Below are 57,671 nucleotides of genomic sequence, written 5' to 3'. Positions count from 1 at the left end.
ATGTCACGGATCAACGGGGTAGGGGAGGTCAAACTGGCGCGCTTCGGCGACCATTTCATGCAGGCTATCCGCCAATTTGAAGGCGAATCGGATGCCGCGCCTGCATCTGCGGTAAAAGCCCGTGCGGGTGACGTACGCAAGAAACGTCGGGCCGAGGATAGAGAGCGGCAGGGAGATACGCCCAGCCACTTGGTGAGTCTGGCCGCGCTGCAAGCGGGTGATACGGTGAAGGCCATTGCCACTAACCGTGGCGTGAAAAAGGCTACGATTTACAGTCACCTGGCGAAAGCATACCAGGAGGGGCATGAGTTTGCCATCGAAAAGCTACTGCCGGCGGATACGATGGACTGGATCGACGAAGCGAGTGCCTCCGTCCCGGATGGGGAAGGGCGGAAGGCCGTCCTGGCGTACATTGCCGAGCATTACCGGGAAGGCGTCGTGCACTATCACCACCTTGAACTTATGGAAGCCTTTCGCCATCGCCACCCGCTAACCACCCCGATATGAATGATGCCACCAACTACCTATTCGTCTACGGCACGTTGCGCAGCGACATTCCATCGAGCATGAGCAAGTTTCTACGCCGTCGGGCCACGCTGGTGGGAAAGGCCACCGTAAGCGGCAGACTGGTCGATCTGGGTGGGTATCCCGGTTTCCTGGCCGGAGAGGGTAAAACCATAGGCGAACTCTACCGGATCAGCGATGATCAGGCAGCGGAAACCTGGCAGATGCTGGATGCCTACGAAGGCGTCACCGGCCTGCCGGGTGAAGATTACCGACGCATTGAAATTGATGTCCGCGTAGGTAACGGCGGCTCCTTCCGGGCCCAGATCTACGAGTTCCAGCAATGCGCGGAGGGCCGCACCGAAATACCCAACGGAGACTACCCGCCTTTCTACCGCAATAATCCCGAACACCGCAAATTCACCGGTAACGACTGATGCGCATTCTCCACACGGCAGACTGGCACCTCGGGCACCGGCTTTACAACCGGGACCGGACGCCCGAACACCGGGGTGCACTGGCGTGGTTGCTGCAGACCGTGAAGTCGGAACGGGCCGATCTTGTGATACTGGCCGGGGATGTCTTCGACGTCACGAATCCCTCCAACCAGGCAAAGGAACTTTACTACGAATTCTTGGCCGGGCTCGTCCGTACCGACTGCGCGGCCGCGGTTATCGTCGGAGGTAATCACGATAGTCCCTCCTTGTTGGATGCGCCCCGTGGCTTATTACGTCAGCTTAGCCTGCACGTGGTAGGTGCAGCCGGCTCGCCGCCCGCAGACCGGGTCTTTCGCATCGACTGCGGCGATCAATCCGTAGTGGTAGCCGCCGTTCCGTATTTGCGCGAACGGGATTTGCGGACTTCTCAGTTTGGAGAGAGCAGTACGGAAAGACTTGACCGGCTCCGCCAGAGTATCCGCGATCACTTTTCGGATATTGCCGGGGCCGCCATGGCCGCACGCGGCGATACGACACTCCCGATGATCGTGACCGGGCATCTTTTTGCGGCCGGTGCCAGCGACGACGACGAAAAGAAGTCCTATATCTACCAGGCCGACGAGAATAATATCCAGGCGCAGCATTTTCCCTCATGCTTCGACTACGTTGCGCTGGGGCACGTCCACCGCGCGCAGCACGTCGGTGAGCACGATCACATCCGTTACGCCGGAAGCCTCGTACCTCTCACTTTCGTGGAAGGGCAGCGGGCCCGGAGCGTCTGTCTCGTAGAGCTGGGTGCAGCCGGAGAAACGGTGAACGTTCAAAAGATTCGGGTGCCCACTCAGCGAAAGTTGGTTCGCCTTCACGCTCCGCTCCCCGAGGTAAAACAAGAACTCGCCAGGGCCGTGCGGGAGGCCGCGGGCGAGACGCTCCGGCCGTGGGTGGAAGTGCGCGTGCTAAGCGATGATCCCGTGCCTAACTTACGGGAGAAGCTACTAGAGGTAATTCTCGATACGCAAGGAACCACCGATGAACCCCCGGCGGTGGAACTGCTACGAATCAGTACCGAACGACTTACTCCACGCCCCGATACCCGGTCTTCTGCATCATTGCGCCAACTGGAGGAATTACGCCCCCCGGACGTATTCGATCAACTCTGTGACCGGCAGGCTTTTTCCGGTCAACACCGTACGGAAATACAAGGCGATTTTGCCGATCTGTACAACTGGGTTGAGGAACAGGAAGAACTATGAGGATACTGCGCATCGGGCTCCTCAATCTGAACTCGCTGAAGGGGGAGCATACCATAGATTTTACGGCGCCGCCACTGGCGGATAATCCACTTTACGCGATCGTGGGGCCTACGGGCGCGGGCAAAACCACCATTCTGGATGCCATTACTTTAGCCCTTTACGGACAAACGGAACGCAACAAGAAAGAAACCGATCGGCCCGACGGGGTGAATTCGGTGATGTCCCACGGGACGGGCGAGTGTCGCGCCGAGCTGGAGTACGAGACAACCACCGGACGCTACCGCAGTGTATGGCGCCGCCACCGTGCCCACCGGAAGCCCGACGGGAATCTGGTAGCCAGCCAGCACGAGATCAGCCGCTTCGACCCGAAGACTGGCGAATACGAAATTCTGGCAACGAAGAAAAAGAAAGTAGCCCGCCGCACCGAAGAGGTCATCGGCCTCAACTACGAGCGTTTCGTGCGTTCCGTGATGCTGACCCAGGGGGCCTTCGATCGCTTCCTAAAATCGGATGCCGGTGATAAATCGGCCATCCTGGAGCAGATAACGGGTACGGAAATATACCGCCGGTTGAGTGTGGGGGCCTTCCGGCGACATAAACTGGCGCGCGAAGCCTACGATCGGGCCATGGAGGCCCGGCAGGACGCGCTGCCGCTTCCGGCGGAGGAACGCGAAGGCTTGGAAAAGGAGCTGGCATCGGTGGAGCAAGCGGTGGCGCGCGTCAAGACGAATCTAGCCCTCCGTAACACCCAGCTAAACCTGTACACCACCGCGGCAAAGCTAGAGGAACGCCACCGGACGACCGCCCTCCAACTGCAGACCGCTATCGCCAGTTGGGAAGGCCTAGCCCCGGAGCGGGAAAAGCTGAAACGCAGTGATTCCCTGGACCCCTTACGTGCCGATCTCGACCGCGAAGCGCTATTGGCCGCTACCCTGGAAGAAATCAGCGGCCAACTCAAGGTAACCGACGAAGCGGTTAATACGCTGGCTCAGCAATCTAAAGCCACCGAAGAACGACTGACAACGCTTCAGGACCGCGAACGAGATTTCCGAGCGAAGGCTCCGGAACGAGAACGCAAGCTGGAAGCCGCTGAAGCTCTCGAATCCCGAATAGCTACGCTCACCCGGGACCGCGAACGTGCTACCCGGGACAGCGCCGGGCAACGGGAAGCACAACAGGCGCTCACCCGGGAAGCAGGGGAGGTCAAGAAGCAGATCGCGCAGATACAAAGCGATCTCGGCGGACTGACGGCCAAGGCCATCGAGGACGAAACCCAGGCGCTCGAGCGACGCTTCCCGGAACGGGAAAGCCTGCTGCGGCAGATCGAACGGGATCTGGAGTATCTCCAACTCAACGATCGGCTGCGTCAGCGCGAAAAGGAATCTCAACGCCTTACTGAGGAAGTGACCAAGGTCACTACCAATCGCGATCGGTTGGAAACGGAGGTAAAGCAGGCCGAGCTTCGGGTCGATTTGCTACGAACCAAACGGGAGAATGCGAATCTACGCGCGAGTCTGGAGAGCCATCGCCGGCAGCTCCACGATGGGGAGGCTTGCCCCCTCTGCGGCTCCCTTGACCATCCGTATACTGGCCACGCACCGGGCGAAGATGAGGTTGCTGCCCTTACCCGCGAATTGACGCAGGCCCAAAATGAGCTCACCGAATTGGACAACCGATTTACAACGGTACTCCGCAATGTCCAGGCGCTCGAACAGCAACAACGGCACGAGCGCACCGTTGCCGCCGACTTATCCGAGCAATTGAGTTCTCTTGGTGAACCGCCCCAATCCGATACCGCTACGCTAACGGCCCGGCAGGAGATTTTCAGAGAGCAACTTGCCGTCGACGGACAAAGGCTCGCAAATCTGCGCAAGCTACGCCCGCTCCTGCCGCGACTGAGTGCCGAGGAAGTACGCCTGGCTAATCTGGAAGCACGCTTAAAGGAGACGGCAGAACGGATGAGCACCATCGCTTCCGAAGTGACGCAACTCGACAAAGACATCCGGGCGGCAACCGGTGAGAAGCAAGCCCTGATCGGAGAGCACACCGCTGCCGAATGCCGTCGTCGCTTCCGGGACCGCGAGGAAAAGCTACGCGCAGCCCTCCGCGAAGTCGATACCGAACTGCAAAACCTGCGCACCCAAAACGCTTCCCTGCAGGAACGACGAAGCTCCCTGCTCGAGCGGCAGGGTAACATTCTGGAGAAGCTATCAACACTGAGGAAGGGGTTGACAGAAGCGCTGACCCAGCACGGTATCGATAGCGGAACCGCCCGAACGGTTCTACTCCCTGCCAACGAAGCCCAGCAGTTACGCCAGCGCAATCAACTGGCCGAACGGGAACGGGATACCGCGCAGGCCCTCGCTAACCAGGTGAGCAGCGAACTTGAACACGCCCGAAGCCAACTGGAAGGACTGGAACGACGCGAATCCGTCGAGGACCAGCTCAAGGAACTGGAAGCGGAACAGGCCGCGGCCAACCAGGCGATCGGTAAGTTAAAAGAACAGCTCGAGCAAGACGACGTCCGGATACGCAAGCTGGAAGGGCTGAACCGGGAGCTTGCCGGGCTCGAGAAGGAAAGGGATCGGTGGGCCCGCATGAATGACCTTATAGGCTCCGCCGACGGGAAAAAGTTCCGCAGTTTCGCTCAAAGTATCACCCTGCAACGCCTGGTCAGCCTAGGAAATGATCACCTGGAAACCATCAACCCTCGCTACCGGATGGTATATGCCCCTCCCGCACCCGGCGAAAAGGAGGAGCTCGAACTTGAGATCATCGATACCTATATGAACGACAACCGCCGGACGATGTCGACCCTGAGCGGCGGGGAGAGTTTTCTGGTCAGCCTGGCCCTGGCGCTGGCCCTGGCGGATCTGGCCGGCGGCCGCCAATTGATCCAGTCCCTCTTTATTGACGAAGGCTTCGGTACGCTGGACGGGAAGACGCTCGACCAAGCCATGGCCACCCTCGAGCAACTTCAGGCCCGGGGGAAAACCATTGGCATCATCAGCCACGTCCAACAATTACGCGAACGGGTACACTGCCAGATCCGGCTCGAACCGGTCGGGGACGGCTTTAGTCGTATCGAGCTAGCCAACTGAGCACGGCTTGCTTAAAATCCGTCGCGGCCTCCGCGAAAGCCACGTGACCGACGCCCGGCAGGGCCAGTAGTTCACCGTTGTGAAGCCGTTCGGCGTACGCCCGCTGGTGCGTGAAGGGGATAATCGGATCGCGTGTCCCGGCGATCGCGAGCACGGGAATGCGGATCTCTTCGATCTCATCCATCAGATCCATATCCAAGAGGTAGCGGAAGAGCATTCGCTGCCCCCGGATCGAATGGCGGCTAACGTCCGGAAAAATGTGGTGGAGGGTAGGGTCGAGCTGCGGGTAGCTCAGAAGCCGCCGCCGGCGCCGGGCGTAGAAGATCGTAGCCAGTTTGAGAAAGAGTATGTGCTGTTGCATCACCCACCATCCCGCATGAAACAGCACCTTCCGAACCAAAGATCCTTTACTGAAGAATTGAAGTACACCCTCCAGCCCTTTCGCCCGCCCGGTCATGAAGCCCCCGATGCTGATCACGGACATGACCCGACCCGGATGCTTAGCCGCGTAGTTGAGACAGGCGAACCCGCCCAGGCTATACCCCGCCATATGAAAGCTTTGTCCGGGGATTACCGATTCCACCGCGCGGTGAACCAGCTCCGCGAACACCTGCTCACTCAGGTGATCGGTCGTAATGTTGCCGGCGTAGCTGCTGGGGTGGTGCAGGGGAAGGCTGATCGAAAACCAACTCCGTGACTCCCTGATTTCCGGATACATCGCCGCTTCCCAGAAGCGGACGCTGGCCGTGAGCCCGTGAATCCACACCACCGGCGGTAGGGTAGCCGCGGGATTGACGTGCGACAGGATGGCCAGGCGATGGCCGGCATGCTCGACGAATGAAAGTAGGGGCTCGGACATAGGTCGGCTGGCGAACGAATTTGGGGCCGCGTGGTTAGATTGGGGCAACTCCGCTAGTATGCGGGCGCAAGGTAGGCCCCAATCGGCTTACCATCTTTCCCATCACCAAAACCAAGCTTATATGCAGGTTATCATTCACAAGTCTTCCGATCTCTCCGACGTTACCACCGAGGTAATCAATGAGAAAGTCAACAAACTCGAGACTTACTACGACCGCATCGAGCGCGCCGAGGTATTTATTAAGGAAGACGACGGCAGCGCCACCAACGGCCACACGGTAGAAATCCGCCTGGCCATCCCCGGCAACGACCTTTTTGCCACCCACACCGACGAAAGCATCGAACGTGCCACCGCCGAGGTGACGGAGGCCCTCCGCCGCCAGATCCGCAAGCATAAGAGCAAACACGGCAACCACGCCTAAAGCCACTTGCTTTCCGCGGGAAAGGCCCGACCGTCTATTCGGTCGGGCCTTTCTTGTTTAGCTCCCGCCCGATATCCCGTAATATTGCCCAAAATATTTAGTCATGGCCAATGCCCTCCGCCAAACCGATTTCACCTTCGATCCACCCGCGTCGCTCTACCGGGGCAAAGTGAGAGACGTCTACCGGCGGGGCAGCAAACTGATGATGGTGGCCAGCGACCGCATCAGCGCCTTCGATCACGTCCTACCCCGCGCCATCCCGCACAAGGGACAAATCCTGAACCAGATCGCGGCACACTTTCTCGAATCCACCCGGGATATTTGCCCTAACTGGCTCGAAAGTAACCCCGACGCCAACGTCGCCATCGGTAAAGCCTGCGACCCCATCCCGATCGAAATGGTGATCCGCGGTTACCTGGTCGGTCATGCCTGGCGGGAATACAAGGCCGGCCGGCGGCTACTTTGTGGTGTACCCATGGCCGATGGCATGAACGAAGCAGACTCCTTCCCCGAGCCGATTATCACGCCGGCCACCAAAGCCGAGGAGGGCCACGACGAAGACATCAGCCGCGAGGCCATCCTCCAGCGGAAGATCGTATCCCCGACCGTCTACCGCAAACTGGAAGACTACACCCGCCGTCTCTTCGCCCGCGGCACCGCCATGGCCGCCGAGCGCGGACTCATCCTCGTCGATACCAAATACGAGTTCGGCATCCTGGACGGCGAGATCTACCTCATCGACGAGATCCACACCCCCGATTCCAGCCGCTACTTCTACGCCGAGGGTTACGCCGAACGACAGGCCAAAGGCGAACACCAAAAGCAGCTCAGCAAGGAGTTCGTCCGCGAATGGCTCATGGACAACGACTTTCGCGGCCTCGAAGGACAAACCATGCCCGAAATGCCCGATGCCTTCGTAAACCGGGTTACCGCCCGCTACACCGAACTCTACGAACTCATCACCGGCAAATCCTTCACCCCCGCCGACACTGAGGACATTGACGCCCGCATCCGCCAAAACCTAACCCACACCGCCTGGAACCCCGTGAAAGACAACTGACACCCGACACCCACAAGACCCAACCTATGAAAATCCTCTGCATAGGCCGCAACTACGCCGCCCACGCCGCCGAACTAGGCAACGACCGTCCCGATAAGCCCATGGTATTCATGAAGCCCGGCTCGGCTATTCTACCCAATAATAAGCCTTTCTACTATCCGGAATTCAGTAAGGATATCCACTACGAGGTAGAACTGGTCGTCAAGATATCCAAGAACGGCCGCCACGTCGAGCCCGCCTTCGCGATGGATTACGTAGAGAGTATCGGCCTCGGTCTCGATCTCACCGCCCGCGATCTCCAGCAAATCTGCAAAGAGAAGGGCCACCCCTGGGAAATCGCCAAGGCCTTCGACAATTCCGCGCCCCTATCCGCCGATTTTCACCCCCCCGAAGCCTTCGCCGACCTCAACGACATCGAGTTCAGCCTGGAGAAGAACGGGCAGGAAGTACAGCACGGCCACAGTCGGAATATGATCTTCCCCCTCACCGAGCTCATCTGCTACACCAGCCAGTTCTTCCGCATGCAGAAGGGTGACTTGCTCTTCACCGGCACCCCCGAAGGGGTAGGCGCTCTCCAGGTCGGCGATGAATTGGTCGGCTATCTTTACACCAAGGATGGTAAAAAAGAGATGTTCCGCACGCGGATCAAGTAGCTAATCCCCTGAAAGACTAAAAGACTAAAGAACTAAAAGACCAACATCTCTGTTAACACCCAGAAGGTCAGCGAAGCGAGAGCCCAGCTGAGTCCCAACGGGGGCGTACCGGAATCGACAGGGAAGTAAGCTTTGTAGTAAGCATGCCGGAGCATGATTGGTTACTCCGTAAAAAATAACGATCTACCCTTTAGTTGGCACTCCCAGCTATGCTATGGCAGCCTAAACCCAGTTTAGCTGTCATTAATGTGCCGTGTGGTTGACGCCTGATACACATCGCGCCGCATATCATCACCCCCTCGGGCTGGCCCGTGACCCTGATCTGAGTCACGGGTGAGATAAAGGATCTAAGGCACCGAATGAGTGGGTTACCAAACTTACCCGGTGCTCGAAAATTCGATTGGTAAATAAGCATGTAGAAAGCTGCCTTGCGCTTTCGCTGGACGCGAGTTCGAATCTCGCCGCCTCCACCCGTTAGCTTTCAGCTCCGCTGAAAGATCGTCGCCTTCGGTGGATAGTGGCCTTCGGCCATTAGTTGCTCCGAAGTGACAGCAATCGCCCCGACATCCATCCGGATGCCGGGGCGTTGCTGTTTTAAGTAGGGTCGTTCCTCGACGGTCCACCTTGGATTTAAATCTGCCTGCCGCTAATTCGACTGCCCATCAAAGGTCACCGTCCGGTTCTCCCCGACGCCATCGTTCCGGTACTCGTCGTTACTCACCTTGAAGTAGAGCTTCGGGCGGATCAACGTGAATTCGAACCGGTCCAGTGAGTTCATTGTCGCGTCGAATTTGACGGCGGGGACGTTCGTCACCAGCGGCATGCCATGAATCTCCATCTCTACGTCCGAGCGGAAATTGCTGCGGCCCTTGCGGCCAGCGCCGGACACCAAGAGGCCATCTACCACCCGGCTGTTGTCCATCTTGTCGTAGCGGAAGCCCTGCCAGATGGCGACGCTGTTGCGCATGATCAATGATTCGGGGGGTAGGTTGAATACCTGGTCGAAGCTGCCGATAAACTCGAAGTCGGTGATCTTCGATACGCCACCGACCGCCCAGGCCGTCTGTCCGTCCTGGCCGACGCCGGTGACACTGACCGAATCGGTGTTCAGCGGACCCGATCCCGTCCCGCCAAACAGGGAGGTCACCACCCCGGTAGCCCGCAGACCATTGATGAACAGGCCCGGGCTCTTCACGCTCACCAGGGCGTCTACGTCCAGCGCGTTCATATAGCAATCCTCGAAGGTGATGCGCCCGCCCGCGGTGGCGGACCACTGGTTGATATCGAAGTTGGCGACGACCGCGTCGCCGCCCATCTGTACGAATTCGCAGTCGCGGAATAGCGTATTTCCCGTGGTCAGCCCCACCGCTACGCAACCCTTGGGGTTCTTATCCCCGGTGGGGGCGGTCTTTTCGGTATTGGTGTAGTCGAAAAGGAATTTATCGTTGATGAATTTGGTACCCTCCGAAAACTCGATGATGGCGTGCTTGATATTGATCCACTGCGTCCCCTCGCTCACGAAGTTGGTCATGGAACGCGCTATCTGGGAACCCGCCCACTGTCCGGGGGCGGCCTCGACGACGCAATCTTTCATGGAAAAGTTTAAGCCCCCGTCCCCGTTGAGGGTCAGGCCACCTTCCTCGTTCGCCTTGTAGAGCATATGTACCCGCTCCGCACCGCAATCGATGAAATTGGAAATGGTGAAGGCATTGTAATTGGCCCGGATGCTCATATCCCGCACCCACGCGCCCCGAAGCGTGGTGGTCGTGGTAAATACCGTCCGGCTTTTCATTACCCGTAGCGCATTGGCCGCATACTGGGTACCCTGCGGATCGTTCGATTTGCCCCCTACGTTGCGAATGGTGTACCGATTATCCCCGTCGTCCGACACCAGCTGGAACAGGTTATTGCCGTAGGAAAACATTTTGTCCCGGCCCCCCGGCGGCTTGCGGGAGCTGTAGCCGCGGTCCCGCAGAAATTCCACCTGTACGATCCCCTGCTCGGGCGGCATCGTGAAGGCACTCAATCCGCCGATGGAACTGGCATTCGCCAGACTCAGGTCCCGCTGGAAGGGATACTCGAAAAGGATCAGGCTATCCCGCACCTCCTTGACCACGTTCGGCTGCCCGTTATCCTGGTCGAATCCGTTGCCGCCGTTACGGACGAAAACGCTCTGCCCCGGCGTAAAGGGTCGGTTCATCCAGCTATCTTTTAGTACGAGGTAATTCTGTCCCGGGCGTACCGTAGTGGTATAGGTGGCCTGCTCCCGAATGTTATCGTCGGTATCGTTCCAGCCCTGTCCCCGGGTCGGACTGTACTCAATGCCCCCCTGTTGCTCCCCCTCCTCGTTGAAGCGCTCACTGAGCAGGTAGGTCTTTCCCATGCCCTGCCCGTATACCTCCACACTATCGTACAGGACCTTATCGCCGTTTTCGTACCAGAGGTACAGCGTCAGCGCCCCGCGGCTGACCCGGACCGGTCCCCGCTCACGGCCGAAGCGAGTCCGCACGTCCTCACTGGTGTCAATCATGGCGTAACCGCCGTAGCCGAATTCAATGCGCCCCCGAGCCTTTACCGCCGCTAAAGCCTTGCGGAAACCATGGTAGCTCTTCGTGCCGTAGCTGCGTAGCTCCAGATCCGCCTCATTGAAGACCGCATCCGCCTTAGCGCCGAACCAGTCTACCTTGGCATACTTCTGCATAAGGTGAACGTGCCCCTCGCCTAGAAAGAGCTCCTTGAATGGGGCATTCACGGCCCCGTGGATCGTCAAATCGACCCCATTATTCATCAATTCGAACTGCCCCGGACCCTCCAGCGTGCTGAAGTTGATGAGCTTCGAAAGCTCCAGGTCGGCCGTGATCGCAACGCGCTGTTTAAGCACGATGAGCATCTCACTGGTTGGTCGCAGACTTCGCAGGTAATCCTCCGTGACATCGATCATCCGTGACCCATCGTCGGTGATCACCTCCGAGAGTTCGTCTCCATAACCCTCGCCCACCAGCGAACCGGCCACCGCTGGAACCCTGAGTGGGAAGAGTAACAGGCATAGCAGCAGGGGCCAGAAAGCGGAAGGCAAAGGTTTCAAAAGTATACTGAGGCTGTTCATCCTCCACTATACGCAAGGCAACAAGTATTAGGTCATATCAACCCCATACAATCGCACCACCTTAACAAATCCGACAACCGACAACCGATCAAAACTTCATCCGAATAAGCGTCTCCCCAAAGTACCGGTGAAAGGTGCTCTTCCCGTTCAACGCCTTACCCGACATGCGTGCCTCTTCCTCCGTACAGGGGGTCATGGCCTCGATGGCGGTGGGCTGGACCAGGATGTCGCGGTTAACGTACACGGTGTGCAGGCGTAACATCCCCGGAATTTCCGGTTCGGTGTCAACGGTGTAGGCTACGAACCGAACTTTAGATTTAAGGGTGACGACGTAATGCGAACGATCGGGCATAGCAGGTGATTGGGGTGATAAGTATCCTAAGCACTGAATCAGTGAAGGATAAGAGGACGTACGGCGGATTCTCCGTCCGTGCGAATTTGAATAAAATAGGTTCCGGCCGGTAAGTCACCGACCTGGTTTTCTAAACGCTGTGGGCCCGCCGGCAACACCCCTCCGTACAATTGACGTACCGGGCGCCCCGTCAGGTCTAGGACCACGACGTTCACCTTAGTGGAACGCTCCAGGAGGAAAGTAGTGCGCAAAACATCCGCGGTCGGATTGGGACTCAGCGTAAAAGCCAGCCGTTCGATGGCCGCGTCGTTGGTGGAGGTGCTCAATCGGCCCCCCTCGCGGCCCACTTCCTGGGAGAGGTAGAGTCGATATTCCCCCGGAGCCAATTCCATGGCGGCGGCAGGATCGCTCACCTCCATCGTTGTGCCGCTAAAGTATTCGTACCAGGTGCCCGCGGTGGGGAAGGGGTTGGAGACCATATTATTCATAACGCCGAAGTTGCCAACCAGGGCCGCCTGCCCGTCGTCGCTGTCGAGGTGGACGTACTTAACATCTCCGGCTAGTCTGCTTTCCGTTACGTCACCGTGGAAGTAATCGTAGTTATTGCGCACGTAGAGTAAGTCGGCGATCACGTGGTAGAGGTCCTGGCGGTCGGCCTCGTCGCGGTATTCCCAGACGATGGGCTTCGGGCCCGTACGGCACCCCTCGTTCACCGAACCATCCACGCAGTAGTTAATGGGGTAGTCGTAACCCAGTTCGCCGAATTGCCAGAGCATCTTCGGGCCGGGCAGGCTGTAGAAAAAGGCCGAGGCCAGTTCCGCCCGGTCCAGTGCAGTTGGTAGGTTGGTGATATCGTAGCTTCCGCTGCTGTTCCCGAATTGGAGGTTTTTGTACAGCATGCGCTCCTCATCGTGGCTTTCCATATAGGCCACCAGGCTCCGCTGATCGAAGCCCCGGTTTTCGGCCAGGGCGGAGGCGAAGTTGGATTTGTTCCCCTCGTTGTAGCCCATGGACGCTTCCAGGTAGGCATCGTGGGGTTGGAAACCGGACCAGAAGTACATTCCCCGGCCGTACTGCGCCAGCTCGTTCTCTTCCCGGCTTTCGCCCAGGTGCTCCATGATGACGTAGGCTTGGGGCGCGACGGACCAAACCAGGTCGGCGTAGTCCTTGATGATCGCGATGCGGGAAGCATCGTAGGCATTCCACGCGCCGACGTCACTGCTGAAGTTCTGCGTGAAGCCCTTACTCAGATCGAAGCGGAAACCGTCCACGTGAAACTCCTCCAGCCAGTACGCCAGCGTCGTCTTGACGTACTCCCGGGTGAGGGCGCTTTCGTGGTTCAGGTCGGTGCCCACGTTGAAGGGGTGGCGGGCGGTGACGTTGGCGTATGGGTTGTCCGGTCCGGGATAGAAGGACTGTTCCCCGGGCCACATGCCCACCAGCGGGCTTTCCCCGAAGGCGTGATTGTAAACGACATCCAGGATGACGGCTATTCCCCGTTCGTGGGCGGCATCGACAAACATTTTCAGTCCCTCCGGTGCCCCGTAGTACTTATCCAGCGCCATATGGAAGCTCACGTTGTACCCCCAGCTGATGTTGCCCTCGAATTCACTGACGGGAAGCAGTTCGATGGCATTCACCCCCAGGCGGGCCAGGTAGTCGATGGTATCGGTCAGCGTCTGGTAGTCGTGGGCGGCGATAAAATCGCGGATCAGCAACTCATACACCACCATGCGTTCGGGGTCCGGAGCCGTGAAGTCGGTAGCCGTCCACTCGTATTCCGGCGCATCCAGGCGCATCCAGGTAACGATACCGTTCGCATTTTCGGTGGGGTAGGCGGGGATGCCCGAGAAGGTCGCCTCGGTGATGTAGGGATCGTCATTCGGGTCGAGCACCAGGGTGCTGTACGGGTCCGCGAAGCGGCCGTCATCGTCGATCGCATATTGGTACAGTAGGTCTTCGGCCGGGAGGTCTTCCGCTTCGATCTTGAGCCAGAAGGAGGTATCGTTGGGAGAGCGGGTCATCCGGGAGGCCGCCGTCGGCGACCAGTTATTGAAATTACCGACAACGAAGACATCGGATTTTTGCGGCGCGCGCAGGTGTAAAAGCACGCCCCCGTCGGACATCATGGTTGCGCCAGGACGTGCATCATTAGGCACCGCGGCCACTTCCGGATCCCCGGTGATAAAAGTTACCGTCGTATAGGCGGACTCCCCCCGGTAATTCGCGGTAATGGTGTAGGTGGTTACGTCGCTATCGGGTAGGGAAATGGATTGGATAATCGTCGCGGCGCTGGCTGTAGCGATTATGTTGCCGCCGTCAGAGATCTGCAAATCGGCATTCACGTAGGAAGTAGCTTCAATGGTGTAGTCATCCCCCGTAGTCGCCTGAACCACCGAACTGCCCGGTACGGTGAGGTCCACGACCAACTGACCGCCGATCCGGAAGGAGTCGGCCGCTTCGACGGTTCCGTCGCTGACTATCGCCTTGATCGTATGCACGCCGGGGGTAATCAGTCGGACGTCGTACTGAAGCTCCGTAGCGGTGACGGAGGTCAACAGACTATCGTTGTCGTACAGACTGATGCTGGCCTCCGAAGTGGCGCCCACCGTAACGGGTAGCGGCTTTCCGAGCGCGTAAGTGGTCGTCCCCGGATCACCGGCCAGATTGACTCCGAGTTCCGACCCGCTGCTGATATCGACGAAGATGTCGGCGGCTCCGGTGGCTTTGCCTTCCCGGTTGCCGTCGGCGTCGCGAAAGACGAGGGCGAGGCGCAGAATATCTTCCCCGGCGGGAACGCCGAAGTATTCCCGAAGACTGGGGCTAAAAGTGTAGGTATACTTATTCGGCTCGCCAGCAACGGGGCTCAGCTTCCAGTCTTCATTGGCTTGTCCCCAGGTGGTGGTCGTGTAGCGCCATTCCACGTCGGTAGCGCTTTGGGAAGTGACGACACCCGTGTGGAGGTATACGTCGCAATTACAATCATTAAGCCCACCGGTGCCCAGGCTGGCATCGAAGGTGATGGTCAGGGGTTGGTCGGCCACCGGAGCGGCCGGATCGGTAGTGATGAGCTGGGCCTGGATAGTCCCGGAGAATAACAGGACAAGAAAGAAAGTGTAAATGTGGTGCATGATCGAACGGTTAGGGTAATGACCTCAGGGGTCACAAAGGCCGACAAATATAAAAGCCCCCCGGATGTTATTCCGGAGGGCTTCTAATTCAGTCGATGTGTCCTTGGACACTAGTCGTTAAAGTCGTCGTTGCGACGATTGCGCGGACGACGATTGCGGTCGTCGTACCGGTTGTATTCGTAGTCTTTGTCGCCACCGCGATCGTAGCCGCTGCCACGATTTCCGCGATCGTAACGGGAGCCACTGTCGCCGCCACGGTCGTAACTGCCGCGTTCGTAGCCGCCGCCACCGCCGCCGTAGCCACCACGGTCGTAACCGCCGCCGCCACCGCCGCGTCCGCCACGGTCATAGCCGCCGCCGCCACCGCCGCCTCCGCGTCCACCGCGATCGTAGCCACCGCCACCACCGCGTCCGCCGCGATCGTAGCCGCCGCCACCGCCGCCGCCACGGTAACCACCGCCGCCGCCACCGCCACCGCGGTAACCGCCGCCGCCACCGCCACCGCGGTAGCCACCGCCACCGCCGCCGCCGTAGCCGCCGCCACCACCGCCGCCGCCGCCACCGCTCTTGCGGTCGTTTTCTTTGACGACAATAGTGCGACCGTCGAGGTCAGATTGATCGAGCCCTTCTATAGCAGCTTGGGCTTCTTCGTCGTTCGGCATTTCAACAAAACCGAAGCCACGGGAACGACCGGTTTCCCGGTCAAGGATGATTTTTACCGACTCTACTTCGCCGTAAGCGTTAAAAGAGTTGCGAAGGGTGTCTTCGTCGGTATCCCAGCTTAGCCGGGCAACAAATAAATTCATAATGAGGAAGAAAATGGATAAAACAAATGGTAATGTTGAAGGCAATGCCTTTAATAGATGTTGAGAGCCAAATCAGATTATACGGTAGCCAACTTCAAAACCGTGAAGGAATAATTTTCAAAACAAAGTTCATCCGAAAAGTTCCGGACGATTACAAAAATAACCCCGAATTTAATGGAAAACCTAAAATTTTACGGAATTCTCTTCCTCTTTTTGCTTGCGTGTCAACAAATTGAGCCAAATTCCGGCTCCGAAAACGTACCGCAAAGTCGGGTCGAAGAGCTGCGTGGCACTTACGCTCCGGACCGGCGGACCGACCGTGTGGAGGTGGCGCTGGAGCGGCGCGGAGACAGCCTTATTTTCTCGGGATACACCACCGTCGCCGCCGCGGCCCGCTCCCTGGATTCCCTGGTCGAAGCCACTCCCGGGGGCGTAAATCGAATCCGCCAACTCCCCGAAACGAACGGCTACGGATTGATCCGGGTGTCGGTAGCCAACATACGAACCGAGCTCGGCCACTCGAGCGAGCTTACCTCGCAGGCCCTCATGGGAACTCCCGTCGCGCTGTTAGACGAGCAGGACGGATGGTTTTTAATCCGGACCCCCGACCGGTATATCGCCTGGCTGGAGGAGGGGGCCATCGTGCAGGTTTCGGAAACGGAAATGGACGAGTGGTTCTCCGAAGGGCTCTTTACCTGCGCTCCGCCGCAATCCACTGTCTATGCCTCCGCCGAAGGCGGCCGGATCGTTTCGGAACTGGTGGCCGGGGATCTCGTGAAGGTGGCCAGAAAGGATAGCGGAAGGACGAAGGTCCGCCTCCCCGACGGTCGGGAGGGATACCTGGCCTCAGGTGATTTGCGTCCTTACACACAACTGGCCACGCCGGATTCGGTTTCGGTGGCTGCCATTCTGGAAACGGCCTTCGAGCAGGCCGGTAAACCCTATCTCTGGGGCGGTACCAGCCCGAAGGGAATGGACTGCAGCGGATTTACCAAGACGGCCTACTACCTAAATGGCTATGTGATTCCCCGCGACGCGAGCCAACAGGTACACGCTGGAGAGGACATCCCGCTGGACGATGATTTCAGTCAGTTACGCCGGGGGGACCTCCTGTTTTTCGGGAGCTACCGTGACGACGGCAGCGAACGGGTCACCCACGTTGGCTTCTACCTGGGCGACGGGCGGTTTCTGCACGCGGGAGCCGATAACGGCTACATCACCGAAAATTCGCTCGTCGAGGGGGAGCCGGACTACGCGGAGCACCGTAGAAATAGCCTCCTACGCGCCCGCCGGCTGCAGGAGGGCGGCCAGGGCGTAGTGCCCATCGATAGTGCCTTTAGTGCGGTTTATACCAGGTCCTCGTCGCGGTAGGGCCGCCGCTCGAGTTCGCGCAGCTCCATTCGGTCTTCCAGGTCGGGCAGGGGCGTGCCGCGCTCGTTGTCCCGGGGATGGGTTTCTTCGGGGTCGGCCAGCGGTCCGTAGAGGCTTAGCCCCTGCATGGCCACGCCGATCCCCCAGCCGAGAATGGGCCAGATAGCCCACCCGATGCTGCCGATGGTAAAGATATTGATGAGGACGAAGAAGGCACACATCACCAGGTAGGTACGCAGATGACGGCGGAAGTCAGACTTCTTTTCCTTCAGGCTTTTATCGTCGTACTTTTTATCCCGTCGTTTGCTCATGCCCTTATGCTAGTTCGGCGATGACGGTTTTATTGCCCTTGACCTTCTGTCCGATCTCTACGCGCAGCTGAGTGCCGAGTGGCAGAAAGAGATCGACGCGGCTGCCGAACTTGATGAAGCCGAAATCCTCCCCCTGTACGACCTGCTGACCTTCCTCCAGGTAATTCTTGATCCGCTTGGCCAGTGCGCCGGCTATCTGGCGGAGGAGTATTTCCGTTTCGCCGGTATCGATGACGACGGTGGTCCGTTCGTTTTCGGTACTGCTTTTAGGGTGCCAGGCTACGAGATATTTGCCGGGATGGTATTTGTTGTACTTCACGAGACCACTTACGGGGTTGCGGTTGACGTGGACGTTGACCGGCGACATGAAGATGCTGACCTGCAGCCGTTTGGCCCGGAAGTATTCCTGCTCGTAAGCTTCCTCGATCACGACGACTTTTCCATCGGCGGGCGCATAGACCAGATGGTCGGCCTCTTCGGGGACCATGCGGCGGGGGTTACGGAAGAACTGCAGAATGGTCAGGAAAAACAATCCCGCGGCAATCGCGACGATTGGCAGTTGGGCGGGTGCCTTCCAGGCGACCAAGCCTACGATCAGGCCTAAACCGACAAAAAGTAATGCTAACATCCGGCGACCTTCCGGATGAATTCGCATGGGTTTACGCAAGGCTGGGGGGTTTAATAGGGCGAACTTTGAGGGATATACTTGATAACATGACTTAGCGGGGAGAGTTTGTTGGCGCTCCGAACTTACGTCCAATCATCCGATACGGTACCGTAGCGCGGTGAGGTCGTGCCCGATGGAAGCCACCTTAAGCAGCATCTTCTCGAGGTTGCCAACCGTCGTGAATGGATTGGTAAGCGTACAACGCAAATATACTTGCCCGTTGATACGTGTCTGTACGATATAAGTCTGCCCGCTTCGGGTAAGCCGGTCACGAATCATTTCATTCACACCGTCACGGGAGATCGCCGGGAGGGACACGTGGACGAAGCGGAAGCATACGATGTTGATGTCCGGCTGCATGAATAATTCCAGGTCCGGTTGCTGGCGAATAAGTCGCGCCAATTCACTGCCCAGGTTGGCGACGCCATCCACGTAGTCCTGGAAAACCTGCGGTCCGTAAGCGGACAGCAGGGTGAAGACGCGTAACGACAGCATTCGCTTGGTGCACTCGAAACTTCGCTTAGCAATGTTGGACCAATCTTCGTCGATCCCTTCGGTGAGCAGGTATTCGGCCCGCTGGTGGAAGGTGCGGTAGGCATCCTTCCCATCCCGAAAGAACAAACCGGTAGTGATAGCCGGGACCATCAACATCTTGTGGAAATCGAGGGTCACGCTGTCTGCCCGCTCGAGGCCCCGTACCAGGTGACGGTGTTGCGGCGATAGGCGAACGGCGGCGCCGTGGGCACCATCGACGTGAAACCACAATCCGTAATTCGTGGCCACCTGACCCAGCTCCTCCAACGGGTCGAAGGTTCCCGTTGCCGTGGTGCAGGCACTGCCCACCAGCGCGATCGGGGTACGCCCCTCCTGCCGGGCTTGCTCGATCAGGGGACGGACCTGATCCACGCGCACCCGGAGTTCGGCGTCGGTGGGCAGGTGGATTATTCCTTCCTCTCCCCAGCCCATGACCCGTACCGCCCGCTCGATGCAGTAATGCGCGTGTTCGCTTACCAGCAGGCAGGGTCGGTCGGCCGGTCCGTGTTTTGCGCGGGCGCACAACAAGGCGGTCAGGTTGGCGAGACTACCACCGCTGGTGAGAAAGCCATCGGCCGTGGGCGCCAATCCAAGCAGGGAAGCAAAGCGCTCGATCACGAGTTTCTCCATCGCTGTCCCCGGCCGACCCATCTCGAAGACCGCCATCCCGGTATTGAGGAGGCTGGAAACCAGATCGCTGAGGGCCGCCACCGGCGCGGGCGGAACGACCTGGTGGCCCATGTATTCGGGGTGGTGAAGATGTACGCTCTCCGCGATCACCTCCGCAAATACATCATGGGGAGTTGTGCGTCGATCGAGGATCTGTCGAAAACGCTCCAGGCTTTCCTCGGGAGTAGCGTACGGGTTGGCCGGGAGGCGGTTTACATCCTCCAGATAGTCGGCGAGCTGGTCGATCAGCGCATGACCTTGCTTTCTAAACCCACCAGGGGAGTACGCACGGGTGAGGAGTTCAGTCATATGGCGATTTTAATGCGTCCGGCGTCCAGGATGTTGGGGGTTGTGGCTGCTGGTGCCGAATATGATCCTGACGGGATCCATGGAAGGTTAATAGGTGTGCGTGTTCCTACAGTTGCGGGCGAATGTGCTACGATTATTCTCCACGGAATAGGGAAAGCGGCTAAAGGTAGCCAAAAGCCGATCAGCTAGCTACCTTTGCCCCGTGGAACCCCTCACCGCTGTATTTCTGGGTCTGGCCGCCGCGGCCGGGGCAACCCTGTTTCCGGGTATGCTGAACATGAGCAGCGTGAACGTAAGCCTACGCGCGGGGCGCCGGGCCGGATACACTTTCGCCCTGGGCATGGCTATGACCCTAGGCTTGCAGGCCGCAATCGCCGTTTTTTTCGCCCGCTACCTCACGGCTAATACCCTTGTTCTGGAGTCCATGCGCCACTACGCCATTGTAGTATTTTTGGGGTTGTCGCTGTTTTTCCTGGTTAAGGGATACCGGGCCCAGACAGCGGAAAGCGCGCACTTTGAACGCCCGTACCGGGGAAGCCCCTTCCTGCGCGGTGCGATACTGGCGGTAATGAACCTGCTGACGATCCCCTACTTTTTTGCCATCGGTGGTTGGTTTCTCGCGCAGGGGTATATCGATAGTTCGTCCCCATCGCGCGTCCTGTTTGCCGTAAGTGCAGGTCTCGGCGCGTTGTTGATCTTTATGGCCTACGTGCGTCTGGCGGACTGGATGTACCGCAACGCCAAGTTCTTTACCCGGCACATCAATTACTTTCTCAGCGGGCTCTTGCTGGTACTCGCCGTCGCGCAGGGGATACGGGTTTACTTTTAGCCAAAGTTACCGGTCTGCCAAACATTGCAACATATTGTCGATTTTATTCACATATGGCAATCAGCGTTATTCCCCAACCAACTTCCTCCCTATACAGCATTGGCAATCAGATCAAGTCTCTGTTCGGGGAGTGGGCCGCGGATACCTATGCGCACGGTGGCTATCCGGCACTCGAAATGCGTGCGCTTGCCGATTCCGGCTTGTTGACGAGCGTATTGCCCGGCGCACCGCTGGATCCGGCGGGTAAGCACCACCCGGAGTTGCTGGATCTGTTGCGCATCATCGGCGAGGGAAATCTATCGGTCGGCCGCATCTTCGAGGGCCACGTCAATGCCCTGCAACTGATCGGGCTGTATGCTACGGAAGACCAAAAAGAACGATGGTACGACGATGCCCGACAGGGGCATTTGTTCGGCGTATGGAATACGGAGATGGGGCACGGCGTACGCTACCACGAGGAGGCCGGCGGGCAGTACCGGACGGAGGGAAGTAAGACCTACTGTAGCGGTTCCGTACAGGTGACCAGGCCCATCGTGACCGGGCAGCTGGTCAAAAGCCGGGACGACAACAGCGGATGGCAGATGGCCGTCTTGCCTTTGGACCGCCACGAACCGGAGGTTGACCGGTCATTCTGGACCACTGCCGGCATGCGGAACAGCGTTAGCTATAAAATTGATTTTACCGGAATTCACCTGGGCAGTGAGGATTTATTAGGAGAACCGGATGACTACAATCGCCAGCCCCACCTAAGCGGGGGGGCGGTTCGTTTCGCCGCCGTTCAACTTGGCGGTGCGGAAGCCATTCTAGAACATACCCGGACGTTTCTGCAGCGTCTGAACCGATCCGAAGATCCCGTCCAGCGCCGCCGCATCGGGCAAATGGTTGTCGCCGTTTCCAGCGGGAAGCTGTGGTTGCAGCAGGCCGGTAGCGTGCTGAATTCATCGACCGACAGTGATCACATCATTTTTATCGCCAATCAGGTACGGACGGCCATCGCCGAGTACTGCCGGCTCTGCCTGGACTTGTCCGACCAGAGCGTGGGTTCACGTGGTATGCTTCCCCCCGAGCCCCTGGCCAGGTTGCACGCCGATCTTCGGGTATACCTCCGGCAACCGGCACCCGATGCCGCCCTGAGCGCAATAGGGCAATATTTTCTTAATGGACCATCCTAACCTGAACCCCGAAGAGGTACAAGCGCGCAAGGACCAGCTCTACCAACAGGCACCGTTGCATCCCGCCAGCGATCTCCTGGCCTGGTCCAGTACCGTCATATTCTCCCCGCACCCCGACGACGAGTCGCTCGGCTGTGGCGGCCTTATCCGGACCCTCTGTGATATGGACCGGATGGTGCGGGTCGTATTCGTAACCGACGGGGCCATGTCGCACCCGAACTCCAGGAAATTTCCCCGGGAGGCCCGGGTAGACCTGCGGCGTGCGGAAGCGATCACGGCCTGCGCGCACCTTGGCGTTCCTTCCGACCGGGTCTACTTCATGTCGTTACGCGACGGGGAAGTACCGTCGGAATGGGCAACCGACTTTCCGCCGGCCGTTTTCAATTTGATTCAGTTGGTGCAGGGCTGGGAGCCGGATACCTTCGTAGTTCCCTGGCGTCGCGATCCGCACGAAGACCACCGGGCTACCTGGGAGATCTGCCGCGCGGCCGTCAACCAGTTCGAGCAAACCATCCGGTGGGTGGAGTACCCGGTATGGATGTGGGAGGCAAAGAACCTCGTTGAACTGCCCCGTTCGGAGGAGGTGATCCATTGGTCATTAGATATATCGGACAAGCTGGTGTCCAAGGAAAGAGCCATACGTGCCCATGCCTCGCAATGGGATGGCGTCATTGACGACGATCCGACGGGCTTCCAACTTCCGGAAAGCATGATTGCCAAATTTATCCGGAGCAGGGAGATATACTTCGTGCCCCCCGACAAGCGCTACCGCAGTCTGGGCAGCGACTACTTCGATGACGTTTACCGGGACCGGGCGGATCCGTGGAACTTCGAAACCAGCGATTATGAGAAAGCCAAGTATGCCGCGACCCTGGAGGCTCTACCGAAGCGTATGTTTAGCCGTGCCCTGGAGATAGGATGTTCGATAGGCGTGCTTACAAATATGCTCGCCGAGCACTGCACCCATCTCCTCGGCGTCGATCCGGTAGCGAAGGCGCTCGACGTAGCCCGCTCCCGCTTACAGGGGAAAGACGGCGTGACATTTCGGCAAATAAGTATTCCGGATTCTTTTCCGGAGGGTAAGTTCGATTTGATCCTGATTTCGGAGGTGGGGTATTACTGGAGCCGGGGGGATCTGGAAAAGGCCATCGGTCATTGCCGGGACGCGCTCGAAGTCGGAGGGATCTTATTGTTGGTTCACTACACCCCTTACGTACCAGACTATCCCCTGACCGGAGATGAAGTACACGACCTGTTCAGCCAGCGGCTGAGCGGATTCGACCGCCTTTCCCAGCACCGGGCCGATCGGTACCGGCTCGATGTGTGGAGAAAAGAAGGGGGCCACGGGCCGAGCGTGTAAAGCGCCGCAGTTCCGTAATGGCTTGGGGAAAAGTGCGGTCGGAAAAAGAGTGGGTTGCTTCGAGACGTTGTCGGACATCCTGGTACAACGCCCCGAAAGATGGGGCTTCGACAACTTGTCTCTGAAGTTCGTGTGGCGTACACCCGAGGTAGTCTGCCAGCGTAAAAAGTACGGGTAGCTTACCAATTCGTCTTTCGTAGAAGGCTCGCCGCAGGGCCACCTTCCACTTGAAAAGATCGATGCAGTGCTGCAGACCGAATACAACGGGTTGGCGGTTTTCCCGCTGCATGTTGGCCCACTCCTTCAGGCTTTCGCTAAAGGCTACGCCCTCGATGCGTCCGCTATCGCGATCGGAGGTGTAGACGCGTACGGCGGGATCGTGAACCAGCTCGACATCGATGCGCTCCAGGGCCCAAGCGAAGGCGGCATCCTCGATGGCCGAGAGTGGGGGCATGCCGCCGCAAATCCGGTAGGCTTCCCGGCTAACGGCCATGCTTGGTCCGTAGTGCTGGAAATGCCGGGGCCAGGGGTCTCCTGCACTGGGGTCAATCATAGATTCGAGCAGGGCCTGGAGGCTGCGGTAGGTGACGTCCTGTAGGTGGATTTTCCGGTACCCCGTCCGTTCGGTGGGGGGAACTACAATCCGACCACCCACCGCCCGGGCACCGCGCTCGAAAGCCCGAAAGGTCGCCGCTACCCAGGTGCGGTCAACGATGGTATCGGCATCGGTAGTCGCGATAATGCCTCCGGGGGGGAGGCGTTGCCAGGCCTCATCCATCATTAACTTCCGGACCAGCCCGACCCGAGCCACCGACCGGGGAATGACCAACTCTACCAAGTGCAGACGAAATGACGGATGGGTAAGGGCGAAGGAACGCACGCGTTCGGCCGTGTCATCAGTGCAGTTGTTGGCCAGGATAATCACCTCGTACGTGTCCGGAGATAGCAAATCTCCTTTCAGTCCACCTTGTTCCTGCAACGCTTTCAGGGTAGCCCCGATAAACTCCGCCTCGTCCTTGGCGGGAATAGTGATGCACAGCCGGCAGGCCGGATGGGGAGGGGGTAGCTGATCGGCGATTCCCCGTTCAAGTAAACCGTCTTCGGATGGATCGGGCAAAATGCTTTATTCGTAAAAAGAGCATATGCCCCGTGCATGTTTCGGCTACGCTTTACTAATGTGCTACAGGCCCTAGTTCGCTACCCTGCCTGACGTCCGATGACCCTGACTTCCGGTTCCAGGGGTACGCCGAATTTCGCCATAACGGTATCCTGTACTTGCTTACTGAACGACAGGATGTCCCGTCCGCTGGCCCCGCCCCGGTTGACCATGACCAGGGCCTGGCGCTCGTAAGTACCCACGCAATCGGTTCCCGCGCCACGGAGACCGGCCTTATCGATTAGCCATCCCGCAGGCAACTTGACTACGCTGTCGTCGATGGGGTAGGAGGGAAGATCGGGATGGGTTTCCAGGAGGTTTGCGTGCAGGCTTCGCTCGACTACCGGGTTTTTGAAGAAACTGCCACTGTTGCCCAGGAAAAACCAATCCGGAAGTTTGCTGCGACGGATATTGGTTACGGCCGTCGCGACGTCACGTGCGCTAGGTTCCGTTATTCCACAGCGTTCGAGTTCACCGGCAATGGCTCCGTATTCAAGCTTAAGGGGCCGACGCTGACTCAGGTCGAAATCGACCGCGGTGATCAAATACCGGCCCGGTTCCCGCTTGAATCGACTGTCGCGGTAGCCGAAAGCGCAGTCTTCAGGAGAAAGCTCGACCATGCCCCGGCCGTATTCCCAGGCGTGGACGGCGGTGATAAACTCCGCGACCTCGGCACCATAGGCGCCAATGTTCTGAACCGGCGCGGCGCCGATGGTGCCGGGAATAAGGATGAGGTTCTCCATTCCCGGAAAGCCCTGTTCCAGCGTGTATCGTACGAATTGGTTCCAGTCCGTGCCGGCACGGACCCGGAAGCGCCCCTTGCCGTCGGCGGATTCGATCCCGTTAAGGAGTACATGTACCGTCAGGCCGGGAATTTCTTCCAGCAGAACCAGGTTGCTGCCGCCACCCAGTACGAGGGCTGGCGCCTGATTAAAGGCATCATCGCTGAGTTGGGCGACATCGGTCAGCGCGAGGTAGCGTTCGGCGACGGCCGGCAGGCCAAAGGTGTTGTAGCGTTGTAGGTTTACTCCCTCTCTCATTCGGCGAGATCGAATTGCAGGCGAGCCAGTGCGGAGTAGGCACCGTGGGGCCGCGTACTGAGTTCGGCGTGGGTGCCGGATTCCACAATGGACCCGTTTTCGATCACATAGATACGGTCTACATCCCGAATGGTGGCGAGTCGGTGGGCGATGATGATGCTGGTACGGCCCTCCATCAGGTTGTCCAAAGCGCCCTGAACGACTCGTTCACTCTCGGCGTCCAGGCTACTGGTCGCTTCGTCAAGCAACAGGATCTTCGGATCCTTCAGAATGGCCCGGGCGATCGCCACCCTTTGGCGTTGACCACCGCTGAGTTGAATGCCACGGTCACCGACGAGAGTGTCCAAACCTTCGGGAAAGCCATCGATAAAGTCAAGGGCATTGGCTTGTCTGGCTGCCTCCCGAATCTCCTCCTCCGTAGCGTTCAGCTTGCCGTAGGTAATGTTCTCACGTATCGTTCCCCCGAAGAGGAGGACTTCCTGGGGAACCAGTGCCAGGCTATCCCGGTATGTTTCCAGGTCGAAATCGTCGATGTCCTGGCCATCCACGGTGATATGACCGCCCTGCACCGAATAGAAACGCAGCAGCAACTTGACGATGGTCGACTTACCGCTACCACTTGCCCCCACTAGTGCAATCTTCTCCCCCGGCGCCGCGTAGAGATCTATGCCCCGCAGCACCGTGATATCGGGGCGTGTAGGATAAGCGAAGGCAACGTTATCGTACCGGATGGCGCCCGCGAACGGCCTTATTTCCTGCGCTCCGCCGCCCACAGTTTCTTTTGCTCCGGCAGCCTCAAATTCTTCGCTGTCCAGGATGTCGATAACCCGGTCGGAGGCACCGAGGCCGGCAACGATTTCCGTATAGAAATTACCCAGACTGGCGATCGTACCGCCGATCATGGCCGTGAAGATGACGAAACTGAACAGGTCACCCACGGGGAGGTCACCGGCCTGCACCAGCAGAATGGCGCGGTAGATGATGTAGAACAACGACCCGAACATGACGGTGACGATGAAGGCCGAAAACAGGCCGCGGACATTGGCGGTGCGGATGGAGATATCCACGGTCTCGTCAATGCTGCGTCCGTAGCGCTCTAGTTCGAAGTCCTCGTTGGTGTAGGCCTTGACGGTGGAAATACTCTGCAGCGTTTCCTCCACGATAACGTTGGACTGAGCCAGCTTTTCCTGCCGCTCCTTGGTCATGCGCCGCAGGTATTTGCCGAAAAACATGGCGGCAACCACTACGGCGGGAAACACGAGCAGGCTTACCAGCGCCAGCTTGTACATCGTGATCAGAATGTAGATGATGGCACCGATCAGTATGATGATCTGGCGGGCGAACTCCGTCAGGGTAAGCGCGAAGATTCCCTGAATCTGCGTGATGTCGTTGGTAATACGGCTGGTGATTTCTCCGACCCGGCTGCGTTCAAAAAAGGGAATGTTGAGACGCAGAATCTTCGCGAAGAGATCCTTTCGCAAGGAAGCCATGGATCGCTCGCTGACGATCGCCTGTATGCGGACGCGCAAGAAGCTAAGTGGTGCCTGCGCGACGATTAAAACCGCAAGAATGGTGAAGATCTCGTCGATCGTGAGCCCGAACTTACCTTTCCCCTGATACACGTTGATGGCTTCACCTGGCAGTTGGAGAATCGTCAGGAAAACCAGGCTACTTACGGTGAGGATAACGAAACTGAGCAGGAAAAGCCAACGGTACCGCCAGACATAGTCAAAGATGCGCATCGAGCGACGCAACCGGGCCTTGGTCAGGCGGGGTTTCGGATCTTCGGTTGATGTTGCGGTTGCGGCCATTAGGACAAAGGAAACGCATTCCCGGGCAAAAGGTGTCATGCCCGGCGTTTTTTGAACTTACTGTGAGATAAGTCGGTAATATGGAATGACCTTTTGGCCCACATGCCGTCCCAGTTGGGGCGAGCTCGTTTTGTGAAGACACAATTTCCGTCTGCCCGAAACAGTTATTGGCCTACTACTTCTATTGATAGCATACCCCCGAATACCTTACGCGAACCACGTGCGATGAAAAGATTTACTTTACCCTGCCTGTTAATGGCCCTTGGCCTGACCTTCTCCCACGGGCTGACCGCTCAGGACAGCTACTTTGAACTGGGCGTCCAGGGCGGAGACATGCCCTACAACGGCGACCTCAGCGAAGCCGGCATCGGATTCCTCTCTAACTGGAATACCTTTGGTGGCTTTTACCTGCGCTACCGGCCCATTAACCGGGTTGGTCTGCGTTTTAACGGCATCTTTGGCCGGATCGACGGGACGAAAACCCAGTCAATCGGATTACCCAATAATCAGCGCGGCACCATTACGCGGACCTTCCGTTCGCCCATCACTGAATTTAGCCTTGCCGCTGAAGTAGACTTGTTCTACCTCGGTGACCCCGACGACATCTTCGTAGCCCCTTATGTCATGGCGGGTATCGGCCGTACCTCCTTCAATCCGCAGGCGGAAAACCGTGACGGCATTCTTGTTGACCTGCAGCCACTGCGCACGGAAGGACAGGGTATCGAGGGTGGTGTCTACGATCCCTTTCCCTATGACCTCGATATCGTAACTTTTCACTTAGGTGGCGGAGTGCGTGCCAGACTGAGTGACCGCTTCGTACTGGGAGGAGAAGTGAGTGGACGGGTTACGGGTACGGACTATCTCGACGACGTCTCGGCAACCCAGGTAAATTATAACGATGTACTGGAAAACGGCGGCAGTGAATCGGCCTACTTTTCCAACCCCGCCGTTACTCCCGGCGATGTACCGGATACCTACTCATATAAGCGCGGAGGCCCTTCGAACGATTTTTACTTCCTGATTAACCTGACGCTGGGTATTCGCCTCGGCGGTTGGGGAAGTAACGCCAGCGGCTGCTACAGTTTCTAAGCTGCGGGAACAAACCTTGCTCTTAGAAGCCGGTTGTGGGAATTGGCAATGTTGCCCACTATCCACAACCACAAGCGCATGAGCTCACGCTATTTTACCCTTATTCTACTGCTGGTCACTTTAGCCGTCAGTACGACCAACGCCGCTATCGTTTATCCGGCTACCGTAGTGCCGGCTGAGTCGGAAGCTACCGCAACAAATCCCACCGAAGCAGAAGCACTAGCAGCTGCGCGCGAGTACCGCGAGTCGCTGAACGCTATGTCCGGAAAGGAACGCCGGCAACTGAAGCGGGAACAACGTAAGGCGGTAAAGGCCGCCCTCACCGATTACCAGGACGCCAGTACCAATACCATTCTGCTGGTAATTCTGGCTATCCTCTTGCCCCCGGTGGCCGTACTCGTACACCAGGGAGAGATCAACTCTAAATTCTGGATCGCGCTGTTGTTGACGCTGCTGTTCTACCTGCCGGGTCTGATTTACGCCCTGCTGGTGATTTTCGGTAACAACTACAAGAAGTAATCAGCCGATTATGGCAGCTGCGGCCCGTTCCGCCGCGCCACCCTCTCCCAAAGCCTGGCTCAGTAGCGCCAGGTCGGATAGTTGCCGGTCCCGTTTGGGGCCGGCAATTATTTTTTTGAGCTCTTGCGTCACGCGGTCGCGGTTGAAGTCGCCCTGAATAAGCTCGGGGACTACTTCGCGGTCCATAACCAAATTCACCAGCGATATAAATTTGATGCGGCTGGCTACTAAACGTCGGGCCAGCCAGTAGTTCAGTTGACTGCCGCGGTAGCAAACGACCTGAGGGACACCGAATAGTGCCGTCTCGAGAGTAGCCGTTCCACTGGTCACCAGCGCGGCCTTCGCTCGGGCAAGTACGCCATAGGTATCGCCACTTACTAGATTAAGGCGGGGTGGCGTTTCTGCCGTAGCTATCAGGTTTCGGTAGAATGAGCCATCCTGTCCGGGAGCGCCCGCTATCACGTAGTCGTGGTCGGGTAGGCGGGCGGCGGCCGAGAGCATAATTGGCAGACTTCGGGTGATCTCCTGTTTGCGCGATCCCGGGAGAAGGGCAACGTGCGTGCGGGGCTGGTCTTCGCGCGATTCGACAACGTCCAGTAACGGGTGACCGACGAAGGTGGCTTCCACTCCATGCTCCGCGTAAAAGTCCTTCTCAAAGGGGAGGATGACGAGCATGCGGTCAACATTAGCCCGTACCTGCTTCACCCGACTCGTGTGCCAGGCCCAAATTTGGGGGCTGATATAATAGCTGATGTCGTAACCGGCCCGGCGGGCCCACTTGGCCATCCGTAAGTTGAATCCGGGATAGTCGATCAAGACCAGGCGATCCGGGGCGAAGGCTTCAATATCGTGTTTGCATTCCCCAAAATTGGCCAGAATCGTCGGCAAATTGCTGACGACCTCCACGAATCCCATAAAGGCCAGATCGCGGAAGTGCTTGACGACCTTGGCCCCGGCCTGTGCCATAAGATCACCGCCCCACGCCCGGATCTCGGCATCCGGATCCCGCCGGAGCAGGGCGGCTACGAGACGGGACCCGTGCAGGTCACCGGAGGCTTCGCCGGCAATGAGGTAGTAGCGCACGCAGCTTAAAATTTTGGCGCGCCCGATAACTATCGGGACAGGTTGAAAGAGGGCAAAGATAGCCGACCATTTCCGGTAGCTGCCCGACCTTAGCCCCTAAAGCCCCGACGCATGACCCTTGACTGGAACGCTTACACCTTTGACGAGCTGGATGTCCACCTTCTCTACGCCATCATGGTTTTGAGGCAGGAGGTCTTTGTGGTGGAGCAGACCTGCTGGTACCTTGATGCCGACGGCAAGGATCAATCGGCCATACATATGGTCGGAAGCCGGGAGGGTAGGGTGGTGGCGTACACCCGGATACTGCAAAAGGGAATTTCCTACGAGGGGTACGCGAGCATCGGGCGGGTGGTAACGGCAGCCTCCGCTCGCGGACACGGAGTAGGCCGGCCCTTAATGCGGCACTCCATAGCCGAACTGTACGATCGGTACGGCCGGCAGGCGATCAAAATCAGTGCCCAAGCGCATCTGCAGGGTTTTTACGGCAGCCTGGGTTTTGTGGGCATTGGAGACATCTACGAAGAAGATGGCATACCGCACCGGGCGATGCTGCTGGACGATCGGGCGAAGTGATCGAATTCACTTGCCAGACATCATTCCATATCGAAGTAGAACAGCTTGATTTGTGTTTCCGCAATGATTTCTCCGCCGCGACGCGCCGGCACGAAGGTCGGCAGTGCCCGCAGGGTGCGGGCTACTTCCTTGCACAGATTGGCGCGGCCCCGTTTGAGTCTTTTTGCACTGGTGGTGGCTGATCCGGAATAGGCGGGACCACCCACGGTGAAGGCTGTAATTCTAAAGATGTCCGCTTCACGGATGCGCATAGGGCGGGCGGCGAATTCTTCCGGGCTGAAGTAGCGCGTGTTATCGACGGTCAGGATACCCGACGTATCGATGGTATAGGTTACGAATACGGCTCCGGTGATGCCGTAGGCCCAGGCACTTTGCGGATATTGGATGGTTCGGTAAACCGCAGCCAGCAAGCGAGCATCCGCGTTATCCGGCGAGCCCGCCTTCAAGCGAACGGAACCGGGCGGGAGTTGAGCCGTGCTGGCGGTGGTATCCTGAGCCGAAATGTAGGAGGTGAATACAAGACACGTCAAAAGGCCAAAGAAAATTCGCATTTGGTATAACCCTGAGTTTGCAGCGGATGTAAAGCCGAGTCTAATGTATGGGGAACGATGATAAGAAAGGGTAAGTGTGGGGTTAACGGGCGGAGAATACGAATGCCCGGCCGGACAGGTAGACGGCTCCTCTGAGTGGGTGGGAGAACCCACCCGACCGCCGCCACGCTGGCTCCCCCACTGCGTCCTAACCACCGCCCACGCCGGTGGCCCTTCCGCTCAGGCCGGGATGGTGAACGAAGCAAGGGTAGTTGACAACCATCATCTCGGCCGGACCGGTACCGGGCGAATGAAAAGGAGCCTATGTAGTGATTGACCGACGGAACTAATGAGGAAGACGGGGGGACGCTGAAATGGTGGGTATCCGACGATATGGGTACGAAATTAAAGGATCGCTTATTTATAAACAAATTGTAGGATAAAATTTTTGGTTGAAGGTCAGCCGAGCAAGCGTCGCCGTGGTTGACCTTCCTGTTTCCTGCTCTATCAGGCCATACCCACATCCACCCCGTCAACTTACCTTTGCCCCATGCAGCCCCTAGCCGAAAGAATGCGCCCCAAGACCCTCGACGACTACGTCGGCCAAAAGCACCTGGTCGGGAAAGGTGCCGTCCTGCGGCGGGCCATCGAAACCGGCCGCCTGCCGAGTTTCATTCTTTGGGGACCGCCCGGGGTAGGAAAAACAACACTGGCTCGCATCGTGGCCAATCAGTTGGAAGTGCCCTTCTTCATGTTAAGCGCCATCAACTCCGGGGTAAAGGATGTCCGCGAAACCATCGACAAGGCCAAACGCGGGAAGTTCTTCGAATCCGCCTCCCCGATCCTCTTCATCGACGAGATTCACCGGTTCAGTAAGTCGCAGCAGGACAGCCTGCTCGGAGCCGTAGAAGCCGGCATCGTCACCCTCATCGGAGCAACTACGGAAAACCCAAGTTTCGAGGTAATACCAGCCCTGCTGTCCCGCGCCCAAGTGTATGTCCTGGAACCGTTGGGTAAAGAGGAATTACAGGGGATGGTCGATAAGGCCCTGGCGGAGGATGAGTACCTAAACAAGATGGACGTTCGGGTAGCGGATTACGATACCCTCATCCGCTTTTCCGGAGGCGACGGCCGCCGACTGTATAATGTCCTCGAACTGGTCACCCACGAAGCTGCCGACGGCAGCTCCGTCGTTTTAGACACCGAGTTTATCACCGCTCGCGTTCAGGAAAATCTGACGCGTTACGATAAAACCGGAGAGCAACACTACGACATTGCCTCAGCGCTCATCAAAAGTATCCGGGGCAGCGATCCGAACGGTGCGGTGTACTGGCTCGCCCGCATGATCGAAGGGGGAGAGGATCTTAAATTTATCGCCCGGCGGCTCGTGATAGCTGCTAGTGAAGACATCGGGCTGGCCAATCCCAACGCCCTCCTGATGGCCACCACGGCCGCCCAGGCCGCTCAGATGGTAGGATATCCCGAAGCCCGCATCATCCTGAGTCAGGCTACGGTCTACCTGGCCACCAGCGCCAAATCCAACAGCAGCTACAAGGCTATCGGTGCCGCCCAGCAAGCGGTTCGGCAGACCGGCACGCTCCCCGTTCCCCTGCACCTGCGCAATGCCCCGACCAAGCTCATGAAGCAACTGGACTACGGGAAAGACTACAACTACAGTCACGACAATCCCGGCAATTTTAAGACGCAGGAATATCTGCCGGATGAGCTCTCCGGGACGGCCTTTTTCAAACCCCAGTCCAACAACGCCACGGAAGTGAAGATCGCCGAGCGCCTAAAACAACAGTGGGGGTCGAAGTACGACAAGTGACCCTAAACCCGGTCGATCAAAAAATGGAGGTAGTGCTTGAGTAATTTTGGAGCAGTGTAGAGCAGATCGTGCTGCTTGTTCGGCACCATATGGTGAACCAGGATCGGCGCGTTGACGAGCTTGTCGCAGGCATAATACGCGTTGCGGGGGTAGATAAGCCAATCATCCGTGCCGTGCAAAATAACCGTGGCCGCGTTGATGTGGTACCACTCATCGGACATATCCTCCAGTTCCGCCTCGTGGGCCAGCTTCTCATGATTGGCGCTGTTGAGTCCACTAGGCAGTAACCAGGAGAGGGCCCACAGGGAGCTGGGATTGGTAATCCAGTAGGTGTATTCCTGCGAAGGAGCCATGCTCGCCGACTGCAGAAGGAGTCCATCCACCAGGTCGGGGTAATCCATGGCGATGCGGGCACTCACCGTCCCGCCGTAGCTGCTCCCGTGAAGGATGACCTTCTGGCCCGGAAATTTCCGCAGGCGAATGACCGAAGCGACGTTTTCCGCCTGCTCCTCCACCGAGGTCATCGGTTCACCCAGCCCGCTGCCCCCGTAGCCGGGCCGGTCGATAGCCAGCAGGTTAGCGTCCGAGCGTAGGGAACTATCGCGGAGGATGCTCAGCCACCAAGCGCTGGAAGAGGGCGCGCCGTGAATGAACACCAATAGCGGTTTCGTACTGTCCTGGCCGATCTGGAGGTACCGCAACCGGCGCGTCGTACCCTCCGTGTAGCCAATCTCGGCGATGTCCAGGTGCGCCCGCGTCATGACCGCGCTCAGTGTTTCATCGTCCATTTGGATGCGGACGTAAGGCTCCAGCCGGTAGATCGCGTAAGTCGCGAATACCAGCAAGGCAAGTATGGTGTACAGCCTTTTCTTCTTGAGCAACATGTTCGGACGGAATCTGCCATGAAGACAATATCAGCATGTTCGTAGTTGGCGTTTTTGCGGGTACGGCGCCATAGAATTGTCAGGTTTACCGAAGAGCCTCCCGATTGGCTAACAAGTCCGCGCAATGCTGGAATTCTGTAGACGGTCGCGAATAACTATTTCGTCCTTTGGCCAGTATGGGCTTGCGCGGCATCCAACAAAATCCATAACTTCACAGTTGCAATAACAATAGTTGTCATAGCAAAAAACATCGATCATGTCTCCCGCCCTTTCCGCCGCCCCCGTTCAAAAGTACGATGCTTACACCGCCACGGACTACCGCATCTGGCGCCTCTTGGCGCAGCGGCAGATGAAGGCGCTGAAGCCGGTGGCCGCCACCGAGTACCTGCGCTGCCTGCAGGATCTCTATCCGATCCTGTCGCCCGAGCATCCCCCTCGCTTCAGCGATCTGAGCCGGGCACTGCGTGAGGCGCACGGCTGGTCGATCGAAGTCGTGAAAGGCTTCCTTCCGGTAGATGAATTTTTCGCACTGCTTTCCCGTCGCCGTTTCTGCTCCAGCACCTGGCTGCGCAATGAGAACCAACTCGATTATCTCGAGGAGCCGGATATGTTCCACGACATCTTCGGCCACATACCCCTGTACCTCAATAAAGACTACGCCAACTTCGCTCAGAAGCTAGGCGCGCTCGGCGTCAAGTACGCCCAGGACGAGCAAAAGATCACCCAGCTGCAACGCCTCTACTGGTTCACCATCGAATTCGGTGTCATCCGGCAGAATGGCGAGCTAAAGGTCTACGGCGCCGGCATCTGCAGCAGCCCCCAGGAAACCAAGCACATCTTCGAAAACGAGGACGTCAAGGTCATCGACTTCGATCTCGACCGGGTCATGGCCCAGGACTTCGTCATCGATAAGGTGCAAATGACCTACTTCGCGATTGACAGCTTCGCCAGCCTGTTTTCGGCTGTTGATGAGTTGGAGGAGCGGTGGAGTAGTACTGTAGTAGGTAGTAAGTAGTCGCTTCCTTTGGGCGCGGGGTAGTACGGTAGCGTCTGCCTATCGTACTACCGTACTAAATCCTACCGTACTAAAAAGTGCCCCGTAAAGGATTCGAACCTTTGACCTGAAATTTAGAAGATTCCTGCTCTATCCAACTGAGCTAACGGAGCTTATGGCTGCAAAACTACGGTTCCCGGCGTACTTCACAAAGAAAGTGACGGGCTTCGACCGGGAGATGCGGGATTACTTGCCCAGTTCGCCCTGGGTGGTGCGGACGGGTGCGCCCCGAAAACTGACGACCAGGCTGTAATCGTCGCCAATGCTGCTGACGATCGGGCCGAACATGGTATCCATGAGGGAGGTGGCCTGGGTCTTGGCGCGGTCCATCACGTTGCTTTCGAGCGCATCCTGGCGGAAGCTTTCGCGGAGGGAGTTGACGCCTTCGTTGATGTTTACGCCTTCGACTTCGCGTAGCCAGCCGATGTCTAGCTTTTCGATTTTGGGAAGGACCTCGTGGCTGAGGATCTCCGGCTCGGGCAGGGTGATGTTGACCGTTTTGTTTTGCTCGTCGAGTTGCAGGTCAAAATACTCATTGAGGCGGAATCCGACCTTGAGGATGGACAGCGCGGTGATCTCCACGTCGGTCGAGCTGACGTTCACGCCCCAGATGGTGGTCTGCATGTTCTTATTGATGCCCTTCTTGTCCCGGATCTCGATGGTGGCCAGTTCGCCGATCACGTTTTCCACCTTTTCCTGGAAGAGTCCCTTGCTACGGCTGAAATCCTCAATGGCGGCCCGTTCCCGCATGCGGCCGACCAGCGGACGAAGCGCTTCGCCCATCGCGATGGAGCAGGGATTCTGGACGTCCGCGCCGCGGGCCAGAATGTTGCCGTTGCGGGTACGGATGACGGCGGCCAGCACCTTGTTCAGCATGAAGCAGGTGTAGTTGCTGGCTACCTCCTCGAAGATTTCCGTTACTTTCTGCCCGCCCTCATCGTACCAGGTCTCGTAGAGCGCGGCGCTGGTGTCGCGCAGGCGCATGAAGTCATTGAAGTACAGGTCGGCGAGTTGGGGGTGCTGCCGGTCGTATTCGGCCATGACCTCCTGCTGCAGGCTGTCGTTGATCCCCATTCGGTTGCCGACGTGGCGCAGGATGTCGGTATTGATATCGTAGACGAGATCATCAAACTCCCGGCGATACCGACGCGGGTTCTGCAGGATAGCCAGGGCCGTTTCGGTATCGATGTCCAGATCGAAATCCGCCGGACGGTACTGCAGTTCGTACTCCGCCGGCCCGGCCAGGAAGCTGCCCGGCGTATTCCGCAGCGCGCGGTAACCCAGCACCCCCAGGATACCGAGGATCGCCACCACGATCAAAATCTGGGCGGTACCGACGGGTTTGGTTTCCGGATTGCGGGCCATGGAGGAGTTATTACGATGCAAATGATGCAAACAGGACAGGCATACCAAAGTTGGCAGGCATCCCGCGGCCGCATCTGGTAATGCTGCTCGTTCCGCGAAAGCAACCTGTCATTAAAAAGGCTTCTATCCTGCGCCCCGCCGCCCAAAGAGCCTGACGGGCTAGATGACTAAAGAACAACCTACTCTCCAACCAACCGTGCCTCCTCCAGCAAGCGATGCAGCTTAACCGTCTGCACCGCTTCGCGTACATCGTGTACCCGCAGGATGGCCGAGCCCTGTTGCAGCGCGTAGAGGTGCAGGGCGGTGGTGGCGGGCAGTACGTCCGCCGGCCGGGACTTCAGCGGCTTGTATATCATGCCCTTGCGGCTGATGCCCGTAAGCACCGGGGCGCCGAGGTGGCGGAACGTATGCAGATTTTTCAGCAGCTCGTAGTTCTGCTTTTGCGACTTCCCGAAGCCGAAGCCCGGGTCGACGATGACGTCCTTGAGGCCCATGTGCCGCAGGGTGACGAGGTGTTCGGCCAGGAAGTCCCAGACGTGGGTCACTACTTTGTCGCCGTAACTCTTGGTATGCTGCTGCATGGTGGCCGGCGTGGCCCCCTCGGGCAGGTGCATGAGGACGTAAGGCACGTTCAGTTCGGCGACGGTGGGCAGCAGGTCCTCGTCGAAGCGGCCCGCCCCGATGTCGTTGATCATGCCCGCTCCGGCGTCGACGGCGGCCCGCGCGGTGGCGGCGTAGATGGTGTCGCAACTAATGACCATCTTCGGCGCGGCGCCGCGTACCGCTTCAATAACGGGCAGCACGCGGTCCATCTCTTCCTGGGCCTCGATCAGTTCGGCCCCGGGGCGGGAGGACATGCCCCCGATATCGATGATCGTCGCTCCGCACTCTTCCATTTCGGCGGCTTGCTCGCCGGCCGCATTTGCCTCGGTCCGGCTTTCCTCGTGGAAGCTGTCGGGAGTAGCATTGAGAATGCCCATGACGAGCGGCCGCTCGGCGATGAGCAGGTGGCCGTTGCAGTTGAGAGAAAAAGGTTCGAAGCGCAAGGTGATGGTAAGTTAAGCGCGAATTACCACATAATGTCCGACTTTTACCAGCAGATGCCCTATACCGAACAGCAGATCCGCGGCCTGGCCATCAATTTTCTGCGGTTTCACTACAAGCTTCGCCCGCGCTACGGCGGCAGCGGGACCCGTGTGGTGGACAAGCCCCACTACTACCAGGGCGTGCTGATCGACGCCCGGCTGGCCTACCGTAAACCCGACCGAACCTACTTCACGGCCACCGTGGAAGCCACGAGCGTAGACCGGCAGGAGGAAATCCTTTACCAGACCAACTACTGGCGTATGGGCTGGCACGCGCTGGTGCTCACCCTGTTCATCGCCGCGCTGCTAATTTGGGCGGGGCTCCCCCCGCTGAGCGGATTTTTGGGCGGCGGAGCGCAGGAAGGAAGATTTAACCTTTGGCGGCTCTTCGGCTCCCCGGCGGTCTACGCCGTACTGGTGCTTCTTTTTCTGGCCATCGGAGCTACGGTGGCCGCTCTGCTGCGGCGACTCCGGACCTACCGCTACATCTACGCCGTCGATCAGTTCAAGCACTTTTTTGCCGACGCCCAGTGGGTAGCCTACGACGTGGCCATCTTTCAGCCCGACACCTGGCGCACGCGCCGCAAATTTCGCGAACTCGAACGGCAGTGCGTTAAATACGGCTTCGGGATGCTGGCGGTCGAGGACAATAAGGTGGTGAAGAACGTCATCAGTCCGAGCCAGGTGGACCAGTTTCGCGGGCACCGCATCCGGCTGCCGAGCTGGCTGGCCCGGGCCGAGGAATCCAAACCGGCGGATCCCGACACTTTGCCCCCGGAGGTGACCGATCCGCTGGCACTGGAAACGCCCGATATCGTTTTGCTGCCCCCCAAACCGGGACGGCCGAAATTCTACGAGGAGCCCCGCCGCCGGGGAACCCTGCTGCGCGCACGTACCCGCCGTATATACCGGAAACTGTTTCCCAGCGCCCTACGCAGCCGGCCCGGATACTATAAATTGGGGTGGTGGATATTTATCCTGGGCATCCCATCACTGCTGATGCTGGGCTACGGCCTTTACCGACAGGCCAGCTACACGCCACTGGCTACGGCGGGCGGAAAGTACGCCGCCCCGGATCTCGACGACCTGGAGTCGGAAAGCAATCCCGCTCCCGCCTACGAACCCGAAGTAGGGGAGTACCACCGCACCATCGACCCGGACCCCGAAGAATCCGCCGACCGCAATATCCCCGAAGAATCATTGGTCACGGCCGACCGCATCGAGGACCTCGTCAGCCTACGGCGCTACCGCCTGACCGCCGACGGCGAAGCGATACTCGACTACGACTGTATGCCGCTGAGTCAGCTGGAGCAGTCCGTATTCGTGCTGCTCTTCGGCAGGTACACCTCCTTCGAAGCCGCCCGCGAGTGGGCCCTCGAACTCAACCGCCTGTACGGATCGGCGGTTACGGTTGCGGTGGGCGAGTGCGTGGAAACCGACGGTACGGGGTACTTCCTTTACATTGATACGCCCACCACCGACGAGGGCGAAGCAAATTACCTGGCGCGCACCTTCATCCGCGACACCGGTCTCGATGTTGAGATCGTAGAAATCAACGGACGGGAATAACCGGCCGAATAGTAGAAAGCAAACATGGACGTAAAAGATAACATCCTCCAAACCATCGGCAACACCCCCCTCGTCGAGCTGCATAAGGTCGTGAAGGGACTACCGTGCCGGGTGCTGATGAAGGTCGAAACCTTCAACCCCGGCCACTCGATCAAGGACCGCATGGCCCTCAAGATGGTGGAGGATGCGGAGGCCGACGGTCGCCTCAAACCCGGTGGTACCATCATCGAATGTACTTCCGGTAACACCGGTATGGGCCTGGCCCTGGCCGGTTGCGTCAAGGGCTACCGCTGCATCTTTACCACCAGCGACAAGCAGAGTAAAGAGAAGCTCGACATCCTCCGCGCCATGGGGGCCGAAGTGATCGTCTGCCCCACCAACGTCAGCGCCGAAGATCCCCGCAGCTACTACTCCGTGGCCGAGCGCCTCAGCAAGGAGATTCCCAACAGCTTCTGGTTCAACCAGTACGATAACCTCAGCAACCGCAAGGCGCACTACGAAAGCACCGGTCCCGAGATCTGGAAGCAGACCGACGGTCGGGTCACCCACGTGGTCGTAGGCGTCGGTACCGGCGGCACCATCAGCGGTGTCGGTAAATACCTGAAGGAACAGAACCCGGAGGTGAAAGTCTGGGGCGTGGATACCTACGGCTCCGTCTTCAAGAAGTACCACGAAACCGGTGAATTCGACGAGAAAGAAATCTACCCCTACATCACCGAGGGCATCGGTGAGGACATCCTCCCCAAGAACGTCGACTTCAAGATCATCGACCTTTTCGAGAAGGTTAGCGACAAAGACGGTGCCGTCATGGCCCGTCGCCTGGCCCGCGAGGAAGGCCTACTGCTGGGCTACTCCGCCGGCAGCGCGGTAGCCGGACTCCTCCAACTCAAGGACAAACTGAAGCCGGACGATCTGGTGGTCGTCGTCATCCACGACCACGGTAGCCGCTATATCGGCAAGATCTACAACGACGACTGGATGCGCGACCGCGGCTTCCTCGAAACGGAACTGAAGGTGCGCGACCTCATCGGCAATAAAAAGGAGGCCAGCTTCACCGGCGTTTCCCGCGACGAAAGCGTCCGGGCGACGCTTAAGTCCATGAAAGAAAACGAGTACAGCCAGATGCCCGTCATGGACGGCGAAGAAGTCGTCGGCTCGATCACGGAAACGGACGTCCTCAACTTCCTCCTCCAGAACCCGATGGATCACGCCGAGCGGCCCGTCCGCGATATCATGAAGCCCCCTTTCCCGGAAGTGGGCACCGACCTCACCCTCTCCGAGCTCGGTCGTCACATCACCAAGGAAAACCCCGCCGTGGTCGCCACCGACCGGAGCGGGCGGAAGCATTTGATCGCGCAGTATGATATCCTGCAGGCGATTTAAGAAGGAGTGAATTGGTGAGTTAGTGGATTAGTGAATGGCCCGTTTTACCGCCCGCAGGTACTGGTCGGCTTCGCCGATTTGTTCGCGGCCTTGGCTAAGGCAGTAAGGCCTATCCCGCCTACGGTACGCCGGAGCCGCGCGTTATTCAGTCCGTCAACAATTCAACAATTCACTCCTTCCGCAGGTAGGTAGCCTCCCCCGAATCCAGGTTAAGCGCCACCAGGTAACCCATCCCATCGTAGGGCATGGCACAGCCGGCGTCGAGGCACACGAGTTGGCGGTTGCGCATGTCGCGTATTTCTTCCAGCACCTCGGTGACGGCGCGGGGGGTATGTCCATAGACCAAGACGCGATCGCCCAGCCAGTCGCGGTCGACGTCCGCTTCCCAGTCGCGGCTCCACAACATGGCCTGCCGGTCCGATAGCGGATCGCGTAACCCGAAATTCAGTCCGGCGTGCACCAGTACGTAGCCCGGTATCTCCAGGTAGTAGGGTAGGTTGCTCATCCACAGCAGGGTTTGTTGCCGCTCCTGGTGGTCCGGCATATAGTCCCAGGCCGACCGCCCCTGACCGATCGCATCGATCAGCATCTGCTCGTGATTCCCGCGCAGGCAGTGGACCTGGTAACCCTCGCCCTGTAATTTCCAGATGTGCTGCAGCACCCCCTGGCTGTCCGGCCCCCGGTCGATGTAATCGCCCAGCAGGTAGAGCTCGTCCGTCCGACTGAAGCCGATTCGCTCCAGCAGCCGGTGGAAGGTGAAGGAGCAGCCGTGGATGTCGGTGATGGCGTAGCGGGGCATTTAGTTGGTGAATTTTTGAGGGACTGAATTAGTGAATGGGCGGGGGAGCTCGCTGCGCTCGTTTTGCCTGCCAGACTGCAACGGGATAGTAGTCTTAAAGTGATACATCTGAATAAGAAAGCTACAGGTTCTTTCTTTAGCTCCGGCACACATACTTTATACGGACTCACAGCTACACAACGTGTTCAAGAGACCGCGGTAATTAGATGTGCACCTGGTAGCGCGTCCATCGACAATACATAACCCACGCAGGTACCGCCGGAAGCCGACCACATTCAGTAATCAAGAATTCAGTCCTTCACCCCTTAATGCAGCGCCGGAAGCCGACCGCATTCAATAATTCAAGAATTCAGTCCTTCACCCCTTTATGCAACGCCGGAAGCCGACCACATTCAGTAATCAAGAATTCAGTCCTTCACCCCTTAATGCAGCGCCGGAAGCCGACCGCATTCAATAATTCAAGAATTCAGTCCTTCACCCCTTAATGCAACGCCGGAAGCCGACCGCATTCAGCAATTCACTAATTCAGCCATTCAATCCTTGATCCGAACCCAAGCCTGCTGCTCGTGGCTCTCTAAAATAGCGTCGCACAGCACCAGTTCCCGGTGACCATCTTCGAAGTTGGCGTAGAGGGCTTCGCCGGCGGAGGTGTCGCCGAGGATGGCGTTGTAGAAGGAGCGGAAGCACTGCTTGAAGGTATCGGGGAAGCCTTCGTTGTGCCCGCCGGGGTAGTTGACGAAGGGGGCGGCGGTGCCGGTCATGAGGCCGGGGTCCTTCATGAGGACCTGGTTGAGGTCACCGCGGCGGCCGATGTTGAGTTCGTTGGGGCGCTCGCTGTTCCACTCGTAGGCGGCGGACTGGGTCGCGATGTCGTACTTCAGCTGGTTTTTGTGGCCGGCGGCGACCTGGCTTACGAAGAGCTGGCCCTTTGCTCCTCCCTTGAACTTGAAGAGGATGCTGGCGCAGTCGTCGGTGGTGATGTCGATGGTTTCGGTGGCCTGCTCCTTGTCGCTGTCGTTGGTGAAGGAGCTCACTTCGCCGATGGGGCGCTTCCGCTGCGGGTGTACGGTCGTCAGGTCGGCGAGGATGGCTTCTGCTTCCAGTCCGGTGACGAAGTGGATGAGGTCCAGCCAGTGGGTGCCGATATCCGATACGGCCCGGAGGGCACCGCCCTGGTCGGCGAGTACGCGCCAGTTGTAGTCGGTGTCGTAGAGGAGCCAGTCCTGCTGGTAGCTGCCGGTGACGGAGAAGATGCGGCCGTCGTCCTTGGCCAGCCGGTCGCGTACGTTCAGGTTGATGGGGTAGAAGCGGAGGTTATAATTGACCGCCGTTTTCAGGTTGCTTTTCCGGGCTAACTCCACCAGTTCGGCGCTCTCCTCGGAGGTCATGGCCAGGGGCTTCTCACACATCACATGCTTGCCGGCGGCGAGGGCCTTCTTCACCATGCTATAGTGCAGCACGTTCGGCACGGCGAGGTGCACCGCGTCAATCTCCTCATCGGCGAGAAGGTCTTCAAAAGTGGCGTAGGGGTGGTCAAGGTTCAACTGCTTGCAGGCGGCGGTGGATTCCTCCAGGTCCTTGCCGAGCAATCCTATTACGCGAATACCCAGCCGTCGCAGGCCTTCTACGTGAACGGGTCCGATGAATCCGGCGCCGGCTACGGCTACGGTTAGTGAATCATACATGGTCGATGTGCTTAATAGTGTGTTAGGCCGGCCAATATAGCAAAGCAGGGGTTTGGCGGCGGAGCGCAGGTAGTTTGGCTTGTTTTGGAGGGGGGGGATCTGTCCGGTTCCGGCTAACGTGGATGGGCGCGCTCGCCTGCGGCTTGCGGACATTGCTAATTGTTTCTCTCGCCTGCGGCTCATGTTTTTCTCAACACGGATTGCTTTGATGGGGTAGCTCGCCTGCGGCTCGCGGACATTGCTAGATGTGGTTCTCGCCTGCGGCTCGTGTTTTTCTCAACACGGATTTCACCGATTTAATACACGGATTCAACACGGATTTTCTTGTGGGGTAGCTCGCCTGCGGCTCGTATGTTTCACCACGGAGGGCGCTTTGCGCTTCACGGAGGGGTTCACAGAGGAATCACGGAGGTGGGGTGACTTGCCTTCGGCTCGCGGGTTTTTAGGAAATACAGATTCTAGCGGATTGACTACGTCGAACTGCGTTTCGCTTCGCTCGGGCACGAGTGGCCACGGATTGGCTGCTCCGCTAATCTCGTGGTTTATCCCCCGATGCATTGGGTCACCCGGATTGCCAAAGTCGCTACGCACCTTCTTTGCGAAATTTTGCGTACCTCCGCGCCTCTGCGGTTGACTTCTCTATCGCGCAGCGACGCCTCTGTCTACCTCACTCTGTGATTCCTCTGTGTTGTACTCCGTGGCACCTCTGTGGTGAACCTGTCCCGCCAAGCAACTTGCCATCACCTAGATTTTTAACCGCAGAGTTGGCGGATCGACTGCTTCGAACTGCGTTTTGTTTCGCTTGGTCAAGGATTGCCAAAGTCGCTACGCACCTTCTTTGCGAAACTTTGCATACCTCCGCGCCTCTGCGGTGAACCTCTGTGTCGCGCAGCGACGTCTCTGTCTGCTGCTGCTCAAAGCTTGCTTCATGTTGTACGTAGTAAGCACCACGCTTATCATCCTATTCCGCCACAAAGCGCTCCTTTCTACCAAAGGGGCAAACCACCCCAAGCATTTTCGAGCAGAGGTTCAACATTGCAAGACCGCCTCGTAGATTGCCTTTCCTAACCATAAGCCGCCTGCATGTATAAGCTGATCCTCCTGCTACTTTTCCCCGCGCTACTAGCCGCCCAGTCCGGGGAGGACGCCTACGAAGTAGTCACGCCCGTCCAGACCCAGCTAGACGCCTATAATACCGGCAACCTGGAGCTCTTTCTCAGTGCCTACGCCGATACCGTGCGTGTCTATAACTATCCCGACGAGCTACGCGCGCAGGGAAAGGAGAGCATGCGGGAGTCCTACGGGGGGATGTTTTCGGAATTGCCCGATCTGCAGTGCCGCCTCGTGAATCGGATGGTGATGGGGAATAAAGTTATCGACCACGAAAGTGTAGTCTTCACCGTGGGCGAGGATCCGGTGGAAGTCATTGCAATCTACACCGTGGAAAATGGATTAATTACCGAGGTTCGGTTCATGCGCTGATGGCCTTATCCGCATGCGGCCCCGGGTTGGCTTTTATCCTGCGCTCCGCCGCCCTTCGTTTACTTTGCTGCCATCCGAAAAATCGATCGGACAGAAATTCGCGCAGCGTCTAAACCGCAGCCCGCCCGGCGTGACCTATTTTGCCGCTCTAATTCCGTCACGCTATGCTCGCCCGTCTACTCCCTGGTTTTCTCTGCTTATTCCTTCTGCTGGCCTGTGAGTCAGAAACGGAGACGGTGACCGTCAATACCACCGACTGGGACAACCGCCGGGCCACCTTACCGGAAGGCGATTCGCTGACGGCCGGCGCCACCTACCTCTCCAGCTACTCCCAGATCTACACCGAAACCGAGCACCGCACCTTCGACCTCACCGGCACCATCAGTATCCGCAACATCAACTTGCGCGACAGCATCTATATCCGTAGCGCCAGCTACTACGGTACCGATGGCGCACTGGTGCGTACCTATTTTTCCGATCCGATTTACCTCAGTCCGCTCGAAACCGTCGAGATCATCATCGAAAGCGGCGACCGCGAGGGCGGCACGGGGGACAACTTTTACTTCGAGTGGTCAGTGCCGGCGGGGCTGCACGAGCCGCTGTTCGAGGGGGTGTTTATTTCTACTTACGGGCAGCAGGGGATATCTTTTGTTACTCCGGGGGTAAGGGTGGAGTAGGCATTGGGATTTACGATTTACGAATTTTGATTTACGAATTACGATTTGGCTGCCGCACGTTTCTGCTCGCCTGCGGCTCGGTTTTCTGAAACACGGATTTCGGGGATACGCTTCGCGGCTGCCTTCGGCGGTTTGGGCACTGATTATGCACGGATTTGCTTTCGTGGATGCTTGCCTTCGGCTCGTTTCATGGCCTCTCCCCCGGCCCCTCTCCGAAGGAGAGGGGTGACTTGGCCGGGGTGATTTTTGCGCTTTTGTCACGCCATCTGTATCCAGGTATTGGTCGTGATCTATGTCGTAGCCACAGGTTGCACCTGTATGATGGATAGCGGGTGGGTTACCCCTGCTGTGCAAATGGGGCTCCATCCCCATTCGCCGCATGGAGAGGGGCCAGGGAAGAGGGGGATGGTAGAAAAGGCTGCATCGCGCAGTGACGCCTCTGCCTGCCGTTGCTCTGTGATTCCTCCGTGAACCCCTCTTCATCCTCCGTGGTGAATGAGCAAGTAGCGCAGCGACACGAACGCGGATCTACAAGCAAACACATGAAAACTCGTTCATATGTTCATGCGTTACCCTCATCCAAGTCTATCCATATGAACGATCGCCTCCAAACCGAAGATGTCCACCGCTATTTTCCTGACTTTACGGAGCCGGGATTGCAACAGGTGATTGCCAATGAGGGGAGGTTGCACCGCTTTGCGGAAGGGGAGACCATTATGGACTATGGCCAGTACGTCCGGATGCTGCCGCTGATTATTGAGGGGACCATCAAAATCAGCCGGCAGTCGGAGGAAGGGGCCGAGCTGTTTCTGTATTACCTGACGCGGGGGGAAAGCTGCGCCATGACCTTTAGCTGCTGTATGGCCGCCAAGCGGAGTGAGATACGCGCGGTGGCGGAGGAAGACACCGTCATTCTGGGGCTGCCGCAGCCGAAGCTGGATGAGTGGATGATGCGCTACAAAAGCTGGAAGAACTTCGTGATGCAGGCCTACGACCAACGGATGAACGAACTGGTGCGGACCATCGATCAGGTAGCTTTTCAGCAGCTGGACGAGCGGCTGCTTGATTACGTGAGCAAGCGAGCCGCTATCCGGGAGGACCGGACGATTGTCTCTACCCATCAGGCGATTGCCGACGATCTGCACGTTAGTAGGGAAGCGATTTCGCGTTTATTGAAAACCATGGAGAATCGCGGTATGGTGGCGCTGGGCCGTAACCGCATCCGGCTCCTGGCTACCTCTTGATTTATGCTTATGTGATTCCGATCACCGTTTCGCGGGGGGCGGTACCGTGACCTTTGCCCTAACCTAACCGATTTGTATGCCCACCCCCGCCTGGCCGCCCGCTCGCTCCTGGATCGCTAATTACGACCGCAGCTGGTTCTCCGATGACCTGACCGCCGGGCTGACCGTTGGGGTCATGCTGATCCCCCAGGGGATGGCTTACGCACTCCTGGCCGGGCTGCCGCCGATCTACGGCCTGTACGCCGCCACGCTTCCGCTGCTGATCTATGCAGTGTTGGGTACCTCGCGACAATTAGCCGTGGGACCCGTAGCGATGGACAGCCTGCTCACCGCCACCGGCGTCGGGGCACTGGCTGTAGTCGGTACGGAGCAGTATCTGCAACTTGCGATTCTGCTGGCGTTACTCGTGGGAGCCATCCAGTTACTGGCCGGGGTGCTGCGACTCGGCTTTTTGGTGGACTTACTATCGCGGCCGATCATCAGCGGATTTACTTCGGCGGCGGCCCTCATCATCGGGCTGAGTCAGTTGCAGCACTTGCTCGGCGTGGATCTTGGGCGCAGTTCGTACGTACACGAGATCCTGTATGCGGCACTGACCCGGCTGACGGATATCAACCCGATCACGCTCGCCATTGGGGTAGCCGGCATGCTGCTGCTCATCGGCGTAAAGCGGTGGATGCCCGCCGTACCCGGCCCCCTGGTCGTGGTGGTGCTCGCCATTGCGGCCGTCTACTTCGGCGGACTTTATGCGGCGGGTGTAGCTATCGTCGGGGAAGTGCCCGCGGGCTTGCCGTCGTTGGGCTTCCCACCGATGGTCGTTGACGATATACGCGCCCTGTTGCCCACGGCACTCACCATCGCACTGATCGGGTTCATGGAGGGCATCGCGGTGGCCAAGGCGGTTAATGCCCGCCATCCGGAATACACCGTGGTTCCGAACCGGGAATTGGTGGCGATCGGTGCCTCGAACATTGGATCGTCGCTGGTCAGTGGCTTCCCGGTTGCCGGGGGATTCAGCCGGACGGCCGTCAACGACCAGGCCGGCGCCGCCACCGGACTGGCGGCCATCATCAGTGCGGGCGTTATCGTACTGACGCTACTGTTCCTGACGCCGCTTTTCTACTACCTGCCCCAGGCGGTGCTGGCTTCCATCATCATGGTAGCGGTATTCAAGCTGATCGACTGGCGGGAGGCGGTGCGCCTCTGGCGGGTGGACCGCTCGGACTTCTGGATGCTGGCCGCCACCTTCCTGGCGACCCTGATACTGGGTGTCCAGACGGGCATCGCGGCCGGGGTGGCCTTATCGATTAGCGTGCACGTGTACCGGAGTATGCGTCCCCACCTGGCGGTACTGGGCCGGATCGAGGGAACGCATACCTACCGGAACGTCTGTCGTTTTCCAGAGGCCCTCGAGCAGCCGGGTACGCTTATCCTGCGCTTCGACGCCCCGCTTTACTTCGGGAACATGAGCTTCTTCGAAGCGCAGCTCGAAAGCTTGCTTGCCGAGCGCCAGCGGGAACTGCACACCATCGTACTGAACGCGGAGGGAATGGCCAGTATCGATAGCAGCGCGATGTACGGACTACGGCGTTTCGTGACGGACCAACGCAGCCACGGGGTAACCGTGCGGCTGGCGGGGGTGATCGGGCCGGTGCGCGATGCGATGAAAAAGGCCGGCTTGTACGAGGATGTCGGACGGGAAAATTTCTTCCTGGACGTGGACCAGGCGGTCCATAATCACAGCCGGACGGGCTACGCTTTGCAAAGTAACGTACCCTGATTCGGGCTATGTGATGCACATCACTGACTCGGGAGAATATCGCCCCGAACTTTGAACTATCAAAATTTATATACCATGAAAGTCGAACAGATCTATACCGGATGTCTCGCCCAGGGCGCCTACTATATCGAAAGCGCCGGGGAGGCGGTCATCATCGATCCGCTGCGGGAGACCCGCCCCTACCTTCAGAAATTACAGGAAACCGGCGCCCGGCTGAAGTATATATTCGAGACGCACTTCCACGCCGATTTCGTTTCGGGGCACCTGGATCTGGCGCGGGAAACGGGCGCCAAGATCGTCTACGGCCCATTGGCCGACCCGGATTACGATATTTACTCCGCTACCGACGGGGAAGAACTGAAAGTGGGCGAACTGACCTTCGTCGTGCTGCACACGCCGGGGCACACCATGGAGAGCAGCACCTACCTGCTCCGCGACGCGGCCGGGAAGGACCATGCCATCTTCACCGGGGATACGCTTTTCCTGGGTGACGTGGGTCGTCCGGATCTGGCCATCAAGCAGGGGGAAATGACCCGCGAGGACCTCGCCGGCCACCTCTTCGACAGCCTGCGCAGCAAGATCATGCCCCTGGCCGATGACGTACTCGTGTACCCGGCTCACGGGGCCGGTTCCGCCTGCGGAAAGAACCTGAGCAAGGAAACCTTTGGCCGCCTGGGCGAACAGAAAGCGACCAACTACGCGCTGCGCGCCGATATGAGTCGCGCGGAATTCGTGCGGGAGGTGACCGCCGGCCTGACCCCGCCGCCCCAATACTTCGCCAAGAACGCGCAGATGAACAAGGGCGGCTACGACCGCTTCGACGAGGTACTCGGTCGCGGCAATCGGGCCCTGAGCCCGGAAGCATTCGAGCAACTGGCCGAAAGGGAGGACGCGCTGATCCTCGACGTACGCGACCGCAACGACTTCGTGGCGGGCTTCATCCCAAACAGCATTTTCATCGGTATCGACGGGCAGTTTGCCCCCTGGGTAGGTGCCCTCATCCTCGACATCAAGCAGCCCATCCTGATCGTGGCGCCCGCCGGCCGGGAGGAAGAGGTGGTGACGCGGCTCTCGCGGGTCGGTTACGACAACACCCTCGGCTACCTGGATGGCGGACTGGACGCCTGGCGCGCAGCGGGACGAGAAGTGGATACCATTGAGAGCATTTCGGCCGCTGAGTTTGCCGCCCGTGTGGAGCGGGGCGAGGTCGACCGTATCCTCGACACCCGCAAGCCTACCGAGTACCTCTCCGAGCGACTGGAGGCCGGGGAAAACTATCCGCTGGACTACATCAACGGCAGCCGTACGCAGCAACTGGACCGCAGTGAGACGTACTACCTCCACTGCGGCAGTGGCTACCGGTCGCTGATCGCGGCCTCCATTCTTCAGGCCCGGGGATATCGCCACCTGGTGAACGTGGAGGGCGGATGGGGAGCCATCAAGCAGACCGATCTGCCGAAGACCGATTATACCTGTCCGACCAAAATGGATCAGCGGGAAGTCGATCGGGCGGTCACGGCCGTTTCATGAATTTAGGTGTTTTCACCGGGAGGTACCCGCGTTTGCGGGGCCTTCCACTTTTGCATAACCCCAAGCAACTATGTTAGAAACTATCTCCGGACCCTGGCATTGGTCCGTCAGCGGCATCGCCATCGCGGCCGTCATGTTTATGCTCCTCTACGCCGGCAAGGAATTCGGTGTATCCTCCAACCTGCGCACCGCCTGTAGCATTGCGGGGGCGGGGCGGAAGTATAAATTCTTCGACATTGACTGGCGGGCGCAGCAGTGGAACCTGCTCTTCGTGGGCGGCAGTATCTTCGGCGGCTTCCTGGCCTTTTACGTCTTCCCCTCGGCCGAGCCCGTGCAAATCTCCGCGGAAACGATCGATTATCTGCGATCGGTAGGGGTGTCCGCGCCGGGAGAGCAGGCGGGTTCGTCCTACGTACCGGCGGAGCTATTCGCCCTCAGTGAATTTTCCCTGAGCACCCTCATCACGGTGGTGGTGGGCGGCTTCCTCATCGGTTTCGGTGCCCGCTGGGCCGGGGGCTGTACGAGCGGGCATGCCATTAGCGGGCTGTCCAATTTACAGCTGCCCTCCCTGATCGCCGTCATCGGCTTCTTCATCGGCGGATTGGCCATGAGCTGGTTCATCCTTCCCCTCATCCTGCAACTCCAATAACCCATGCACTACTTCACCTACCTCACGATCGGGGCCTTCTTCGGCTTCGTCATGACCAAATCGGAAGCTGTTTCCTGGTACCGCATCCAGGAGATGTTCCGCTTCGAGAGCTTTCATATGTACGGCATCATCGGTACGGCGGTCATCGTCGGCGCCATCGGTGTCGCTTTGGCCAAGCGCTTTAATTGGAAAGCCATCCACGGCGAGGACCTACGCCTGAACCCGAAGAATATGAGCGTGCCCCGCTACCTCTTCGGGGGTATCCTGTTCGGCCTGGGTTGGGCGCTGACCGGGGCCTGTCCGGGCCCGATGTTCGTCCTACTCGGGCAGGGCATCTGGCTGATCGGGGCGGTCATTCTGAGCTCGATCCTGGGTACTTTTACCTACGGGGTGCTGCGGGACCGGTTGCCGCACTAGGGGGGATGGGTGCTGGGTGCTGGGTGCTGGGTGCTGGTTGCTGGGTGCTGGTTGCTGGGTGGGCGAACCCGTAAAAATTGACCTGCAGTTAACCATGGGGGGCGCGCTCTTTTCTCTAGAGGACGCTCGCTCCGCGTACTTCAACCCACCATATAATCGCGCTTTCGCGACGGCGCGCAGGAAGAAACACTTTAGCGAACACAAATCTTAACGATGACCATCAAGCAATTCTACGACGAGGGCTTAGCCCATGCCTCCTACGTTATCCATACCGACGGAGAGGCCGTCGTGATAGACCCGGCGCGCGACCCTCAGCCTTACTATGATTTTATCGACGAGGCGGGCGCCAAGCTGACGGCCATCATCGAAACCCACCCCCACGCCGACTTCGTCTCCGCCCATCTGGAAATGCACGAGGCGACCGGTGCGCCCATTTTGACGAGTGGTAAAACCGATGCCGCCTATCCCCACCAATCTTTTGATGGAGAGGCCACCTTCCCGATTGGTGATCATACCCTGACCGCCCTGGATACCCCCGGCCATTCTCCGGACAGCATCAGCGTGCTGCTCCGGGACGCGAACGGCAAGCAGATTGCCGTTTTCACGGGGGACACCCTTTTTGTCGGCGACGTCGGGCGGCCTGATCTGCGGGAATCCGGCGGGGAGGCGGAAAGCAAAAAAGAAAGGCTGGCCAAGGCCATGTACCACAGCCTGCGCGACAAGCTGATGCCGCTTGACCCCGACACCAAAGTGTATCCCGCCCACGGTGCCGGTAGCCTCTGCGGCAAAGGCCTCAGCGACGAACGTAGTAGCACCATCGGTGAGCAGTTGGAAGATAATCCCGCCCTGCAGGAGATGGACGAAGCGGCGTTCGTTGATTGGCTGCTGGAGGATCAACCCTTCATCCCCCAGTATTTCCCGTACGATGTGGACGTCAACAAGCGCGGTGCTTCCGGCCTGGCGGAAAGCCTGAAGGATGTGCGGCGGGAGTCCTTCGGCTTCAATCCCGATGAAGGGGTAGTGGTGGTCGACACCCGCGACGAGGCGACCTTCAAGCTGGGCCACCTACCCGGCGCCCTGAATATCCAGGACGGTGGCAAGTTCGAGACCTGGCTGGGCGTCCTGGTCGCCCCGCGCACCGAGTACTACCTGGTGGCCAAGGATGACGATGCGCTGGAGAAAGTCATTCGCAAAGCGACCAAGATCGGCTACGAGCCCTTCATCCGGGCCGCCTTCCCGATGCGGGAATCCGCGGCCATGGACTCCCTGGACCCGATCGACCTGCCAGACTTCCGCGAACACCCCGAACGCTACACCATCGTCGACGTGCGCAACGCCAGCGAGGTGGCCACGGGTAAGACCTTTGATTCCGCGCTCCCCATCCCCCTGCCCGAGTTGCAAGATCGGGTGGGCGAGATTCCCACCGATAAGCCGGTGGTCGTACACTGTGCCGGGGGATATCGCTCGGCGATCGCGGCGAGTATTGTAGCGGCGAAGACCGAGGACTTGAAGGTGTACGATCTGAGTGACGCGGTAAAGGACTTCCAGGGCTGAAGACCTCCGGTCCGAACGCACCCGAGCGAAGCGAGGGGTAGATGGAAATGATTACGTCGGACCGGAGGTCCTCCCCCGGGAGCGTACCCGGAGGTGCTAAACCCGTGGTCACACCGAGCCTTACCTTCGTAGCATGCACCCGCAGATAAAGCGATTTCTTAATTCCTGGTTATTCCCCATCCTGCTGTTTGGTGGGCTGTATATGACGGGGCTGCATACGCCGGTGCTGGCCTTCTTTCAGCGCGGCATACTGGCCACGGGTCTGCTGCAACCGGAAATGGAGTTAGCGGCAGTAGACCGAACGGATGAACAACTTTTGGTCGATCTCGCTGATCTGCGGGTTGCGAACCGGGACGGACGCTTGGTGGATCCATCCCGCCTGGCCGGGAAAGTCATCTTCCTGAATCTCTGGGCTTCCTGGTGCCCGCCCTGTCTGGCGGAGATGCCTAATATCGATGCTTTGTACGGGGACTACGCCGACGACGATCGGGTGGCCTTCGTGATGCTCAACGTCGAGCAGGACTTCGGCCAGGGGAAGGACCTGATTCAGAACCGTGGCTATGCCTTCCCGGTGTACCACTTACGCGGTAGGCTGCCCGCCGGTCTGGAGTCGGGGACGTTGCCGACCACCTACCTAATCGATTCGTCGGGGCGGGTGGTGGTCCGGCACCGGGGCATGGCCCAGTACGATACGGAAGCTTATCGGGAAATGATCGACCGCTTATCGGTTGACGCGCGGTAATTGAGGAGGCTTTTACCTGCGCTCCGCCGCAAAAAAAAGTTGGTCCGCTGCATTTATTCATAACCGGTATAAAGTAGATCCGTCGGCTTTGTCCGGGGCGTTGATCCCCCTAATTTGACCCAAAGAACGGTACTAACATGGACGTTGAAATACTGGCCCGGCTCCAATTCGCCTTCACGATCGCCTTCCACTACATCTACCCGCCGCTGAGCATCGGGCTTGGGTTGCTGATGGTGATTATGGAGGGGCTGTACCTGAAGACCGGCAAGAAGGTCTACGAGCAGATGACGCGCTTCTGGACGCGCATTTTCGCGCTCACTTTCGGCATCGGGGTCGCCACCGGCATCGTGATGGAGTTCGAGTTCGGGACCAACTGGGCGACCTACTCCCGCTACGTGGGCGACATCTTCGGCAGTGCCCTGGCGGCGGAGGGCATCTTCGCCTTCGCGCTGGAGAGCGGTTTCCTGGGGGTGTTGCTCTTCGGCTGGAACCGGGTGAGCTCGAAGGTCCACTTCATCGCTACGATCGGAGTTTTTCTCGGCTCGATGTTTTCCGCGATCTGGATCACGGTGGCCAATAGCTGGCAGCAGACGCCGACCGGTTACCAGATCGTAGGGGAAGGAATGGAAGCGCGCGCCGAGATCGTCGACTTCTGGGCCATGGTCTTCAACCCGAGCAGCGTGGACCGGCTGACCCACGTATGGATCGGTGCCTTCCTGGCCGGCGCCTTCCTGGTGCTGAGCGTGCATGCCTATTACCTGCTGCGCGGCCGCTACGTGGAGCTGTCGAAGAAAGCCTTTAAGATCGCGCTGGGCGTGGCTACGGTTTTCAGTCTGAGCCAGCTATTCACCGGTCACCGGAGCGCGGAATACGTCGCCGAGTACCAGCCCGCCAAGCTAGCTGCCATGGAGGGGCACTTCGAGGCAGAAGCCCCGGCCGACCTCTACGTGCTGGGCTGGGTAGATAAGGAGAGCCAGACGACCACCGGCCTGGGCGTGCCCGGGGGATTGGGCTTTCTGCTGGAGCAGGACTTCGACGCGCCGGTCACCGGGCTCAATGCTTTCCCCGAAGAGGACCGTCCGGGGCAGGTCAACGCCGTCTTCCAGTTCTACCACCTGATGGTTGCCATCGGCATGACCCTGATCGGCCTTACCCTGATCGCCTGCTGGTTCTGGTGGAAGGGTAAACTGTTCGAGCAGAGATGGCTGCTTTGGGCCTTCGTCTGGGCGGTGGTGCTGCCGCAGATGGCCAACCAATTCGGCTGGTACACCGCCGAGATGGGTCGCCAACCCTGGGTGGTGTACGGGCTGCTGCGTACCTCGGATGCGCTGTCGAACGTCGTGACCGCGAACCAGGTCCTGTTTTCGCTGATCGGCTTCACGCTCATCTACACGATGCTGCTGGCGCTCTTCATTTACCTGCTGAATAAGAAGATCAAGCACGGGCCCTACGACGAAAGCGATATCGACGACCGGCCGCTGCAGGAGGATATGGCGCGGGTGGCTGGAGGGGAGGTTTGAAGGTTATAGGGGGTAGGGGATAGGTTATAGGTTATAGGGGGTAGGGGGGCTTAATTTTTTGATTTTGGAATGGTGAATTTTACTGGTATGAAATATGTGATCGCCGCTTTACTGCTGCTTGGGCTGAGTGCCTGCGGGACGGATGTCGACTCCGGGTATTCGGAAGTTGCGGGTATCGACTATCCGACCATGTGGTACCTGGTGGTGGGGGCGGTGTTTACGGGCTACGGCATCCTGGATGGCTTCGACCTGGGGGCCGGGGCCTGGCACCTCTTCTTCCGCAAGGAGCAGAGCCGGCGGATCGCGCTGAACGCGGTGGGGCCGGTGTGGGATGGTAACGAGGTCTGGCTGGTGATCGGGGGTGGTACGCTCTTTGCCGGCTTCCCCGTGGTGTACGGCAGCCTGTTTTCGGCGATGTACGTGCCGCTGATGCTTTTTCTGTTCATGCTCATCTTTCGGGCGATCAGTATCGAGTTTCGGAGTAAGGAGGAGATGAAGTGGTGGCGGCGGATGTGGGACATCAACTACAGCGTCTCCAGTGCGATGCTGGCGTTTTTGCTGGGGGTGGTACTGGGCAACGTACTGCTGGGCATGCCGCTCGACGACAATTACGAGTTCACCGGGAGCTGGCTGAATTTTCTGAACCCGTACGCCATCCTGGTGGGCATCACTACGCTGGCGCTCTTCATGATGCACGGGGCCATCTATCTGACCATGAAGACCGAGGACCGCCTATTCGCCAAGGTGCACTATCTGCTCACGCGCTCGATCATTGCCTTCGTGGTGCTCTTCGTCATCCTTACGCTGTATACGTTGCTGTACGTGCCGCATTTGTCGGACGGGCTGAAGGACAACGTGGCGCTATTCGGCGTTCCCTTGCTTTCAGTGCTGGCCATCGCCAATATTCCGAGGCTGGTGACCAAGCGGAAATACCTCAAGGCCTTCGTTTTCAGCTCGCTCACCGTGGGCCTGTTGCTGATCACGGTGGCGCTGGAGCTGTACCCGGTGATCATCCTGGACACCAGCGGGGCGGGCAACGACATTACGGTCTACAATGCCGTGGCCTCGAATAAGTCGCTAGGTATCATGCTGACTTTCGTGGCGGTGGGTGGGCCGCTGGCGGTGGGCTATACGGCCTTCGTGTATAAGACCTTCTGGGGAAAGGTGCGGCTGGACGAACACAGTTATTGAGGGAGGGGTAGGGTCGTTGGGGGGCTTGGTATGGCCGCTTAACGCACCGGCGAGTCCGCAAAAGGTAACCTGCAGTTTACATTTTATCGCCCGCCCCGCAGGAAAGATGGTGTACCCCATCAATCCTGACGACTTGAAAGGGCTGCAGAAATCAACACGAAAATTTCCCCGCGAACCAGTGAGAAATAGTTCAATTTTGCGCGGCGGAGCGCAGGTGCAATGCAGAATCGCCAATTGATGAAGCGTATTTTCTTTCTTCTTTCCTGGTTCGTTTTGGCCGCCTCGCTGTCCGCGCAGTCGGATACGAGCCGGATTGTCCGCCTGCTGGAGAACTACCGGATCAAGCCCTCCATCGGCCTGCAATTCTGGACCACCTACAGCATGGGGATGGAGGTGTACGACGCTTCTACGACGACATATCGGTCGGTAGACGACCGCCTCAACGTGCAGTTACGGCGTAGCCGCTTCGGACTCAGTGGCCAGCCTTACGACCGCCTGAAGTTCAATATCGTCACGGCGCTGGACCTGCTCGGGCACGACGTGCTGGCGGCCACTCAGGCCGGTACGAACAACGGTACCTCACCGCTCTTCCGGATATGGAATGCGTGGTTGCAGTGGCAGGTCCGACCGGGATCGGACGGGTTGTACGTGCTGACGGGCTACTTCCTGCCGGTGATCGGACGGGAGAACGCGACACCCGCCCTGCGCAGCACCAGTTTTGAAAAGGCGTGGTCGCAGTCGTACCTGCGCCGGCAACTGACCGGGCCGGGATCGGGGCGGGCTACGGGCCTGCTCGTGTCGGGACAATACCACGCGGCCGGCGAGCAGTTCCACCTGACCTACGAAGCGGCCATTCAGAATCCGACCTTCACCGCCCTGGACGGCAATTCCGTGGGGGAACGCTACAGTCCGTTGGTGAGTGGCCGCCTCACCTTTCAGTTTGGCGAGCCGGAATCCGCATCCTACTCCATTACCCGCCGGGTCAACTACTTTGGCGCGCGCCGGGGGTTTAGCGTAAGCCTCACCGCTGCCCGGCAGGGGCATACCGACCTGTTTCACCACAACAGTGCCTACGGCGTGGAGTGGCTGGGTAATTACGGCCCCTGGCAACTCGACGGGGAGCACCTTTGGCTAGGCCGGAAAGCGAATGGGCCTTCCGGTGAGGTCGATAGTAAGGGACGAACCGGCTATCTCCGCCTGGGATACAACCTCTCCCTGCCGGCCGATCGTACACTGCAACCGATAGTAAGTTATTGGACCTTTCGCGGCCCCCTCTCGGGTGATGACCTGCGCTCCGCCACCCTCATGCAAGCCTTTACCGGCCAGGATTCGGGCCTGGATGCCGGGGTAAACTACTACCTGAACCCCGACACGAAGCTTTCCCTCTTCTACGCCTTGCGTACCGGTATGGCGGCCGAGGATCCGGTTACCACGAACAATACCTTCTTTCAGCAATCGACCGTCGGGCCGGTACGCCGCGGGAGTTATCTGGGTACCGGACTGGTTATTTTTTTATAGCGGTATTTCTCCGGGCTGCTTGGGGCAGGTTAAAAGATTACTAACCCAAAATGTAGGGATGCCTGGTCCGTTCTCAAATCTGAGACAAAACAAGCAGTATGAACAATACCCTTTCCCCCGATGAAGTGAAAAGCTGGTTCCCCGCCTTCACCGAGGCAGAACTCCGCAAGACCATCGCGGACCAGGGACAAATTCACCGGATCCCCGCCGGCACCGTCATTATGGACTATGGCCAGTACGTACGTATGATGCCGCTGGTCATGGAAGGAAGCATCAAGATCAGCCGCCAATCCGACGATGGCTCCGAGCTTTTCCTGTACTACCTCACCCACGGCGATACCTGCGCGATGACCTTTGGCTGCGCAAGCGTCGCGACCCACAGCGAAATACGGGCGGTTGCCGTCGAGGACGTCACCCTGCTCGGCCTGCCCAAGGACCGGTTCAGTGAGTGGATGATGCGGTACCGCAGTTGGTCGCAATTCGTACTGGACAGCTACAGCCGACGGCTAAGCGAACTAATCTTCACCGTGGATCAGGTCGCCTTCCACCAACTGGACGTCCGCCTGCACGAATACATCCAGAAGCGCGCCAATCTCACCGACGGCGTTACCGTAAACGCCACGCACCGGGATATCGCCGAAGATCTAAACGTGAGCCGGGAAGCGGTTTCCCGCTTGCTGAAAACCTTGCAAAAGCGAGGAACCATCAAGCTCTCCCGGAATACCATCGAACTGGCGGAGGTAGCCTAGCCTGGTCCGCCGCAAAAAATACTTCTTCGTTTCCAAACCGTTCCGGTACTTCCGGGACGGTTTTTTTGTTGGGAGGAGGGTCGCCGTTTTCAGATGTTCGGCTTGCGGAGGCAAATGATTTCAACGAATTTCACCCGGTTGTGATCCAGATCACGTGTAGGTACTTTGATCGCCTCTACATTTGTATCATCGAAAGCGACAAACCATTGATCACCTTCGATAAGAAATAAGACTTTTTGTCTCGTGTAATTGTGTTTTGT

The 57,671-nt window shown here is 58.6% G+C and carries 49 protein-coding genes, 1 tRNA gene and 1 other RNA gene (1 of these 51 running past the window's edge); 32 read left to right on the top strand and 19 right to left on the bottom strand.

From position 1 onward, the window contains the following. The 4 genes in view from recQ to DRW39_RS21180 are tightly spaced (each overlapping or abutting the next) and all read left to right on the top strand, a layout consistent with a single transcriptional unit that may run on beyond the window. Window positions 1-507, top strand: the 3' portion of a protein-coding gene (gene recQ, locus DRW39_RS21195; RefSeq protein WP_116109139.1) for a DNA helicase RecQ. Its footprint begins 1,713 nt before the window's first position; only the last 507 of its 2,220 coding nucleotides appear in the window; its start codon lies beyond the left edge, outside the window; the stop codon is at window positions 505-507. Next, a complete protein-coding gene (locus DRW39_RS21190) occupies window positions 504-941 on the top strand; it encodes a gamma-glutamylcyclotransferase (protein ID WP_116109137.1) in 438 nt (145 codons plus the stop codon). Before recQ ends, DRW39_RS21190 begins: the two co-directional genes overlap by 4 nt. Next, window positions 941-2,194: an exonuclease SbcCD subunit D C-terminal domain-containing protein gene (locus tag DRW39_RS21185; RefSeq protein WP_116109135.1), complete on the top strand. Its 1,254-nt coding sequence runs from the start codon at window positions 941-943 to the stop codon at window positions 2,192-2,194. Before DRW39_RS21190 ends, DRW39_RS21185 begins: the two co-directional genes overlap by 1 nt. Further along, window positions 2,191-5,295: an AAA family ATPase gene (locus tag DRW39_RS21180; RefSeq protein ID WP_116109133.1), complete on the top strand. Its 3,105-nt coding sequence runs from the start codon at window positions 2,191-2,193 to the stop codon at window positions 5,293-5,295. The genes DRW39_RS21185 and DRW39_RS21180 overlap by 4 nt, the downstream gene beginning before the upstream one ends. Here DRW39_RS21180 and DRW39_RS21175 read toward each other — a convergent pair. Beyond that, window positions 5,270-6,154: an alpha/beta fold hydrolase gene (locus tag DRW39_RS21175; protein ID WP_116109132.1), complete on the bottom strand. Its 885-nt coding sequence runs from the start codon at window positions 6,152-6,154 to the stop codon at window positions 5,270-5,272. The two genes, DRW39_RS21180 and DRW39_RS21175, sit on opposite strands and share 26 nt — an antisense overlap. A gap of 121 nt (window positions 6,155-6,275) precedes the next feature. Between DRW39_RS21175 and hpf the strand changes: the two genes are divergently transcribed. The 4 genes from hpf to ssrA all read left to right on the top strand — a co-directional run bounded on the left by hpf (window position 6,276) and on the right by ssrA (window position 8,761). Next, window positions 6,276-6,575, top strand: coding sequence for a ribosome hibernation-promoting factor, HPF/YfiA family (hpf, locus tag DRW39_RS21170; protein WP_116109130.1), 300 nt, complete (start codon window positions 6,276-6,278; stop codon window positions 6,573-6,575). A 103-nt stretch (window positions 6,576-6,678) separates the two neighbouring features. After that, window positions 6,679-7,635 (top strand): phosphoribosylaminoimidazolesuccinocarboxamide synthase, encoded by a 957-nt coding sequence (locus tag DRW39_RS21165; protein ID WP_116109129.1) that lies wholly within the window; start codon window positions 6,679-6,681, stop codon window positions 7,633-7,635. A gap of 26 nt (window positions 7,636-7,661) precedes the next feature. Further along, window positions 7,662-8,288, top strand: coding sequence for a fumarylacetoacetate hydrolase family protein (locus tag DRW39_RS21160; RefSeq protein ID WP_116109127.1), 627 nt, complete (start codon window positions 7,662-7,664; stop codon window positions 8,286-8,288). A 99-nt stretch (window positions 8,289-8,387) separates the two neighbouring features. Then, window positions 8,388-8,761: a transfer-messenger RNA gene (ssrA, locus tag DRW39_RS21155) on the top strand. 173 nt (window positions 8,762-8,934) lie between these two features. On the opposite strand, the gene DRW39_RS21150 is transcribed toward ssrA, so the two are convergent. The 4 genes from DRW39_RS21150 to DRW39_RS21135 all read right to left on the bottom strand — a co-directional run bounded on the left by DRW39_RS21150 (window position 8,935) and on the right by DRW39_RS21135 (window position 15,683). Further along, window positions 8,935-11,364 (bottom strand): hypothetical protein, encoded by a 2,430-nt coding sequence (locus DRW39_RS21150; RefSeq protein ID WP_157976284.1) that lies wholly within the window; start codon window positions 11,362-11,364, stop codon window positions 8,935-8,937. 118 nt (window positions 11,365-11,482) lie between these two features. Then, window positions 11,483-11,746, bottom strand: a complete 264-nt coding sequence (locus DRW39_RS21145) for a hypothetical protein (protein WP_116109124.1) — start codon at window positions 11,744-11,746, stop codon at window positions 11,483-11,485. A 38-nt stretch (window positions 11,747-11,784) separates the two neighbouring features. Next, window positions 11,785-14,877 carry an alpha-amylase family glycosyl hydrolase gene (locus DRW39_RS21140; RefSeq protein WP_116109122.1) on the bottom strand — a complete coding sequence of 1,031 codons (3,093 nt, stop codon included), beginning with the start codon at window positions 14,875-14,877 and terminating at the stop codon, window positions 11,785-11,787. 110 nt (window positions 14,878-14,987) lie between these two features. After that, a complete protein-coding gene (locus DRW39_RS21135) occupies window positions 14,988-15,683 on the bottom strand; it encodes an RNA recognition motif domain-containing protein (protein WP_116109120.1) in 696 nt (231 codons plus the stop codon). A 174-nt stretch (window positions 15,684-15,857) separates the two neighbouring features. On the opposite strand from DRW39_RS21135, the gene DRW39_RS21130 reads away from it, so the two are divergent. After that, window positions 15,858-17,054: a C40 family peptidase gene (locus DRW39_RS21130; protein ID WP_116109118.1), complete on the top strand. Its 1,197-nt coding sequence runs from the start codon at window positions 15,858-15,860 to the stop codon at window positions 17,052-17,054. Here DRW39_RS21130 and DRW39_RS21125 read toward each other — a convergent pair. The 3 genes from DRW39_RS21125 to DRW39_RS21115 form a co-directional block, all read right to left on the bottom strand. Beyond that, entirely contained in the window at window positions 17,030-17,365 is a 336-nt protein-coding gene (locus tag DRW39_RS21125; RefSeq protein ID WP_116109116.1) for a 2TM domain-containing protein, read from the bottom strand. The genes DRW39_RS21130 and DRW39_RS21125 overlap by 25 nt on opposite strands. A 4-nt stretch (window positions 17,366-17,369) precedes the next feature. Beyond that, window positions 17,370-18,020: a phosphatidylserine decarboxylase family protein gene (locus tag DRW39_RS21120; protein WP_116109115.1), complete on the bottom strand. Its 651-nt coding sequence runs from the start codon at window positions 18,018-18,020 to the stop codon at window positions 17,370-17,372. A 105-nt stretch (window positions 18,021-18,125) separates the two neighbouring features. Continuing rightward, a complete protein-coding gene (locus DRW39_RS21115; RefSeq protein ID WP_116109113.1) occupies window positions 18,126-19,544 on the bottom strand; it encodes a pyridoxal phosphate-dependent decarboxylase family protein in 1,419 nt (472 codons plus the stop codon). Between the two features lie 202 nt (window positions 19,545-19,746). Here DRW39_RS21115 and DRW39_RS21110 point away from each other — a divergent pair, with 202 nt between their 5' ends. Genes DRW39_RS21110 through DRW39_RS21100 form a run of 3 tightly spaced genes read left to right on the top strand, consistent with a single transcriptional unit; the run spans window position 19,747 to window position 22,905 of the window. After that, entirely contained in the window at window positions 19,747-20,373 is a 627-nt protein-coding gene (locus DRW39_RS21110) for a LysE family transporter (protein ID WP_116109112.1), read from the top strand. A 53-nt stretch (window positions 20,374-20,426) separates the two neighbouring features. Then, window positions 20,427-21,545 carry an acyl-CoA dehydrogenase family protein gene (locus tag DRW39_RS21105; protein ID WP_116109110.1) on the top strand — a complete coding sequence of 373 codons (1,119 nt, stop codon included), beginning with the start codon at window positions 20,427-20,429 and terminating at the stop codon, window positions 21,543-21,545. After that, window positions 21,532-22,905, top strand: a complete 1,374-nt coding sequence (locus DRW39_RS21100; RefSeq protein WP_116109109.1) for a PIG-L family deacetylase — start codon at window positions 21,532-21,534, stop codon at window positions 22,903-22,905. The genes DRW39_RS21105 and DRW39_RS21100 overlap by 14 nt, the downstream gene beginning before the upstream one ends. Here DRW39_RS21100 and DRW39_RS21095 read toward each other — a convergent pair. From DRW39_RS21095 to DRW39_RS21085, 3 genes are all read right to left on the bottom strand, one after another. Next, the gene (locus DRW39_RS21095) at window positions 22,802-24,022 is read right to left on the bottom strand and encodes a glycosyltransferase (protein WP_157976283.1); all 1,221 of its coding nucleotides are present in this window, start codon (window positions 24,020-24,022) and stop codon (window positions 22,802-22,804) included. The genes DRW39_RS21100 and DRW39_RS21095 overlap by 104 nt on opposite strands. A gap of 80 nt (window positions 24,023-24,102) precedes the next feature. After that, window positions 24,103-25,101 (bottom strand): UDP-N-acetylmuramate dehydrogenase, encoded by a 999-nt coding sequence (gene murB, locus DRW39_RS21090; RefSeq protein ID WP_116109105.1) that lies wholly within the window; start codon window positions 25,099-25,101, stop codon window positions 24,103-24,105. Beyond that, the gene (locus DRW39_RS21085; RefSeq protein WP_116109103.1) at window positions 25,098-26,912 is read right to left on the bottom strand and encodes an ABC transporter ATP-binding protein; all 1,815 of its coding nucleotides are present in this window, start codon (window positions 26,910-26,912) and stop codon (window positions 25,098-25,100) included. The genes murB and DRW39_RS21085 overlap by 4 nt, the downstream gene beginning before the upstream one ends. 225 nt (window positions 26,913-27,137) lie before the next feature. On the opposite strand from DRW39_RS21085, the gene DRW39_RS21080 reads away from it, so the two are divergent. Both DRW39_RS21080 and DRW39_RS22560 read left to right on the top strand, forming a co-directional pair. Next, a complete protein-coding gene (locus tag DRW39_RS21080; protein WP_157976282.1) occupies window positions 27,138-28,001 on the top strand; it encodes a hypothetical protein in 864 nt (287 codons plus the stop codon). A gap of 78 nt (window positions 28,002-28,079) precedes the next feature. Beyond that, on the top strand, window positions 28,080-28,520 hold the full coding sequence (locus tag DRW39_RS22560) for a YqaE/Pmp3 family membrane protein (protein ID WP_198664974.1): 441 nt from the start codon (window positions 28,080-28,082) through the stop codon (window positions 28,518-28,520). Here DRW39_RS22560 and lpxB read toward each other — a convergent pair whose 3' ends face one another. Further along, window positions 28,521-29,603 carry a lipid-A-disaccharide synthase gene (gene lpxB, locus DRW39_RS21070; protein WP_116109100.1) on the bottom strand — a complete coding sequence of 361 codons (1,083 nt, stop codon included), beginning with the start codon at window positions 29,601-29,603 and terminating at the stop codon, window positions 28,521-28,523. It abuts the gene before it with no gap. 111 nt (window positions 29,604-29,714) lie between these two features. Here lpxB and DRW39_RS21065 point away from each other — a divergent pair, with 111 nt between their 5' ends. After that, window positions 29,715-30,176: a GNAT family N-acetyltransferase gene (locus DRW39_RS21065; RefSeq protein WP_116109099.1), complete on the top strand. Its 462-nt coding sequence runs from the start codon at window positions 29,715-29,717 to the stop codon at window positions 30,174-30,176. Window positions 30,177-30,196: 20 nt separating this feature from the next. Here DRW39_RS21065 and DRW39_RS21060 read toward each other — a convergent pair whose 3' ends face one another. After that, the gene (locus DRW39_RS21060; protein ID WP_116109097.1) at window positions 30,197-30,706 is read right to left on the bottom strand and encodes a hypothetical protein; all 510 of its coding nucleotides are present in this window, start codon (window positions 30,704-30,706) and stop codon (window positions 30,197-30,199) included. A 550-nt stretch (window positions 30,707-31,256) separates the two neighbouring features. Between DRW39_RS21060 and DRW39_RS22845 the strand changes: the two genes are divergently transcribed. Beyond that, a complete protein-coding gene (locus DRW39_RS22845) occupies window positions 31,257-32,534 on the top strand; it encodes a replication-associated recombination protein A (RefSeq protein ID WP_116109095.1) in 1,278 nt (425 codons plus the stop codon). Window positions 32,535-32,536: 2 nt separating this feature from the next. Here DRW39_RS22845 and DRW39_RS21050 read toward each other — a convergent pair whose 3' ends face one another. Continuing rightward, a complete protein-coding gene (locus tag DRW39_RS21050) occupies window positions 32,537-33,418 on the bottom strand; it encodes an alpha/beta fold hydrolase (protein WP_232830212.1) in 882 nt (293 codons plus the stop codon). A gap of 256 nt (window positions 33,419-33,674) precedes the next feature. On the opposite strand from DRW39_RS21050, the gene DRW39_RS21045 reads away from it, so the two are divergent. Then, window positions 33,675-34,433 carry a phenylalanine 4-monooxygenase gene (locus DRW39_RS21045; protein WP_116109093.1) on the top strand — a complete coding sequence of 253 codons (759 nt, stop codon included), beginning with the start codon at window positions 33,675-33,677 and terminating at the stop codon, window positions 34,431-34,433. A 78-nt stretch (window positions 34,434-34,511) separates the two neighbouring features. Here DRW39_RS21045 and DRW39_RS21040 read toward each other — a convergent pair. From DRW39_RS21040 to folP, 3 genes are all read right to left on the bottom strand, one after another. Further along, window positions 34,512-34,585, bottom strand: a tRNA-Arg gene (locus tag DRW39_RS21040). Between the two features lie 73 nt (window positions 34,586-34,658). Next, window positions 34,659-35,837, bottom strand: a complete 1,179-nt coding sequence (locus DRW39_RS21035) for a DUF4230 domain-containing protein (RefSeq protein WP_116109088.1) — start codon at window positions 35,835-35,837, stop codon at window positions 34,659-34,661. A 179-nt stretch (window positions 35,838-36,016) separates the two neighbouring features. Continuing rightward, window positions 36,017-36,883: a dihydropteroate synthase gene (gene folP / locus DRW39_RS21030; RefSeq protein ID WP_232830211.1), complete on the bottom strand. Its 867-nt coding sequence runs from the start codon at window positions 36,881-36,883 to the stop codon at window positions 36,017-36,019. Between the two features lie 33 nt (window positions 36,884-36,916). Here folP and DRW39_RS21025 point away from each other — a divergent pair, with 33 nt between their 5' ends. After that, on the top strand, window positions 36,917-38,491 hold the full coding sequence (locus DRW39_RS21025) for a hypothetical protein (protein ID WP_116109087.1): 1,575 nt from the start codon (window positions 36,917-36,919) through the stop codon (window positions 38,489-38,491). Between the two features lie 24 nt (window positions 38,492-38,515). Beyond that, a complete protein-coding gene (locus tag DRW39_RS21020) occupies window positions 38,516-39,874 on the top strand; it encodes a pyridoxal-phosphate dependent enzyme (RefSeq protein WP_116109085.1) in 1,359 nt (452 codons plus the stop codon). A 169-nt stretch (window positions 39,875-40,043) separates the two neighbouring features. Here the strand turns inward: DRW39_RS21020 and DRW39_RS21015 are convergent, their stop codons facing one another. After that, window positions 40,044-40,673, bottom strand: coding sequence for a metallophosphoesterase family protein (locus tag DRW39_RS21015; protein WP_116109083.1), 630 nt, complete (start codon window positions 40,671-40,673; stop codon window positions 40,044-40,046). A gap of 533 nt (window positions 40,674-41,206) precedes the next feature. Beyond that, window positions 41,207-42,358: a Gfo/Idh/MocA family protein gene (locus tag DRW39_RS21010; RefSeq protein WP_116109082.1), complete on the bottom strand. Its 1,152-nt coding sequence runs from the start codon at window positions 42,356-42,358 to the stop codon at window positions 41,207-41,209. 1,083 nt (window positions 42,359-43,441) lie between these two features. Here DRW39_RS21010 and DRW39_RS21005 point away from each other — a divergent pair. The 13 genes from DRW39_RS21005 to DRW39_RS20945 all read left to right on the top strand — a co-directional run bounded on the left by DRW39_RS21005 (window position 43,442) and on the right by DRW39_RS20945 (window position 57,411). Then, complete coding sequence (locus DRW39_RS21005) at window positions 43,442-43,840, top strand: nuclear transport factor 2 family protein (RefSeq protein ID WP_116109080.1); 399 nt, start codon at window positions 43,442-43,444, stop codon at window positions 43,838-43,840. Between the two features lie 164 nt (window positions 43,841-44,004). After that, on the top strand, window positions 44,005-44,517 hold the full coding sequence (locus DRW39_RS21000; RefSeq protein ID WP_116109078.1) for a DUF3124 domain-containing protein: 513 nt from the start codon (window positions 44,005-44,007) through the stop codon (window positions 44,515-44,517). A gap of 593 nt (window positions 44,518-45,110) precedes the next feature. Continuing rightward, window positions 45,111-45,761, top strand: a complete 651-nt coding sequence (locus tag DRW39_RS20995) for a Crp/Fnr family transcriptional regulator (protein ID WP_116109077.1) — start codon at window positions 45,111-45,113, stop codon at window positions 45,759-45,761. 76 nt (window positions 45,762-45,837) lie between these two features. Then, a complete protein-coding gene (locus DRW39_RS20990; protein WP_116109075.1) occupies window positions 45,838-47,541 on the top strand; it encodes a SulP family inorganic anion transporter in 1,704 nt (567 codons plus the stop codon). 75 nt (window positions 47,542-47,616) lie between these two features. After that, window positions 47,617-49,071 carry an MBL fold metallo-hydrolase gene (locus DRW39_RS20985; protein WP_116109073.1) on the top strand — a complete coding sequence of 485 codons (1,455 nt, stop codon included), beginning with the start codon at window positions 47,617-47,619 and terminating at the stop codon, window positions 49,069-49,071. A gap of 70 nt (window positions 49,072-49,141) precedes the next feature. Continuing rightward, window positions 49,142-49,720 carry a YeeE/YedE family protein gene (locus DRW39_RS20980; RefSeq protein WP_116109072.1) on the top strand — a complete coding sequence of 193 codons (579 nt, stop codon included), beginning with the start codon at window positions 49,142-49,144 and terminating at the stop codon, window positions 49,718-49,720. Window positions 49,721-49,723: 3 nt separating this feature from the next. Beyond that, window positions 49,724-50,137, top strand: a complete 414-nt coding sequence (locus DRW39_RS20975) for a DUF6691 family protein (RefSeq protein WP_116109071.1) — start codon at window positions 49,724-49,726, stop codon at window positions 50,135-50,137. A 213-nt stretch (window positions 50,138-50,350) separates the two neighbouring features. Continuing rightward, complete coding sequence (locus DRW39_RS20970) at window positions 50,351-51,691, top strand: MBL fold metallo-hydrolase (protein ID WP_116109069.1); 1,341 nt, start codon at window positions 50,351-50,353, stop codon at window positions 51,689-51,691. Window positions 51,692-51,824: 133 nt separating this feature from the next. Next, complete coding sequence (locus DRW39_RS20965; RefSeq protein WP_116109067.1) at window positions 51,825-52,433, top strand: TlpA family protein disulfide reductase; 609 nt, start codon at window positions 51,825-51,827, stop codon at window positions 52,431-52,433. A 137-nt stretch (window positions 52,434-52,570) separates the two neighbouring features. Next, window positions 52,571-53,953 (top strand): cytochrome ubiquinol oxidase subunit I, encoded by a 1,383-nt coding sequence (locus DRW39_RS20960; protein WP_116109066.1) that lies wholly within the window; start codon window positions 52,571-52,573, stop codon window positions 53,951-53,953. 189 nt (window positions 53,954-54,142) lie between these two features. Then, the gene (gene cydB / locus DRW39_RS20955) at window positions 54,143-55,144 is read left to right on the top strand and encodes a cytochrome d ubiquinol oxidase subunit II (protein ID WP_410503607.1); all 1,002 of its coding nucleotides are present in this window, start codon (window positions 54,143-54,145) and stop codon (window positions 55,142-55,144) included. 237 nt (window positions 55,145-55,381) lie between these two features. After that, the gene (locus tag DRW39_RS20950; protein WP_157976281.1) at window positions 55,382-56,662 is read left to right on the top strand and encodes a hypothetical protein; all 1,281 of its coding nucleotides are present in this window, start codon (window positions 55,382-55,384) and stop codon (window positions 56,660-56,662) included. Between the two features lie 98 nt (window positions 56,663-56,760). Then, window positions 56,761-57,411 (top strand): Crp/Fnr family transcriptional regulator, encoded by a 651-nt coding sequence (locus DRW39_RS20945; RefSeq protein WP_116109061.1) that lies wholly within the window; start codon window positions 56,761-56,763, stop codon window positions 57,409-57,411. The last annotated feature ends 260 nt before the right edge of the window (window positions 57,412-57,671 follow it).

Origin of the sequence: Lewinella sp. IMCC34191 (genome assembly GCF_003390935.1) — a bacterium.
Taxonomy (GTDB): domain Bacteria; phylum Bacteroidota; class Bacteroidia; order Chitinophagales; family Saprospiraceae; genus Neolewinella.
This window is presented reverse-complemented; position numbering and strand designations above follow the sequence as displayed.

Excerpts from the sequence above, each read along its gene's own strand:
- DRW39_RS21010 (WP_116109082.1), bottom strand. The coding sequence starts at position 42,358 with ATGTATGATTCACTAACCGTAGCCGTAGCCGGCGCCGGATTCATCGGA.
- DRW39_RS21145 (WP_116109124.1), bottom strand. The coding sequence starts at position 11,746 with ATGCCCGATCGTTCGCATTACGTCGTCACCCTTAAATCTAAAGTTCGG.
- DRW39_RS21140 (WP_116109122.1), bottom strand. The coding sequence starts at position 14,877 with ATGCACCACATTTACACTTTCTTTCTTGTCCTGTTATTCTCCGGGACT.
- DRW39_RS21165 (WP_116109129.1), top strand. The coding sequence starts at position 6,679 with ATGGCCAATGCCCTCCGCCAAACCGATTTCACCTTCGATCCACCCGCG.
- DRW39_RS21130 (WP_116109118.1), top strand. The coding sequence starts at position 15,858 with ATGGAAAACCTAAAATTTTACGGAATTCTCTTCCTCTTTTTGCTTGCG.
- DRW39_RS21160 (WP_116109127.1), top strand. The coding sequence starts at position 7,662 with ATGAAAATCCTCTGCATAGGCCGCAACTACGCCGCCCACGCCGCCGAA.
- DRW39_RS21185 (WP_116109135.1), top strand. The coding sequence starts at position 941 with ATGCGCATTCTCCACACGGCAGACTGGCACCTCGGGCACCGGCTTTAC.
- DRW39_RS21085 (WP_116109103.1), bottom strand. The coding sequence starts at position 26,912 with ATGGCCGCAACCGCAACATCAACCGAAGATCCGAAACCCCGCCTGACC.
- DRW39_RS20995 (WP_116109077.1), top strand. The coding sequence starts at position 45,111 with ATGAACGATCGCCTCCAAACCGAAGATGTCCACCGCTATTTTCCTGAC.
- DRW39_RS21000 (WP_116109078.1), top strand. The coding sequence starts at position 44,005 with ATGCTCGCCCGTCTACTCCCTGGTTTTCTCTGCTTATTCCTTCTGCTG.
- DRW39_RS21190 (WP_116109137.1), top strand. The coding sequence starts at position 504 with ATGAATGATGCCACCAACTACCTATTCGTCTACGGCACGTTGCGCAGC.
- DRW39_RS20965 (WP_116109067.1), top strand. The coding sequence starts at position 51,825 with ATGCACCCGCAGATAAAGCGATTTCTTAATTCCTGGTTATTCCCCATC.
- DRW39_RS21115 (WP_116109113.1), bottom strand. The coding sequence starts at position 19,544 with ATGACTGAACTCCTCACCCGTGCGTACTCCCCTGGTGGGTTTAGAAAG.
- DRW39_RS21135 (WP_116109120.1), bottom strand. The coding sequence starts at position 15,683 with ATGAATTTATTTGTTGCCCGGCTAAGCTGGGATACCGACGAAGACACC.
- DRW39_RS21080 (WP_157976282.1), top strand. The coding sequence starts at position 27,138 with ATGAAAAGATTTACTTTACCCTGCCTGTTAATGGCCCTTGGCCTGACC.
- DRW39_RS21105 (WP_116109110.1), top strand. The coding sequence starts at position 20,427 with ATGGCAATCAGCGTTATTCCCCAACCAACTTCCTCCCTATACAGCATT.
- DRW39_RS20960 (WP_116109066.1), top strand. The coding sequence starts at position 52,571 with ATGGACGTTGAAATACTGGCCCGGCTCCAATTCGCCTTCACGATCGCC.
- DRW39_RS21020 (WP_116109085.1), top strand. The coding sequence starts at position 38,516 with ATGGACGTAAAAGATAACATCCTCCAAACCATCGGCAACACCCCCCTC.
- DRW39_RS20975 (WP_116109071.1), top strand. The coding sequence starts at position 49,724 with ATGCACTACTTCACCTACCTCACGATCGGGGCCTTCTTCGGCTTCGTC.
- hpf (WP_116109130.1), top strand. The coding sequence starts at position 6,276 with ATGCAGGTTATCATTCACAAGTCTTCCGATCTCTCCGACGTTACCACC.
- DRW39_RS21015 (WP_116109083.1), bottom strand. The coding sequence starts at position 40,673 with ATGCCCCGCTACGCCATCACCGACATCCACGGCTGCTCCTTCACCTTC.
- DRW39_RS21035 (WP_116109088.1), bottom strand. The coding sequence starts at position 35,837 with ATGGCCCGCAATCCGGAAACCAAACCCGTCGGTACCGCCCAGATTTTG.
- DRW39_RS21175 (WP_116109132.1), bottom strand. The coding sequence starts at position 6,154 with ATGTCCGAGCCCCTACTTTCATTCGTCGAGCATGCCGGCCATCGCCTG.
- DRW39_RS20970 (WP_116109069.1), top strand. The coding sequence starts at position 50,351 with ATGACCATCAAGCAATTCTACGACGAGGGCTTAGCCCATGCCTCCTAC.
- cydB (WP_410503607.1), top strand. The coding sequence starts at position 54,143 with ATGTGGTACCTGGTGGTGGGGGCGGTGTTTACGGGCTACGGCATCCTG.
- DRW39_RS20990 (WP_116109075.1), top strand. The coding sequence starts at position 45,838 with ATGCCCACCCCCGCCTGGCCGCCCGCTCGCTCCTGGATCGCTAATTAC.
- DRW39_RS22845 (WP_116109095.1), top strand. The coding sequence starts at position 31,257 with ATGCAGCCCCTAGCCGAAAGAATGCGCCCCAAGACCCTCGACGACTAC.
- DRW39_RS21005 (WP_116109080.1), top strand. The coding sequence starts at position 43,442 with ATGTATAAGCTGATCCTCCTGCTACTTTTCCCCGCGCTACTAGCCGCC.
- DRW39_RS21125 (WP_116109116.1), bottom strand. The coding sequence starts at position 17,365 with ATGAGCAAACGACGGGATAAAAAGTACGACGATAAAAGCCTGAAGGAA.
- DRW39_RS20985 (WP_116109073.1), top strand. The coding sequence starts at position 47,617 with ATGAAAGTCGAACAGATCTATACCGGATGTCTCGCCCAGGGCGCCTAC.
- DRW39_RS20945 (WP_116109061.1), top strand. The coding sequence starts at position 56,761 with ATGAACAATACCCTTTCCCCCGATGAAGTGAAAAGCTGGTTCCCCGCC.
- DRW39_RS20980 (WP_116109072.1), top strand. The coding sequence starts at position 49,142 with ATGTTAGAAACTATCTCCGGACCCTGGCATTGGTCCGTCAGCGGCATC.
- DRW39_RS22560 (WP_198664974.1), top strand. The coding sequence starts at position 28,080 with ATGAGCTCACGCTATTTTACCCTTATTCTACTGCTGGTCACTTTAGCC.
- DRW39_RS21120 (WP_116109115.1), bottom strand. The coding sequence starts at position 18,020 with ATGCGAATTCATCCGGAAGGTCGCCGGATGTTAGCATTACTTTTTGTC.
- DRW39_RS21180 (WP_116109133.1), top strand. The coding sequence starts at position 2,191 with ATGAGGATACTGCGCATCGGGCTCCTCAATCTGAACTCGCTGAAGGGG.
- DRW39_RS21100 (WP_116109109.1), top strand. The coding sequence starts at position 21,532 with ATGGACCATCCTAACCTGAACCCCGAAGAGGTACAAGCGCGCAAGGAC.
- DRW39_RS21045 (WP_116109093.1), top strand. The coding sequence starts at position 33,675 with ATGTCTCCCGCCCTTTCCGCCGCCCCCGTTCAAAAGTACGATGCTTAC.
- DRW39_RS20950 (WP_157976281.1), top strand. The coding sequence starts at position 55,382 with ATGAAGCGTATTTTCTTTCTTCTTTCCTGGTTCGTTTTGGCCGCCTCG.
- DRW39_RS21065 (WP_116109099.1), top strand. The coding sequence starts at position 29,715 with ATGACCCTTGACTGGAACGCTTACACCTTTGACGAGCTGGATGTCCAC.
- DRW39_RS21025 (WP_116109087.1), top strand. The coding sequence starts at position 36,917 with ATGTCCGACTTTTACCAGCAGATGCCCTATACCGAACAGCAGATCCGC.
- murB (WP_116109105.1), bottom strand. The coding sequence starts at position 25,101 with ATGAGAGAGGGAGTAAACCTACAACGCTACAACACCTTTGGCCTGCCG.
- DRW39_RS21050 (WP_232830212.1), bottom strand. The coding sequence starts at position 33,418 with ATGTTGCTCAAGAAGAAAAGGCTGTACACCATACTTGCCTTGCTGGTA.